The sequence below is a fragment of the Vulcanococcus limneticus LL genome (genome assembly GCF_002252705.1).
Lineage (GTDB): Bacteria > Cyanobacteriota > Cyanobacteriia > PCC-6307 > Cyanobiaceae > Vulcanococcus > Vulcanococcus limneticus.
Genome location: NZ_NQLA01000008.1, coordinates 1 through 57671, shown reverse-complemented (window position 1 = coordinate 57671; position 57671 = coordinate 1). Strand labels below are relative to the sequence as shown.

Annotated in this window: 42 protein-coding genes, 2 tRNA genes and 1 riboswitch (1 of these 45 running past the window's edge); of the genes, 19 read left to right on the top strand and 25 right to left on the bottom strand. The window is 66.8% G+C overall.

Going from position 1 to position 57671, the window contains the following annotated elements:
- On the top strand, positions 1-1721 hold the 3' portion of the coding sequence (gene nrdJ / locus CJZ98_RS05895; protein WP_232756255.1) for a ribonucleoside-triphosphate reductase, adenosylcobalamin-dependent. 571 nt of this gene lie to the left of the window's left edge; 1721 of the gene's 2292 nt are visible here — the last part of the coding sequence; its start codon lies beyond the left edge, outside the window; its stop codon occupies positions 1719-1721.
- 19 nt (positions 1722-1740) lie between these two features.
- On the opposite strand, the gene siaD is transcribed toward nrdJ, so the two are convergent.
- Genes siaD through CJZ98_RS05875 form a run of 4 tightly spaced genes read right to left on the bottom strand, consistent with a single transcriptional unit; the run spans position 1741 to position 4657 of the window.
- Entirely contained in the window at positions 1741-2550 is an 810-nt protein-coding gene (gene siaD, locus CJZ98_RS05890) for a biofilm regulation diguanylate cyclase SiaD (RefSeq protein WP_198537529.1), read from the bottom strand.
- Positions 2550-2951 (bottom strand): biofilm regulation phosphoprotein SiaC, encoded by a 402-nt coding sequence (gene siaC, locus CJZ98_RS05885; RefSeq protein WP_094589358.1) that lies wholly within the window; start codon positions 2949-2951, stop codon positions 2550-2552. Before siaC ends, siaD begins: the two co-directional genes overlap by 1 nt.
- A 3-nt stretch (positions 2952-2954) precedes the next feature.
- A complete protein-coding gene (siaB, locus tag CJZ98_RS05880) occupies positions 2955-3503 on the bottom strand; it encodes a biofilm regulation protein kinase SiaB (RefSeq protein WP_094589356.1) in 549 nt (182 codons plus the stop codon).
- Positions 3500-4657, bottom strand: coding sequence for a SpoIIE family protein phosphatase (locus CJZ98_RS05875; RefSeq protein ID WP_232756251.1), 1158 nt, complete (start codon positions 4655-4657; stop codon positions 3500-3502). Before CJZ98_RS05875 ends, siaB begins: the two co-directional genes overlap by 4 nt.
- A 241-nt stretch (positions 4658-4898) precedes the next feature.
- Between CJZ98_RS05875 and CJZ98_RS05870 the strand changes: the two genes are divergently transcribed.
- Positions 4899-4983, top strand: a tRNA-Ser gene (locus tag CJZ98_RS05870).
- 152 nt (positions 4984-5135) lie between these two features.
- A complete protein-coding gene (locus CJZ98_RS05865; protein ID WP_094589352.1) occupies positions 5136-6281 on the top strand; it encodes a site-specific integrase in 1146 nt (381 codons plus the stop codon).
- Positions 6282-6897: 616 nt separating this feature from the next.
- Here the strand turns inward: CJZ98_RS05865 and CJZ98_RS05860 are convergent.
- From CJZ98_RS05860 to CJZ98_RS18190, 12 genes are all read right to left on the bottom strand, one after another.
- Positions 6898-9798: a bifunctional DNA primase/polymerase gene (locus CJZ98_RS05860; protein ID WP_094589350.1), complete on the bottom strand. Its 2901-nt coding sequence runs from the start codon at positions 9796-9798 to the stop codon at positions 6898-6900.
- 254 nt (positions 9799-10052) lie between these two features.
- Positions 10053-13268, bottom strand: coding sequence for a helicase-related protein (locus tag CJZ98_RS05855; protein ID WP_094589348.1), 3216 nt, complete (start codon positions 13266-13268; stop codon positions 10053-10055).
- Positions 13265-13648, bottom strand: coding sequence for a HEPN domain-containing protein (locus CJZ98_RS05850; RefSeq protein ID WP_094589346.1), 384 nt, complete (start codon positions 13646-13648; stop codon positions 13265-13267). The genes CJZ98_RS05855 and CJZ98_RS05850 overlap by 4 nt, the downstream gene beginning before the upstream one ends.
- The gene (locus tag CJZ98_RS05845; protein WP_108723286.1) at positions 13635-13985 is read right to left on the bottom strand and encodes a nucleotidyltransferase domain-containing protein; all 351 of its coding nucleotides are present in this window, start codon (positions 13983-13985) and stop codon (positions 13635-13637) included. The genes CJZ98_RS05850 and CJZ98_RS05845 overlap by 14 nt, the downstream gene beginning before the upstream one ends.
- A 17-nt stretch (positions 13986-14002) precedes the next feature.
- Positions 14003-17035 carry a DUF1156 domain-containing protein gene (locus tag CJZ98_RS05840; protein ID WP_232756250.1) on the bottom strand — a complete coding sequence of 1011 codons (3033 nt, stop codon included), beginning with the start codon at positions 17033-17035 and terminating at the stop codon, positions 14003-14005.
- A gap of 2 nt (positions 17036-17037) precedes the next feature.
- Entirely contained in the window at positions 17038-17643 is a 606-nt protein-coding gene (locus CJZ98_RS18200; RefSeq protein WP_198537527.1) for a hypothetical protein, read from the bottom strand.
- 118 nt (positions 17644-17761) lie between these two features.
- The gene (locus CJZ98_RS18195; protein WP_157910889.1) at positions 17762-18931 is read right to left on the bottom strand and encodes a hypothetical protein; all 1170 of its coding nucleotides are present in this window, start codon (positions 18929-18931) and stop codon (positions 17762-17764) included.
- Positions 18928-19275: a helix-turn-helix domain-containing protein gene (locus CJZ98_RS05820; RefSeq protein ID WP_094589338.1), complete on the bottom strand. Its 348-nt coding sequence runs from the start codon at positions 19273-19275 to the stop codon at positions 18928-18930. Before CJZ98_RS05820 ends, CJZ98_RS18195 begins: the two co-directional genes overlap by 4 nt.
- A gap of 54 nt (positions 19276-19329) precedes the next feature.
- Positions 19330-19629: a type II toxin-antitoxin system RelE/ParE family toxin gene (locus CJZ98_RS05815; RefSeq protein ID WP_157910888.1), complete on the bottom strand. Its 300-nt coding sequence runs from the start codon at positions 19627-19629 to the stop codon at positions 19330-19332.
- A gap of 22 nt (positions 19630-19651) precedes the next feature.
- Positions 19652-20104: a DUF7680 family protein gene (locus CJZ98_RS05810; RefSeq protein WP_094589333.1), complete on the bottom strand. Its 453-nt coding sequence runs from the start codon at positions 20102-20104 to the stop codon at positions 19652-19654.
- On the bottom strand, positions 20101-23199 hold the full coding sequence (locus CJZ98_RS05805; RefSeq protein WP_094589332.1) for an ATP-binding protein: 3099 nt from the start codon (positions 23197-23199) through the stop codon (positions 20101-20103). The genes CJZ98_RS05810 and CJZ98_RS05805 overlap by 4 nt, the downstream gene beginning before the upstream one ends.
- A 495-nt stretch (positions 23200-23694) precedes the next feature.
- Positions 23695-24039 carry a hypothetical protein gene (locus CJZ98_RS18190; protein ID WP_157910887.1) on the bottom strand — a complete coding sequence of 115 codons (345 nt, stop codon included), beginning with the start codon at positions 24037-24039 and terminating at the stop codon, positions 23695-23697.
- Positions 24040-24532: 493 nt separating this feature from the next.
- On the opposite strand from CJZ98_RS18190, the gene CJZ98_RS05800 reads away from it, so the two are divergent.
- The 3 genes from CJZ98_RS05800 (at position 24533) to CJZ98_RS05790 (ending at position 31707) form a co-directional block, all read left to right on the top strand.
- The gene (locus CJZ98_RS05800) at positions 24533-25651 is read left to right on the top strand and encodes an anti-CBASS protein Acb1 family protein (RefSeq protein WP_094589331.1); all 1119 of its coding nucleotides are present in this window, start codon (positions 24533-24535) and stop codon (positions 25649-25651) included.
- A gap of 587 nt (positions 25652-26238) precedes the next feature.
- On the top strand, positions 26239-26991 hold the full coding sequence (locus tag CJZ98_RS05795) for a type 1 glutamine amidotransferase (protein ID WP_094589330.1): 753 nt from the start codon (positions 26239-26241) through the stop codon (positions 26989-26991).
- 375 nt (positions 26992-27366) lie between these two features.
- Positions 27367-31707: a diguanylate cyclase domain-containing protein gene (locus CJZ98_RS05790; protein ID WP_094589329.1), complete on the top strand. Its 4341-nt coding sequence runs from the start codon at positions 27367-27369 to the stop codon at positions 31705-31707.
- Between the two features lie 6 nt (positions 31708-31713).
- Here CJZ98_RS05790 and CJZ98_RS05785 read toward each other — a convergent pair whose 3' ends face one another.
- Positions 31714-35238, bottom strand: coding sequence for a diguanylate cyclase domain-containing protein (locus tag CJZ98_RS05785; RefSeq protein WP_094589327.1), 3525 nt, complete (start codon positions 35236-35238; stop codon positions 31714-31716).
- A 485-nt stretch (positions 35239-35723) separates the two neighbouring features.
- A riboswitch (cobalamin riboswitch) is annotated at positions 35724-35890 on the top strand.
- 23 nt (positions 35891-35913) lie between these two features.
- Here CJZ98_RS05785 and CJZ98_RS05780 point away from each other — a divergent pair.
- The gene (locus CJZ98_RS05780; RefSeq protein WP_094589326.1) at positions 35914-36522 is read left to right on the top strand and encodes a HupE/UreJ family protein; all 609 of its coding nucleotides are present in this window, start codon (positions 35914-35916) and stop codon (positions 36520-36522) included.
- A gap of 454 nt (positions 36523-36976) precedes the next feature.
- Here the strand turns inward: CJZ98_RS05780 and CJZ98_RS05770 are convergent, their stop codons facing one another.
- From CJZ98_RS05770 to CJZ98_RS05755, 4 genes are all read right to left on the bottom strand, one after another.
- Positions 36977-37201: an indolepyruvate ferredoxin oxidoreductase subunit alpha gene (locus tag CJZ98_RS05770; protein ID WP_094589324.1), complete on the bottom strand. Its 225-nt coding sequence runs from the start codon at positions 37199-37201 to the stop codon at positions 36977-36979.
- Between the two features lie 31 nt (positions 37202-37232).
- Complete coding sequence (locus CJZ98_RS05765; RefSeq protein WP_094589323.1) at positions 37233-38468, bottom strand: ATP phosphoribosyltransferase regulatory subunit; 1236 nt, start codon at positions 38466-38468, stop codon at positions 37233-37235.
- Positions 38469-38536: 68 nt separating this feature from the next.
- Positions 38537-39451: an inositol monophosphatase family protein gene (locus tag CJZ98_RS05760; protein ID WP_094589322.1), complete on the bottom strand. Its 915-nt coding sequence runs from the start codon at positions 39449-39451 to the stop codon at positions 38537-38539.
- Positions 39448-39843: a 2Fe-2S iron-sulfur cluster-binding protein gene (locus CJZ98_RS05755; RefSeq protein ID WP_094589321.1), complete on the bottom strand. Its 396-nt coding sequence runs from the start codon at positions 39841-39843 to the stop codon at positions 39448-39450. The genes CJZ98_RS05760 and CJZ98_RS05755 overlap by 4 nt, the downstream gene beginning before the upstream one ends.
- A 100-nt stretch (positions 39844-39943) precedes the next feature.
- On the opposite strand from CJZ98_RS05755, the gene CJZ98_RS05750 reads away from it, so the two are divergent.
- The 5 genes from CJZ98_RS05750 to murQ all read left to right on the top strand — a co-directional run bounded on the left by CJZ98_RS05750 (position 39944) and on the right by murQ (position 45156).
- A tRNA-Ser gene (locus CJZ98_RS05750) sits at positions 39944-40030 on the top strand.
- Positions 40031-40247: 217 nt separating this feature from the next.
- The gene (gene dnaK / locus CJZ98_RS05745) at positions 40248-42680 is read left to right on the top strand and encodes a molecular chaperone DnaK (RefSeq protein ID WP_232756247.1); all 2433 of its coding nucleotides are present in this window, start codon (positions 40248-40250) and stop codon (positions 42678-42680) included.
- A 5-nt stretch (positions 42681-42685) separates the two neighbouring features.
- Positions 42686-43693: a DnaJ domain-containing protein gene (locus CJZ98_RS05740; protein WP_094589413.1), complete on the top strand. Its 1008-nt coding sequence runs from the start codon at positions 42686-42688 to the stop codon at positions 43691-43693.
- Between the two features lie 90 nt (positions 43694-43783).
- On the top strand, positions 43784-44233 hold the full coding sequence (locus CJZ98_RS05735) for a DUF3110 domain-containing protein (RefSeq protein WP_094589320.1): 450 nt from the start codon (positions 43784-43786) through the stop codon (positions 44231-44233).
- Positions 44230-45156 carry an N-acetylmuramic acid 6-phosphate etherase gene (gene murQ / locus CJZ98_RS05730; protein ID WP_198537515.1) on the top strand — a complete coding sequence of 309 codons (927 nt, stop codon included), beginning with the start codon at positions 44230-44232 and terminating at the stop codon, positions 45154-45156. The genes CJZ98_RS05735 and murQ overlap by 4 nt, the downstream gene beginning before the upstream one ends.
- 45 nt (positions 45157-45201) lie before the next feature.
- Here murQ and CJZ98_RS05725 read toward each other — a convergent pair whose 3' ends face one another.
- Positions 45202-46110 carry an S-methyl-5'-thioadenosine phosphorylase gene (locus CJZ98_RS05725; protein WP_094589319.1) on the bottom strand — a complete coding sequence of 303 codons (909 nt, stop codon included), beginning with the start codon at positions 46108-46110 and terminating at the stop codon, positions 45202-45204.
- Positions 46111-46263: 153 nt separating this feature from the next.
- On the opposite strand from CJZ98_RS05725, the gene CJZ98_RS05720 reads away from it, so the two are divergent.
- A complete protein-coding gene (locus CJZ98_RS05720) occupies positions 46264-46704 on the top strand; it encodes a peptidylprolyl isomerase (RefSeq protein WP_094589318.1) in 441 nt (146 codons plus the stop codon).
- 98 nt (positions 46705-46802) lie between these two features.
- Here CJZ98_RS05720 and ribBA read toward each other — a convergent pair whose 3' ends face one another.
- Positions 46803-48413, bottom strand: a complete 1611-nt coding sequence (gene ribBA, locus CJZ98_RS05715; protein ID WP_232756253.1) for a bifunctional 3,4-dihydroxy-2-butanone-4-phosphate synthase/GTP cyclohydrolase II — start codon at positions 48411-48413, stop codon at positions 46803-46805.
- 220 nt (positions 48414-48633) lie between these two features.
- On the opposite strand from ribBA, the gene argC reads away from it, so the two are divergent.
- On the top strand, positions 48634-49698 hold the full coding sequence (gene argC / locus CJZ98_RS05710) for an N-acetyl-gamma-glutamyl-phosphate reductase (RefSeq protein ID WP_094589310.1): 1065 nt from the start codon (positions 48634-48636) through the stop codon (positions 49696-49698).
- A gap of 6 nt (positions 49699-49704) precedes the next feature.
- Here argC and purN read toward each other — a convergent pair whose 3' ends face one another.
- On the bottom strand, positions 49705-50349 hold the full coding sequence (purN, locus tag CJZ98_RS05705) for a phosphoribosylglycinamide formyltransferase (RefSeq protein WP_390625481.1): 645 nt from the start codon (positions 50347-50349) through the stop codon (positions 49705-49707).
- A 56-nt stretch (positions 50350-50405) separates the two neighbouring features.
- On the opposite strand from purN, the gene CJZ98_RS05700 reads away from it, so the two are divergent.
- From CJZ98_RS05700 to CJZ98_RS05690, 3 genes are read left to right on the top strand one after another with little or no spacing between them, the layout of a single operon-like run.
- Positions 50406-50750 (top strand): DUF1257 domain-containing protein, encoded by a 345-nt coding sequence (locus CJZ98_RS05700; RefSeq protein ID WP_094589308.1) that lies wholly within the window; start codon positions 50406-50408, stop codon positions 50748-50750.
- Positions 50751-50761: 11 nt separating this feature from the next.
- Positions 50762-52483 carry a M61 family metallopeptidase gene (locus CJZ98_RS05695; RefSeq protein ID WP_094589307.1) on the top strand — a complete coding sequence of 574 codons (1722 nt, stop codon included), beginning with the start codon at positions 50762-50764 and terminating at the stop codon, positions 52481-52483.
- Positions 52477-53436 (top strand): N-acetylmuramoyl-L-alanine amidase, encoded by a 960-nt coding sequence (locus CJZ98_RS05690; RefSeq protein ID WP_094589305.1) that lies wholly within the window; start codon positions 52477-52479, stop codon positions 53434-53436. Before CJZ98_RS05695 ends, CJZ98_RS05690 begins: the two co-directional genes overlap by 7 nt.
- Before the next feature lie 38 nt (positions 53437-53474).
- Here the strand turns inward: CJZ98_RS05690 and CJZ98_RS05685 are convergent, their stop codons facing one another.
- Entirely contained in the window at positions 53475-54296 is an 822-nt protein-coding gene (locus CJZ98_RS05685; protein ID WP_232756245.1) for a helicase DnaB, read from the bottom strand.
- A gap of 240 nt (positions 54297-54536) precedes the next feature.
- Here CJZ98_RS05685 and CJZ98_RS05680 point away from each other — a divergent pair, with 240 nt between their 5' ends.
- Both CJZ98_RS05680 and CJZ98_RS05675 read left to right on the top strand, forming a co-directional pair.
- Complete coding sequence (locus tag CJZ98_RS05680; protein WP_094589303.1) at positions 54537-56138, top strand: glucose-6-phosphate isomerase; 1602 nt, start codon at positions 54537-54539, stop codon at positions 56136-56138.
- 107 nt (positions 56139-56245) lie between these two features.
- Positions 56246-57577 (top strand): DUF2252 domain-containing protein, encoded by a 1332-nt coding sequence (locus CJZ98_RS05675; protein ID WP_094589297.1) that lies wholly within the window; start codon positions 56246-56248, stop codon positions 57575-57577.
- The last annotated feature ends 94 nt before the right edge of the window (positions 57578-57671 follow it).

Below are 57671 nucleotides of genomic sequence, written 5' to 3'. Positions count from 1 at the left end.
GCCGCTTCGATCCCAGCGCCCCCATCGAGGTGTCGGTGGATCTCTCCGACGTGCGGCCGGTGGGCGAAACTCTCAAGGGCTTTGGCGGCATGGCCAACCCTGTCAAGCTCAAGGATCTCTACGGCCGGGTGGCCCAGATCCTGGGCCGGGCCCGGGGCCGCCAGCTCACCTCGGTGGAGTGCTGTCTGCTGATCGATGAGGCTGCCGTCACGATTGTGGCGGGCAACATCCGCCGCAGCGCCGGCATGCGCCAGTTCGCCGCCGAGGATCTGGCCGCCGCCGGTGCCAAGGAGAACCTCTGGCAGCAGGACAGCGATGGCAACTGGCGCATCGACCCCGAGCGCGATGCCCTGCGCATGGCCAACCACACCCGCGTCTTCCACACCCGCCCCGACCGGGCCACGGTGCTGGAGGCCGTCACCCAGCAGTTCCAGAGCGGTGAGGGCGCCATCCAGTTCGCCCCCGAGGCCATCGCCCGCTCCAACGCAGACCTGTTGCCCACCCCGGAGCTGCGCTCCGAGTTCATCGGCATCTATGTGGACCAGGGCAAGGCGGAGGCGAGTCGCTGGCTACAGCTGCATCACCCCGGCATCGAGCCGGCGGAGCTGGAGCACCGCCTCGGCCGCTACGGCCTCAACCCCTGCGGCGAGATTCTCGGCGCCGACTTCCACTGCAACCTGGCGGAGATCCACCTCAACCGCATCGACCCCGACGACCACGTGGCCCAGGAGGAGGCCTTCACCGCCGGTGGCCTGGCGGTTGCCTGCCTGCTCAACCATCGCTTTGAGGTGGAGCGCTATCGCCAGAGCCGCGCCTGGGATCCGATCGTGGGCGTGAGCTTCACCGGCCTGTTCGACTTCTTCGTGCATGCCTTCGGCACCCCCTGGCTCAAGTGGTGGGAGGCCGGTCGCCCCGACAGCGAGGAGGGCCGTGCCTTCAAGGCGAAGGAGGCTGAGTACCTGAGCCGTTGGAAGCAGTTCGTCAACCAGGCGGTGTGGGAATACTGCGACCGCCACGGCCTGCGACGCCCCAACCGCTGCACCACCGTGCAGCCCGCCGGCACCAAGAGCCTGCTCACCGGTGCCTCGCCCGGCTGGCACCCCCCCAAGGCCCAGCGTTTCATCCGCCGCATCACCTTCCGCAAGAACGATCCGGTGGCCCTGGCCTGCATGGACTACGGCTACACCATCGTGCCCAGCCAGTCCGACAAGGACGAGCAGGGACGCCTGCTGGATGATCCGTTCGATCCCCGCTGCACCGAGTGGCTGGTGGAGATCCCGACCGAAGTGAGCTGGGCCAACCTCCCCGGCGCCGATGCCGTGGAGATCAACAACTTCTCGGCCCTGGCCCAGTTCGACTTCTACATGCAGGTGCAGCAGCACTACACCGCCCACAACACCTCGGCAACCGTGGAGTTCCGCGAGCATGAGATCGAGCCCCTGGCCGAGGCCATCCACCGCGCCATCGATGAGGGTCAGGGCTACATCTCGGCGGCGCTGCTGGCCCGCTTTGATGCCAACGCCACCTTCCCGCGTCTGCCCTTCGAGCCCATCGATGCCGCCACCTACGCGCGGCTCCAGGCCGAGGTTGCGACCCGCCGCCGCACCGCCGACTTCTTCGAGGCCCTGCAGCGCTACGACGGTGGCGAACTGCAGGAGGCCGGCCCCGCCGGTTGCGACTCCGACAAGTGCCTGCTGCCCCTGGCCAAGCCGGAGAGTTAACCCGCCTCAGGCGGCCTGCTCAGGTCGCTTGATGCAGTCTGTAGCGGTCGCGGCCCTGCTTTTTGGCCTCCAGCAGGGCCTGATCGGCCCGGCGAAAGGTCTCCTCGTAGGTCTCGCCGGGCAGATGTTCGGCTACGCCGACACTTGCGGTGACCGACAGTTCCTTGTTGCCGTGTTCAATTCTCTGCCGGCGGACCTTGCCAAGCAGACGGTTCACCACGTGCTCTGCCTCGCTGAGGGAGGTGTCGGGGAGAAGGGCCAGAAACTCTTCACCACCCCAGCGGGCACAGAGATCTCCCTGGCGCAGGCTGGCCTTGAGCGTTCCGCCGAGCCGCTTTAGCACGAGATCGCCCACATCATGGCCGTAGCAGTCGTTGAACATCTTGAAGTGGTCCACATCCAGAACCGCCAGGGAATAGGTTGATCCGCTACGCTCGGCACGAGCATCTTCCTGACGGCAGCGCTCCTCTACCAGCAAGCGATTGGCGATGCCCGTGAGGGAATCGTGGGTCGAGGCCTGTCGCAGTGTCGCGTTGAGGTCCTTGAGGGTGGACTGGTAGCGATCGGAGATGCGGATCACACGCTCTAGCTGGCGAACCTGACGCTCAAATTGCTGGGTGAGCCTCTTGATCCGCTTCGCGAGGTCGGACTGATCCTGGGATGCTGCGGGAAGCTGGGCGATCGCCTCGAGATCGGCAATGTGGGTGTGCAAACTCAGCCAGAGTTCCTCCAGTGCATCCCGTAGCGGATGGCCCCGATGGCTCTCATCGGCCAACAGGAGCTGGATGCGCTGTTCCAGCTCGCTGGTGATTACTGGCCGAGACACCATCAGCTTGGGTTCACAGCAAGGATGGCGAAGGGGAAGGAATAATCTTCCTTGAATTCCTCTCCCAGCTCAGCAGCTCTGGGATTGCGCGGGTCATAGAACCAGTGAACCAGCACCTCTTTGCCATCGCTGTTGGCTGATTCCAGCAGTTCGAAAACGTCGATGATCGCGCGAATGCTGCTGGTGTTGAGATAATTCAGTTGAAGGTCAAGTTGCAGACGCCGCCCGGCATCAGCCAGGAACGTCTCGACCCAGGAGATCAGGGGATCAAAGATCTCGAATGTGTTCTCCGGATAGGACTCGCCAGCAATCACCACCAGGCCGCTCTCCCAGCTGGCCGTGATCGCCGGGGTGGCGCCGCCGCCGGGGCGCGAGAAGTTCCGAGTGTCTTCAAGGGCAGCCATGGCTCAGATAATCGCACGAAGGATCAGAAAGCCACGTCCATCGTGCTGCTCTTCCAGGCTCACCTCCAGCGGCTGGCTGGCGCGGCGGGCGATCTCGATCAGGCCCAGGCCGGCGCCACTGCTGCGCTGGGCCTCGCGGGGCTGGCGCAGCTGCTGTTTGTAGAGGACCTTCAGGGCCGCCTTGTCGAGGCCAGCGAGGGCCTTGACGCGATCGAGCAGGACACGGCCGTCGGCGAGTTCCACGAGGTTACCGGAGGACACGGCGTAGCGGTTCTCGGGGGTTGTGGCGATCACCACCGTGGCGGAGGAATCTGCGTCACCGTAGCCGCGGTCGCTGGCGTAATGCCGGATGTTCTGACTCATCTCGATGTAGACACTGAACACATCCATGGCGGTGCCACCATCGGTCCGGCTTGCCTCGATGTGGCTGCGCAAGGCCTGGCCGATCTCGCCGATCAGGGTGCGGGAAATCGGACCGTTGAAGCAGATCAGGATCCGCTCGGCATTGAAGAACTGGCGCAGGGTGGACAGGCTGTGGATGGTGGCGGTCATGGCACCTCCACGGTCTCGAATTGGCGCATGGTCGTCACGATCTGGGGGCAATAGCGGAAGGAGAGAATGGTGATGTCGTCGCGCTGGGGATGCCCACCCCGGAAGCGCTCGAGCGAGTTGGCGAAGGCCCGGGACTGCTCCTGCAGGGGCTTGCCGGCGTGTTCGCGCACCCAGGACACGAAGCGATCACTGCCGACGCTGAAGCCATGGCTGCCACCTGACTGGTCCAGGAATCCATCGGTGCTGAGGTAGTAGGTGAATCCTGGCTGAAGCGGCACAGCGTGGTCGTGATAGGTGCCGGGACGGTGATCACAGAGGGAGCGGTTGTCGCCCTTGATCCGCTGCACCTGCTGGCCATCGCTCCAATAGAGCGAGATCTTGGCGCCAGCGAACAGCAGGGTGTCGGCGGTGCTGTCGAGAACCACGAGGCCCATGTCCATGCTGGTGGCCATGGCGCGGGACTGCTGGGCATCACCTAGCATGGACCGCATCGTTGTATCGACGCGGGTCAACATCGCGGCGGGCGAGCTGAGGCCCACCTGCTCGATGGCTCGATCGATGCCAGATCGGGCCAGCATGGTCATCATGGCGCCTGGCACCCCATGGCCCGCGCAGTCGGCCACGCCTGCCAGGCATCGGGATCCCTCACATTGGAAGACGTAGTAGTCGCCTCCCACAGTGTCGCGAGGTTGCCAGAGGATGAAGTGCTGATCCCCGAAGGCCTCCTGCAGCTGGCGCCGCGGCAGGATCGCCCGCTGCAGTAGAGCCGCGTAGCTGATCGAGTCGTGGATCTGGCGCTGGGCACTGCGCAGCTGCTGGTTCGTCGCCTCCAGCTCCAACATTGTCTTGCGCATGGTGCTGAGCACCTGGTTGAAGGCGGTGGCCATCCGGCCCACCTCGTCATCGCTGAACACGCTCAACATCAGCTCGGGATCCCCCGCCTCGATCCGCCGGGACTCCCTGGCGAGCCGGGCCAGGGGCTGCACCACCCTCATGCTGATGATCCTGGCGGAGATGGTGGCCAGGATCAACAGCACCAGGCTGAATAGCAGTGTGACGTAGTGGTTCTCGCTCCCTGCGTTGCGATCGAACAGGAGCTTGAATGAACTGACGATCAGATAGAGCAGCGCGATGCCATTGGTGATGGCGATCACCAGGAAAGTGCGCTGGATGGAGATGGTCGAACGCCGAGTTGCGCGGTGAGTTGAGCGCGGGGAAGAGCTGGTGGAGGGTGGTCTGCCCATCACTGCTCCAATCCTGCGTCTGGCGGCTGGAGACTAGGCCGGATCGGGCACCCTTGCCGCACCTGCCGGCCCTATCAACCAGCCTTGGCGCCATCTGGAGTGCAAGGGGTCCGAGCTGTCCATGGGATGATGGGCTCTGGCCCATGGGCCTGGAGGGGTGGTCGAGTGGTTGATGGCTCCGGTCTTGAAAACCGGCGTGCCGAAAGGCACCGTGGGTTCGAATCCCACCCCCTCCGTTCTCTAAAACCCTGTAACCGCAGGCCCTGACTACAACTGCAGGCCCAGGCCCCCTCCCCCCGAGGGCGGTCAAGCCTTGCCCCTTCGCACCATTTCGCGCCGTTGCGCGTGACAAAGTGGTCAAGGTTCGGTCAAGGCCCTGGCCCACCCCATGCTCGACCTGGCCCCCCTCAACGCCACCCTGCGGGGCCTGGGCCTCCGCCTCAGTGTGGAGCAGCTGAACCAGGCCCTCTACGCCCGGGGCACCTTCCCCCAACCGGACGGCTCCCGCCGGCGCAGCCGGGTCGCCCTGGGCCTCCGCGCCACCCCCTCCGTCCTCGCCGAAGCCCAGCTCCGCTGCCTGCAGCTGAACGCCGCCATCGCGGCCGGCACCTACCCCCCGGCCCTGCCCTGGGCGCCTGCGGCGCCACCGTCCTCGGGGCGAGGGTCCGCCGAAGGCGCCCCCCTCTCCTGTGGGGCCGCCATCCGCCGCTTCGAGGTGTCCTACTGGGAGGCCCGGCCCCGCACCTCCGCGGCGGAGCGCACCTGGGACCGCATCGCCCTGGAGCTCCGCCGCCTCCCCGAGGGCGCCCCCTGCACGCTGCGCCAGCTGGTGGCCACCATCACGGCTGCAACGCAGCCCGGCACCCGCACCAGGCTCGAGAGCTGCAAGGTCTACAAGCGCCTGGCGAAGTTGCTGGCGCTGCCAGGCAACCTGGACGACATCTCGCGCCTGCAGGGTCACTACGAGCCGGCCCGCCGGGCCTTGCCCACCGACCCCGAGATCGAGGCCCTGCTGGATGCCCTGCGCCCAACCCCCTGGGGCTGGTGCTACGCCGCCCTGGCCACCTTCGGCTGCCGCCCCGCGGAGGTCCCCTCCCTGCAGCTGCATGCCGATGGAACCGCCCAGTGCCTCACGGTGAAGCGCCGCAACCGGGCGCCAGCGGTGCGGACCTGTTTCGCCCTGCCCCGGGCCTGGGTCGATCGCTACGCCCTCGGGGGGAAACCGGCCCTGCCCGGCGGCGCCCGCTGGCTCTCCCCCGAGGACTACGACTCCGCCCAGGCCAAGCGCTTCGTGGATGCCTGGCGCCACAGCCGCCGCACCAAAGCCCAGCGGGCCGTCTTCGCCGCCCTGGCCCCCGAGTTCGACCTCTACGACCTGCGGCACCGGTGGGCCGTGCGCAGCATCGAGGCCGGCCTGCCCTTGACGCTGTGTGCCCGGGCCCTGGGCCACAGCGCCGCGGTCCACGAGCAGACCTACCACTCCCACATCCAGGCCTCCGATCTGCGGGCCGCCATGGCGGTAGCGAGCGCCTGAGCAGGGAGCCAGTCGGAGTTGATTCTCCGTTTTTCGCAATAGCGCTACGTTGGTTCATGGAAGCAACCAACTCCCTGGATCCCATGCGTCTCCAGATGGAGATTCTCTTGGAGATCCGTCATCTCCGTAGCCGACTAGATCAGGTCGACAAGGATCGTTCTGCCTCGAGCCGAATCTGGCTCACCCCAGCTGACATGGGCAAGCTTGTTGGTGTGACTCCACGGACGCTGCAGAACTACGTCAATGCAGATCGCCTGTCCAGGGCATCCTACAAAAAGATTCCACGCGGCACAGGCTTTGTCTATCGTTATCACCGAGAAATAGTGCTCCGTGACCTCGGTATAGTCTGACTTCGGCGATTTAAGGGTGATACGGAGCTGGTCATCCTGAGCGCAGTCAGAATGACTCGGGTCTCTATTGTAAGCCCACTTGCTTCTGTCTTTGTAGTCGCTTAGCGGGTGCAGGCTGTATGTATGTGGCGTTTCCCTCTTGGGGTTTGCTGGCTAATATCTGAGTCTGGGATTCTTCTTGTCATCTTGCAGAGGAGGAAGGGGCTGGCTGGCTTCCGCTAGCCCCTGGCTTCAACTGCTATGGCGCAGTTGTGTGATGACTGTGCTTACCCAAAGGCGGTCTCATAGCTGTCCCACCAGGACTGATGGGACAGAAGTGACTTGAAATCGAGTGCTGTCGCCGCCTCGCCTCTGAGGGCCTCTCCTGCTCCGTCTGCTCGATCTCCTGGAGCATCCTCATCACGCTCTCGGGGGAGAGGCCGGGCCTCACCTCCGCCAACGCCTTGTAGGCCTTCCACAGCGCCGCCTGCCGGTGCGCCAGCCGATTTCCCTTTCTCGCCATGGGTCTCAGTGGTGTCTGTGTGCGATGAGCCAATCGGTGCATCTGAAAAGGTGCCGCTTGTCGCGCGTTGGGTCAGATCGCTTTCTACGACTGGGTTTGTACGAGCGACACCGTCCTCGGGGACGAGCGACATGTCGCTCGTTGGCTCCTCCGTTTTACGTGCGACATGTCGCTCGTTGGCGTCCTCCGTGTCGCTCGTTAAATCCCCACCACCACTGGGGTTTGAGGTAACGAGCGACAAGCGACACTCCAACGACCGCCCCACACGAGGGGGGGTGGGTGTCGTATAGGTCTTGGTCCGAGACTTGCCCGTCGTGACGATCCCCCCGAGGACGAGAACCCCGTCTTCGACCCAGCGGCGCAGCCAGCGCTCCACCGTCCGCCGCGAGGGAGCGTCACTCACCCCGAGGCCGTGCAGCTCCTCCACCAGCTGCTCCCAGACCTCCGGCGCAGCGATCCGGCGCTCCTCCGGGGGCCCTTCCCCCCGAGCACGGTCCCTGACGATCCGCAGCGCCATCGTCGACGGCTCAGGGTCCCCCTGCCCCTCATCGGTGCGCCTCTCGGTCGGCGTGTGGTCCCAGACGCTGTAGGTGCCCTGGATGTCCCGCTCCACCATCAGCAGGTCGCCCTCCCGGCCCATCCGGCTCTTCTTGACCTGGATGAAGCGGCAGTTGCTGGCCACCTTCCCCTTGGCCCGGACCTGCTCCTTTTCCTGGTCCGTCAGGTCCCGGAGGTGCCACTGCTCGTCCACCGCCGCAGTCAGGTAGCGGGTGCCCCGCACCTCCCCCTGCGCGTTGTCGTGGTGGATCCACATGATGGTGCAGGGATTGAACCCCCCGAGGTCGAGACTCTCACCATTCATCCGGCTGTAGTAGTACAGCGGCGACGCGAACGCCTTGTCCTTCTCCTGCTCCTGCATGTCTGTAGAGCAGGAGCCGATCGAGTCGATCACCACCAGGGCCGGCTTGACCTCATTGATCCACTCCGTCAGGTCCGCGACGTAGTTCATCTGGAAGCTGCGCCTCACGATGAACCAATCCGAGTCCTTCTCAGGATCGATCCCGTTGTCCTCGCAGTCCCTGACCAGCTTCGCGGGGTTCTGATCGTTCTGGATCCACAAGACCTTCCCGGCCTGGATCGGCACCTGAATGCCCCGGATCGTCATGGGCTCCCCGCGCCCCACCATCCGTGCAAACCCCATGGCAGCAGAGGTCTTCCCCTTCCCCGGGGCCGCATGCAGGATGATCTGCGTCGGCCGCATCATCAGGCCCGGGATCGTGAAGGTCATCTTCTCGATCTGCCACCAGGGCTTGTCATTGGTCTTCTGGGCCAGCACATAGGCGCTGTACTCCTGCTCCGCCCTGATGCAGTCAATCGCCGACATCCGCCGCCCAGTCCTCATGGCGAGATCCGCCATCAAGTCTTTGGCGTGAGCCGGGTTGGGGTGCTCCTTGATGATCTTGCTTAGTGTCTTGAGGAAGCCCTCCGAAGTCATCAGCAGCTGGGGCCGGGCCGTAACCTCAGTCCGCACCACCGCCTGGGCGTCATCGGGATACCGATACCCCAGCTCCTTGGCGATCTCCGCGACGTAGTTCTCCAGAGCCGGCCCCTTGGGCTTCCCTGCGAACTTGTCCCCGGTCTTGATCTTGTGGACGAAGTCCAAGACATCGCCACCGACCCCGCAGGCCTTGCAGTCCCAGCACCCCGAGAGCTCCGAATACTGGAAGCTGGTGCCCGACTTGCCCCCGTGCCAGGGGCAGCCACTCATCATCTGCGGGTTCTTCCCGGGCCTGATGTCCCACCCGTACTGGTCGAAGGTGGGGTGCTTGAAGATCAGCTCATCGAGCCGCGGCAGCAGCTTGCTCTGCACCTCCTCGGAGAAGAACCAGCCGCGGATCTGCCGGCTCGGCAGCAGGGTCTTGCCCGCCTCCGCCTCCAGCTGCCCCATCTCCTCCTCGGACAGCCAGGCCTTCGCCTTCAGGTGGGGCCTGATCACCTCGAGCACCCACTCCGGCGCCTCCGCCGGCTGGCCGCCGTTGTAGTTGAGGAACCGATACCGCTGCCCAGTGTCCGGGTGGATGCTCTGCGGCAGCACCGACTGGCAGCGGTTGAACCGCAGCACCAGCTCCTCGTACTCCTCGCCGGCCTGCTCCTTCTTGGTCCGGTTGGTGTCCCCCTGGCCCAGGGCCCACTCCCCGTCCTCCCGCAGGATCACGGTGTTGATGTCGGCCATCAGGGGCACCATGTGCTCCGGCACCCGGTACAGCAGCTGCCGGCGCCCGGGTTTCCCGGACGTCCAGCTCATGGTCTGCTCCTCGCCGTAGGCCTCATAGCCCCCGCCGGCCTCCGTCCGATACCGGGCATCCGCCTGGTTGCCGTCCACGTCCAGGGCGATCAGTCCCCCCGAGAGCTCCCCGGTCACGACCCCAAAGCCGTTGTACCGGCTGTCCTCGAAGAACAGGCCCTCCGAGTCGATCCGCCGCCGCTTGTGGTCACCCCATTCCTTGATGTAGGTGGCCTTGCCCGCCACCGGAATCAGGGTCCAGTCCTCGGGAAAAACCCCGGCCCGGAGCCACTCCAGGGGTGAACCAGGAGGCGGCAGCTGCTTGCCCCCCGAGGGCGGAGTGGTGCTTTCTTCTGGTTGGTTCTTCTCACGATCGGCCATCTTTATACATTCTCCGCGAGATTGCGCGGAGTCCTGAGAGGGGTGGGACAATCACAACGTATGCGTCTCTTCGCGAAGAGAAAGTGCTTGCTAGTCAGATGCTCTTCCTCGGGTTAGAGATAGCGAAAGTCTCTGTGTCTATAGGGTTGCTGCTGTGTTTGATGCAGTCCGCTTCTCTGCCCTTCGCAAGCCAAGGTGACCTGATCTCTTAGGTGCCTTTCGGGCTCCCTCTGCATGAGGGGTCAGGGCCTTCGTCAGTACATCCCGGTAAGTGCTTTCTTGAAATCAGATGTGGCTTCAGTGCCGCTAAGAGCTTGCAGGCTTGGCACTAGATCAAGGGGGAATAGCGGACTTCCCGGCACCCAAAGCTCACAGCTGTCGCTATTATCTTCGTAGTACTGCGGGTCACAGGTGATGCGCAGCTCCTGTTCGAGGCCGGGCTGGGTCCACTTGAAGTCGCACTTTCCGATCCGGGTGGCGCTGCAGCCGGGTGGGAGGAGTTCGGGGCGATCGAGGATCGCCTCCAGGTCGGCCAAGGTGAGCGGTGGCGGCTGTGCCACCACATCGCGGATGGCCTCCAGGTCCTGCAGGCCATCGTCGAGATCGAGACCCTTGATCTCGGGCTCACTCATGACGGCATCCACCGCCTGGAAGCGTGCCTTCTCGCGCTGCTCGCGGCTGACGAGGGTGGCCTGGGAGATCGAGCTGGAGGCCTTGGCCAGGATCGGCTGCAGCTTGCCCACCACCTGCTCGAACATGGCGATGCGGCCTTTGAGAGCCTTGTAGACGTCCGCCTCCACCGTGCCGTCGAGGTGGAGGTTGATGATCTGCATCTGGTCATGGGTCTGGCCGATGCGGTCGATACGGCCGATGCGCTGCTCCACCCTCATCGGGTTCCAGGGCATGTCGTAGTTGATCAGGGCACCGCAGAACTGGAAGTTCAGGCCCTCGGCCGCCGCATCGGTGCAGAGCAGGATCTCGGCCTTGCCCGCCTTGAAGTCGCGCTTCACGTCCTCGCGGCTGAGGTTTGTCCAAGTGCCGCCGCGCTGCAACAGCTCTCCGCCCCGCCCCGTGAAGCACATCAGGCTGGTGCGGCCCGCCTCGATCAACAGCTGCTTGAGGGCATCAACTGTGTCGGTGTACTGGGAGAAGACGATCACCTGTCGGTAGCCCTGGTTTTGGAGCTGCTCGATGGCGGCCAGGAACTCCGTGCCCTTGCTGTCGTGTCCGACCAGCGGCCGGGCCTGCTCCAGCAGGGCGGCGATGGCATCCAGCTCGTCCTGCACGGACACCTCCTCGAAGGCGCTTTCCAGCCCCTCCAGGTCGAAGGTCTGCTCCCCGCTGATGTCGTCGTCTTCCGCTGCTGCGGCGTCTTCCTCCAGCTGCTGGAGCTGGCCGGCCATCCGCTTCTCCAGCGTGGCCACCAGGGCCGCCACGCTGCTGGCCAGGCGGCGGCGGTAGATGGTCATCACGAAGCCCACAGCCGACTTCTTCTGACCGGAGGCCCGGGCGTACTGGGTGGAGATGAAGTCCTCCACAGCGTCGTAGAGGGCCCGCTCGTCGGTGCTGATCGGCAGGAAGCGATCGTCGACATGGCGGGTGCCGATTGCCAGATCCATCGCCCCCTGCTGCTTGTAGGCCCGCAGCAGCGTGCGGCTGTGGCGAGAGATGAGGCCCTGCACCGGGGTCCAGCGCTTGGCCAGGGCAAGGGCGGCCTGGCGCTCGGGAATGCCGAGGTTGCGGCGGGAGAGGGGATCGGTGTCTTTGAGGGCCTTGAGCACCTTCTTCTTCTTCATCGGTGAGCGCCGCAGCTGCTCAGGCCAGGCCGTGGCCGGGGGCTCGTCGAACGCCGCCACGCTGCTGCGCCAGAGGCCCGCCAGATAGGAGAGGGTGGCTTCATCCGGGTTCTCCTTCTCCACCCACTCGAAGAACCGCTCGAAGGCCTCCTCGGTCCATTCGCTGGGCATGCCGAGCAGGCACAGCAGATCCCACACCTCCAGCTCGCTCACCTGCATCGGCGTGGCAGTCAGCAGCAGCAGGCCCTGGGTGCGGGAGCGCAGCTGCTGCATCAGCTGCATCAGGGTGTTGGGGCGCAGTCGATCACCACCGCTGGCACTGGTTTCGCGGCGGGTGCGGGCGTGGTGGGCCTCGTCGAGCACCACCAGGTCGTAGGGCTCGGCCTCCAGCAGCTCGCGCTGGCGATCGCGGCGGCGCATCAAGTGGCTGGAGACCAGCACGAACGGTTCAGCAGTCCAGGCGTCGCGGCCCACGGGCCGGGATTCACCCTTGGGCCGCAGGCAGGTGGACTGCCACTCCAGCGCCTTGCCGGTGTAGACGGGCCAGTCGAGGGCGAACTTCTCGCGCAGTTCCCGCTGCCACTGCTTGAGCACCGAGGCCGGTGCCATCACCAGGATTCGGCTGGCTCTGCCACTCAGCCAGGACTGCCGCAGCAACAGGCCGGCCTGCACCGTTTTGCCCAGACCCACCTCATCGGCGATCAGCAGGCGGGGCGGCCAGTGCTGCCAGAGCCGCTGGAAGGCACGTTGCTGGTGGGGCCACGGGCTCACCGCACTGGTGGCCTCACCCACCCTCTCACTACCGGGGAGACCACTGGCGGCGGCATGGAGGACGTAGCTCCAGATGATGCGGCGCCGTTCGTCGAGATCAGGGATCACCTCACCTGGGGGCTCAGGCTGTGGCTCAGGGGATGGCAGATCCTTCAGGTAGGGCTTGAGCCGGCGGGGCACGCCTTCCACCGGCTGGAAGATCGCCAGTTGCTGGCGCACCGCCTCCGGCAGGGTGAAGGTGCGGGCGCCTTCGTCGTGGTTCTGCCAGAGGCGCAGGAAACCGGCCTCCAGATCGTCGATGGTCTCGGCGCCGCCCGGCTTCCAGGAGCAGAAGGTCTGGATGGTCTCGAAGTTGCTGGTCCAGCCGTTGGGCGTTTCGTTGACGCTGCCGCTGAAGCCCAGGCGATCGCCGTGGCGATCTTCCACCACGCCTTCCTTGGCGTGAAAGATCGAGCCGTCGTTGGCCAACTGGCCCTGATGGAGGGGCAGCGCCACCCGGATCTCCAGGTGCCCGTGCTGCACCAGCCAGGCCAGCAGCTCAGCGCCCTTGGCAGCGTCGCTGTTGTCGCCGGGCTGGACCTGCCGGAAGGGGAAGTTGGCCGTGAGGCTCTGGCTGAGCACCTGCTCGGGGCTGCTGCCGGTAGCCAGGGCGCGGATGTCGGCCTCGTTGAGGAACACACCGGTGATCAGCCGCATCTGGCCATGGCCACGCCCGTCGGGTGAGGAGGCCACCAGCTGCTCGACGCCGTCCAGCACCTGGAGCAGGGAGCGGCTGGTGAAGTAGCCCGTGATGCGCCAGTAGCGCACCGCATCCATCAGGGCTGGCCTGTAGAAGCCCTCCAGCAGGCTCTCCAGGGAGCTGCTGAAGCGACGACGCCATTGGTGATCAGCAAGCCCGCTCATGGCAGCGCTGCACAGATCGAAGCGACGTGCTCCACCAGGGCCTCGGCCTGCTGCTGCCAGAACTGGCGGTCGAGGTTCATCGGTTCGGGCTCCGCGTCGTAGCGGAACTGCACAGCAAAGGCAGTGAACGCTTCCAGCTGCAGGAAGGGGTCAACAGTGCCGCCCCGATCGGTGATCCGCTGAAACAGCGCGGTGAGGTTGTGGATGAAGGGCGGATCGTCGCCCAGGCTGAACAGCCACGCCTTGAGGGCCTTCTCCACCACCTGCTGGATCTGGAAACCCCAGTTGGCTTCATCCGCGGCAGGATCCTCCAGCAGAGCTGCAGCCCTGAGGTCGCGGCGAGCGATCCGCAGCAGAGCCAGGGATTCAGGGTTGGCCATGCAGCACCCGCCCTTCGCGATAGGCCCGGGCGATCACGTGGCTGAGCCAGTGGCGCCGCTCCTCCACCTGGCTCTGGGAGTAGAGCAGCAGATCGACAGGGATGCGGTGATGGGCGAGCTTGCGCCAGAGCCGGCCCAGGGTTTCGAAGCGGTTGTGCTGCGCCAGCCAGCCGTCGTTTGCCGTGATCAGCAGGTCGATGTCGGACTCGGGGCGAGCCTCGCCTCGGGCATGGGAACCAAAGAGGCGCACCTCAGCCCCTGGAATCTCCTGGTGGATCTCGGCAGCCATCTGCTGCAGCTGGGCTTCGCTGATGGCAGAGCTGGGCGTGGTGGTCATGGCTGCACCTCCTGGGCTCAGGATGCCTCGGCCAACTCAGCGAGCACCAGCTCCAGCTGCTTGGGCGCTGGCACCTGCTCAGCCAGGGCGAGGCGACGCAGATTCTCCAGTGCCTCGAAGTCCGACGCGGCAGGCGCGGCGGCCTTCACCGGATCGAAGCCGGTGTAGCGAGCGGAGAGGGGCAGCACTTCCAGCACGGCCTCCAGGGCTGTGAGGAAATCGGCACTGTTGGCCAGGCCGTTGTCATCGAGTAGCTGCTTGGCGGCGTTGAGGTCGATGCTGCGGGCGCGGTGGGCGCAGTGGTGGATGGCATCGATCCAGGAGCGGGTGCCATCGGGGGCGCCAAGCTTGCCCTTGGTGGCGCGGGTGGAACTGTCCCAGAGGATCAGATCGCTGGCCTTCTTCTCGGCCAGCACGCCCACCACGTCCTTGTCGAGATCGAGGCCGACGACACGGGCCAAGCGCAGGGCTTCATCGAAGGGGAACTGCGGTGCCTCGAAGGCATCCCAGGCCAGCACGAACCATTCGGTGAGGGGATCGAGCTGGGCACGACGGGATCCAGAGGTGAGCTTCTCCATGCGCCAGGCCTTTACCTCGCGGCGGGCGGCATCGAGAGCGTCTTCCGGGCTCACGGAATAGGGATCGTCCTGCTCCAGCAGCTCCTCCAAGGTGAGCTGGGCACGTCCGCGCTTTCTTGTTTTCTCCTCGATGGGCTTGGGCTGACCGCGTTTGATGGGCCAGTGCAGGGAGAACTCCTCCAGGGCTGGACCGAAACACGAGAGGTAGAGATCCACACCCCTGATTCCACCGGCCTGGAATTGCTCGATGCGCCGACGCACAGCAGCCTTCACGCGGGGTTCGAGGTCTTCCCAGTACTGCACGCCGTCTTCTGGCTTCTGTTCAGGACGCGGCCTGCAGACCAGAAAGATCGTGCTGTTGGCGGCGGACTTGTCTTTGATATGTAGCGAGCCCTCCGCCTCGGTGTTGATCGGCCAGGACGCCGTGATGGCGAAGCCGGCATCAATCAGCCCCTTGGTGAGCGCATCCCAGGCCCCGGTGGCCTTGTGGGTGAACATCAGCGTCATCACCCCGTCGTCCTTCAGGACACGTCGACACTCCGCAAAGATCTCGGCCATCTTCTGCTGGTAGTCGAGACCAGCCAGAGCCTTCGCCGCCTTCTTTCCTTTGTGTAGCGCAGGATTGGCAACGGCCTCGTTCTCCTTGTCGGTGAGAGGAGCCATGAACAGCTCGGGGTAGAGCAGACCAGCAGTTCGTTTGAGCCACACGTAGAAGAAGTCGCTCAGCTCCGCATACATCACGTTGTCATAGTAAGGAGGGTCCATTACCACCGCATCCACTGTGCCTGCGTCGAGATGATCCAGAGAATCACCGGAGCTGCAGGAGATCACTGCTGGAGCTATAGGGCTGGGGTGAGCTGAAGCTGCACTAGCTGAAAACAAGGGACCGGCTTCAGCAATCAACCCATTTGGCGGAGCGATGAGGTCGATGAGCTCACCGATGCACTTGGCGACCTGCCCGAAGGCCCAGTCATAGCCAAGCCCGACGATGAGCGGAGCCATCTCGGCATAGGACCACTTGAAGGCAAAGTCATGGCGGTCAAAGGTGTTGACAATGACTTCGCGGTTGCTGTGCCAACGCGTCATGCGCGAGTTATAGTCGCGCAGCTTGTCGAGCGCGAGGGCGATGTAGGCGAGAACTGAGCGGGCGGCATCTGTGAGCCCACCAGGCTTGGCCGACTCTTCGCTCACAAGCTCGCGGAAGATCTCCACACTGATGCCATGGCAAAGCAACTGGCGGGGCGAGAACATCTTCACCCAGTGGGTGTCGCCTCTCTTAAGAGGCAAGTCAGTGCCCGAGGCGTCGTTGTGGTCGCCTGTCTTGTGTCCAGGAGGAATTTCTTCAGAAGGTATAGAGTCAAGAGCTTCCCATTCCGGCAGCTTTTCGGCTAAGGCAACTTCGATTGCGGCGCTGTTGTCGTCTTGCGGTTGTGGCACCCGGTAACACCGCTCCCACTTGATCTTCGGGCTGGCGGGTTTCTTCTTCGTTGCTTTGGTATAACCCGTGATCACCTGCTTCTTGAAGACCACCGCAAACAACTGCTCACCCATGCCCCCGGCCTGGGCCTGGGCCTTCACCTGATCGCCGTCGATCACCCGGCCACAGTCGGGATAGGGGCAGGTTGCATCGCCGCCCTTCACCGTGCCGTCGCTCTGTTCGCGTGCGCTGCCCACGATCTCGAAACGGCAGTGACGATTGGTATCGCCTGGTCCATCACCAAGTTGCGGCAACACCCTCACGCCGGTGCCGTCAGGCGCCAGTTTCCAGTTGGGAGACAACGGCACCTTGCCAGCGCAGTAGGGGCATTGGATCGTGCGAGCCCAGAGGTAGCCGAGCACCTGAGTGCCTGCAGGCTCGGAAGGGTAGATGGTCTGAAACCGCGGCTCTGCCAGTTCAAGAAAACGGCTCGTCAGCCGGTTGAACTCATCGAGCAACGCCCGTCCGTGCTCAGCCGGCCACTCATAGGTGGCTTTCTGCACCAACACCGCGACAGGATTGATGTCGTTAGCCAGGGTCTTACAACCCAGCCTGAGGCTCTCAAAAGGAATGGATCCACCACCGGCAGTGGGGTCCAGCACTGTGGGGTGTTCGATACCGAGTTTCTGGGCCTCCTCCAGCAACCAGATCTCCTCCTCGTCACTGGGGCTGTACTGGAACGCCCGGGGATAGCCATACACATTCAGCCCGAGATCCTCTCCGGTCTTCTTGGCCTTGGTGATCCGCTTCTTCGCCGCGACCGGATCCCCATGAATCCCGAGCATGTGCATAAACGTGCTTCGATCGGCATCGGCAGGCAGCAACGACGCCAGCACCGCCGCCCGCGAGGCCACCAGCGGCCGCCGCGCCCACCACACATGCAGGTAATAGATCGGTGGGAGGGCCGTCATCGAGCGCCGCTCGCGCATGCTCTCCTCACCCAGCTCGGCGATCGGCAGCCACTCTTCGATCAGGCGTTTGGCGATATCTATCATGATTAACGCGGCGCGGATTGACTTTGCAGCCTCGCCCTATCGTCTGCGATCAGTTCTCTTGCTGCCATGAGAGCTTCGGTGCGGGCATCCTCCAAGAGCTCCAGCAAATCTTCAAGTCGTTCTATTTCGATACTGCTGGCATCGGAATCCGGATCTTCCAGGCTCATGATCCTGTCCACAAGCTCTTCGTCCTGACTTGGGTTGGCTATACACGAGTACAGATGAATGAGAGTGTCCACGGACTCCTCCAGTCTCTTGTCAGCCATTCTGTTATCGTCGAGAAATAGCTTAATGGAATTCGCAGATCGCAAAGCAAGCTGGTTTGCTTCACCGTCTTTCTTGCTGCATGGGTCGAGCCTAATTAGCCCTAAAATTCCCTCCGAGACAATCTCTTCCCTTCGGGCTGCGAGCCTGGACCTGTCCGAGCGATCTGCGTTGAACCTTGCGATCTGAACCTGAGCGAAGGCTGCGACAATACTTCCACATAGAGCTCCAACAAACGAGAATAAGGGGATATAAACTCTTAGATCAAGCTGTCCGGTGGTTGACTTTGTCGACCCCGTGGCGGCCACAACGGCATCAAGAGCCAAATGAGCAGTGTTATCCATTGCTAGTTGTACCCCCTGGGGACCTCGCCGCGACGATAAGAATCAACATGTATCAGTCCGAGCGTCTCAAGCTGATCATGTCTGTACTTGAAAGATGACAAGTGTGTCATGAAGAAATTCATCTGGACCAAGCCTCCTGGGCAATCCAACGAGCATCAAGAACAACGGCAGACGCCGGGCCCTCCGGTAGCAAGAGCTGCTGCTTCAGATCCATGGGCTTCAGCCCTAATCGCTCCATCTCTTCGAGTTGAAGTACCTGGGCTATCAGCCTGTCGTGTGCTTCCACCAACGCAACGATCTTGTTGAGGCCTTCGGCGAGCTCCTCTTTCACCTGCCTGAATCGAGCAGCCTTGTCTGTGCCCTGGTTCAGAGGACCAATCCACCAATCAGGGACATCACTGGTGTCGACGATCACCTGGGGGATCTCACCGTGCCAATCCTCGTGGCTCTTGAAGACCTTGGTGATGTGGGGCCGCATGATCTCAAACAGCTCAGAAGCGCTGAGCTGCTCGACAGATTCACCTGGCTTGCACTTCATTCGTCGGAACCCGTTGTGAAGCCAGAGAATCAGATCCAGGTCAACCTGACCGGCGAACTCAGGCTTGAGGTAATGGCACGTGCAATCCAGTACGGCATTCATCAGCTGGGTGAGCCCTGGCCGCAGCTCCTCCAGGCCCTGCGTCAGGATTCGGGCGGCTTTGGCGCCTTCATCCAGCTGCAGGTAGGTCTGCACTTCGGCAGCAAGGGCCACAAACGCCAAGCCCACGTATTCAGCGCTGGTGGCTTCCGCCTTTCCCGCACTGCGTATTACCTGCTGATTGAAGTACTGACGGGCGGCATGGAGGGTGGTGAGCGCCTGGCCTGCCATCTGGATCCGCAGGTTCGGATCCTGAAGTTCCACCGCGTTCTGGCAGGCATTGATACCAGCCTTCAGCTGAGCCAGAGCCTGATCGTCGAGCTTGTGGCTGATCCGATCCACCTTGGCCTCCACGGCCCGGATCTGATCACTGATGCGGTTCAGCTGCTGGAGCACCATCGCGAATCCAGCCACAGATACACCGATATCGACTGCTGCTAGATAAGGGTTAGCAGCTGCTAGGGCATTCGCCCCCCCTGCCAAGGGTGGATTGGTCAGGGCCTTCGAGACCCCTGACCCACCCTCCTGCAGCCACATCACTACCTGCTTGCTGGAGGCGTCGCGCACCACACCCCCCACCCGCTCCAGTGAGCCATTCATCAGCCCCTGGGCGACCAGGGCCGGGACATCAAAGACGACGTTGAGGTTCATGGCAGGGCGGGCTCTCCTTGCACAGCGGTTTGATCAGCGGGCTCGAAGCTCACGCGAACCCTGCACCCCATGGCGGTTGCGAGTCGTTGCAGCGTGTCGAGCTTGGGTTCCACCTGCCCGGTTTCCAGGCGGGCCAGCTGGGGCTGCTTCATACCGGCGCGATCGGCCAGTTCGCGCTGGCTCAAGCCCCGCTGCTCTCGCAGGGCGATGAGCTGCCGCACCACCGCAAAACGGGGTGCCAGTTCCTGATACGACACCTGCACCGCTGGGTCAGCCAGGAAGCCATCGCGCACTTCGCGCCAGCTGGGGTGGTGCCTCGTGTTGGTGGTTGCCGCAGTGGTCATGTCAGGGAGTGGGGTCGGTGGCGAGAAAATCGGCCATGCGCCTGAGGGCTTTGTCTAGCTCGGCCTTGGGTGTTTTCTGGTTTTTTTCTGGAAGCCGTGCACCATCACGAACCGGCGTCCCGTCGCGGCGAAGTACAGCGTGCGATAGGTGCCATCGCGTCCGTTCACTCGCAGCTCGTAGAGCTTTTTGCCAAGGGGCTTCACATGGGGCTCTCCCATGGCTGTGCCGTTCCTTTCGAGCAGCTCGAACAGGTGAGCGAAGGATGCGCGCACCTCCGGCGACTGCTCGGCAAGCCAGGCGAGGACTGGCTGCTTGCCGCTTGGCAACGAGTAGAAGACGACCTCCCAGTTCAAGCTGATAACTCCAATGTTATCGCTAGGTTGCCGAGAGCAGCAATCGCAGCGCCGCCAGCACCCGTCTGGGGTTCTTGCGGTGCATGGCCATCCCCAGCCAGTAGGCGGCCTCTTCGCGGGCCATGGCATCGATGCCGCGGGCGCAGTTCTCGATCGCGGCCACGTTGCGCATCGGGGCCAGCAGCTTGAACAGCAGGCCCATCGCCAGGGCCAGATCCTCAGACAGGGGATCGCGGCGGGCCTCGCCCTTCTTGAGCTTGGCCAGGCTCACCTTCTCCGCCTTGAGACGCCGCAGCACCGCCCCCTCCACCAGCAGCAGCTTGTGGCCGCCCAGGCCGGCAACGCGCCTGGGCTCCTTCAGTTCGGGGGTGGCGGTGCTGAGCACCTGCCACACCTCCAGCTCCAGATCGCTGGGGCCGCGCTGCCTGCTGCGCAGTTCGTAGGCCGGACGGCCTGAGGCGATGGCCTGGGTCATGCGTTGGTGAGCTCCAGGCGGATCGTGGCGGACTGGGTGGCCAGGCCGGCCCGGGTCAGGCGACCGATCCAGCCCTCGCCGCCGTCATCCCAGCTCAAGGCAGGCTCGTACTGGAGCTGGTAGGTGATGTCGAGCGCCTTCTCTCCCCCCCGGCGCCACTGGCCCTCGATGAAGCTGCGCAGGTAGGTGGCCTCCTCCGGCGTGCCGTTGAACTCGAAGGTCCATTCGGCATTGCCGTCGCCGCTGCTCCAGCCGCCTTCCATCATCTCGACCCGCACGGTGGCCCCAGGTTCCGCTTTGAGCAGGGCCATTGGCAGGAAGCCGTCGCCACTGTTCATCCGCCAGGTGATGGCCTTGATCGCCTTGCCCGAGCTGCTCACCTGCTCCGCGAGCTGGGTGAGGGCGGTCTTGATGTTGTCCGTCCGCTCGATCACGCCGGGCGTGACCGGCTGAGGGATGCCACTTCCGCCGACTGGTCCGCTCCCGCTACCACCTCCGAAGGGCTGCGTGATGGAGCCTCCGGAGCCGACCACGCCTGTTTGCCCTGTCGAGGCACCGCCGCCTTGGTTTGGCGGCAGGCCAATGACAGTCGTCGGCTCGCTCTCCTTGGTCTTGGGCGGCCAGATGCCCATCTCCAGGGCCTTCTCCATCATGAAGATCTGGGCGTCTTCACTAATTGAGAGGATGCCGGGAGGGAGTCCTTGCCCCTCAAGCCGCTCGCCCTCCTTGTAAACGAACAGACCTTCGTCGAGTCCTTTGCGCAGGCAGGCCTTGAGCACCTGATCGCCCAGCAGAATCGGCAGCGCTGGATCGCGGTAGTACTCGTTGCGCAGCTGCTGGGTGCTCATCACCCCCTGGCGCTTTAGCGGCGTCTTGTCGGCCATGTAGTTCGGGGCCGGCGGCTGGTCTTCAGCCAGCACCAGCTCGCGGGCTTCCCGCAGCACCCGTTCCACCTGCCTCTGGCCCACCCCCGGTTCACTGCTCGCGCTGGTGACGGTGATCGCCGCATGGGTGAGCGGCGTGTCAGGCCAGGGGCCGCGCTCAGGGAAGAAGACATGCCGGTAGGCCTGCTGCACCGCCAGCGCGAAGGCCTGCTGGGCCTGCCCGTAGCGCTCCTTTACCTGGTCCTGCTGGTGCGACTGCAGGCTGGCGAACAGGTCGCCCTGCTGCATCTGCTGCAGCGCCAGATAGGTGCGGGTCTTGCGCAGCATGTCGTCGACCTGGAGCCGATCGGCGCAGACGAACACCACGTTGTTGCGGTTCAGCCTGAGGTTGGCGTTGTCGCCCTTCTCCTTGAACAGCCGCACCACCAGCTCCGGCAGCTGCACGTTGGACTGCTCCACCGTGTGCCCCTCCCAGTGGATCACTGCCAGGTAGGGGCCGTCGGTGTCATCGGGAATGTCGGCTGGACTGGCCGGGAATCGCACCGGCTCAAACCGCTGCTTGGCGAAGATCGTACCGATGCGGGCATTCAGCTCCTGCCGCACCGTCTCCAGATCGAACTGCCCCTCCCGCTTCCTCACCATCTGGTTGAGGTTGGCGTCGGTGAGGAAGCGCAGCTTGCTGGTGCCGCTGTCGTCCAGGTATTCCGACTCCTCCTGCAGGTGGCGGACGGCCTTGTCGACAAAGGCCGGATCGACGCCGGGGGCGTAGAGGCTGTAGTTCAGCTCCAGCCGGCTCAGACCCTTGAGCGGCTCGTTGAAGGCCAGCGAGTGGAACAGCACCGTGCGGGCCACCATCGAGCCGTAGGGCTCCAGGCCGCTGAACTCACTTGCATCGAGGCGCTGGGCCAGGGCCTTGCCGCCCTCGGCCGCGGTGCTGGAGACATCCGCCCGCACCGCGGGAATGAATGCCTGCTGGGCCAGCTTGGTGCTGATCTCCAGCCGGATCCGCTCGTTGCCCGGATCGATGTGATGCAGGTGGATCGCTGAGGCGCGGGGCTGCTCCCGCCAGAGCTGGCCCACTGTCTGCGCCAGCAGGCGAAGCATGCCCCGCACCCGCTGGAAGTTCTCCAGGGTGGCGGTTTTCTGCATCAGGGTCTGGATCAGCTCCGGGTGGAGCGGATAGCCGCGTCGGAGCTCCTCGGCACGATCGTCGTTCTGACCCGCCGGCGGGAGGGCATCCCCGTGGCGCTGCCAGATCTCCTGGTAGGCGCGCACCACCTCCTCGGCCCGGCTGCGGTCGATCCACTCGAACAGGCGCCGGCACAGCACCTGGACGGTTTCGTCTTCGCTGGTGGGGGTGAGGGCGGTGATCTGCCGGCCCGTCACCGACTGCAGCTCGGCGAAGATCCGATCGATCCGCTGGTTCTCCTCGGCGTAGGCATCGACCGCCTGGCCGCCCTTGCCCAGGGCCAGGGTGAACACCAGCACCGCCTGGGGGGAGGAGTTGACCGCCTTGATCAGGTCGGTGAGGAAGGGGGTGAGCTGCTCGGCGGCCTGGCCGGCAGCTGGGCCCTTGATCTTGCGCAGGTAGATCGAGAGCTCATCGATCAGGATCAGCACCGGCCGCTCGCCGATCAGCTCCCGCAGGGTTTCAGCACCAGGAGGCGCAGCGCCGAGGCGATCGCTGTTGCGGATGCGCTCGTATCCCGGTGCGCCAGCCAGCTGCACCGCCAGCTCACCCCAGGGCGTGTAGGCCAAGATGTCGCCCCCCTCCCCCGTGGTGGCCATCCGCCGGCCGTTCATCGGGTCGGCGTTCTCCCCGTCGAAGGCCGCAACCGTGACCGGCTCACGGGGAAGGCGAGCCGGGTCGATGAACTCCGCCAGGTTGGGGATCTGATCGGCGGCCGTGAGGATGTGGCGCAGGCCGATCAGGCCATGGGTCTTGCCGCCGCCGTAACTGGTGTCAAGCCGCAGGATGCTGCCCAGCTGGCTGCCGGAACCGGTGAGCCGGTCCACCACCGCCAGAAACAGGTCGCGTAGGCCCCGGGTTGGGTGGGTGTTGGCGAAGAAAACAGCCGGGTTCTTGTAGAGCTCCGGCGCCGTTCCCTTGAGCACCTGGCTGAGGTCAGCCGCGAAGTCCTCATCCCGGATCCGCCCCTCCAGCACGTCGGCCCGCGGCCGGCAGAGCTCGTAGATGGTCGGAGGGCTCATGGAGTGGGCTGGACGACCCTGGCGAACCAGAGTGCAGGAGAGTGTCGAGCCCCATCCTGACCCTTGAATGCGAACTGGTCATCCCCTGGTACCCGATGCCGATGAGACCCATAACAAGATGCCTGGAAGCTATGCGGATATCGCATAGAAGCTGGGCTGCAGCAGGCTTGCGGGAGCAGGTTTGCTGCGCGGGGGGGCCAGGATTCGGCTATTCCCGGGAGTCAAGGCCCGGGGCTTTTGGCGCCCGGCCTGGTCTCTGGCATTCGTGGAGCAGAAGTGGGGTATGCGTTTAAGGTCCCGTTTGTTCTGTTTCTTGGCCGTGGTGGGCTCGTAAACCGAGAGGCTGAGCTGTTGACCACCCATCACCTCAGTCCCGGCCTCCGATCACGCTGCCATTTTCACGCGGAAGTACGGGTTTTTTCAGAGCTTCCCAAGCCGCAGGAATATATCCAAGAAAGATTACAGCAGATGGCCGCTAACACTGCTGACCTCAGTTCACCAATTCTCGAGCAGGCTCTTGCACAGGTCAAAGTTTTCTTTTGCTTTATCCCTAATTTCCTGAACTCGGCCAATGCCGATAGAGTCAATTGAATCGCCAAGCGAGTATGCGCTATCGGCAAGTCGTTCCGACTCGACATAAAGATGCCTTATCCTGTCCCTGTTAGCGATGCAGTCGGCCCGCTGCGCCGAAATTCCGCGATAATAACTAATGCGTTCTAAAGACAAATAGCCTGCAGCAATTGTCAAGAGCAAGATAACGCCGGAAAGCTGTGGTCTTCTTGATGCAAACGAAGCAGCCGTCTTAAATCGCGGGGCTAGCCAGCCAATGCCAAAATACATACTCACAACGATCCAGTACTAGTAGCTCAGGCTTGGTCATTATCATTTTTAGCGCCACCCCTCACAGGTATGCAGCCAAACCCGATAAAAGCGATTCCTAAGCCTAATGTCTGGTAGCCTCTGCTCCGGATGTTCTCAGCGATAAGACTGCTCGAACCGTCCACTTCAGAAGCGGCTTGGATATTAATGCTCTTTATGCCAGATACAATAAGAACAATTCCGGCCGTCCAAAAGACAAACGCTGACAAAACGCTGTTCATAAGAAAAAGCTTTCGAGCAGTCTAAAGATAAGCCTGGCGAGTTGCAAGCTCGTGAAACAACTCTTGATAGAGATGGGGGCAGTGTGATGCAGCTTTTGCATACAGCAAGTGAGCGACTCCTGGACCAAGCGGATAAGTGGGTTTTCCGGTCAGAACGGACAGGTTGTTTCACGGTTAATATCTAAGGAAGGTCTGGACAACCTCCTGCTGAGAAATCGCCATTAAGACGGGGCATGAGTCTCAGTCCCTGCCTTGGGCAATTTCCTGGGTTATCCAGACTCTCCCTAAGCAACATCCTGGATCTGAACCTTGAGCTGCCCTGGAACCTCCGCGTCAACAACACCGGATGGGGCCAGTCCGTCATTGAAGTCATCTGGGACGCCTGGCAGGACTACGTCAGCTCCCTCCACGGCCTCAACGCCCTGATCTCGGAAGGCGACCTCCTGGTCCACAACATGCCGGGCCTCATGCAGCGCATCGCCGCCGGCGGGGAGGACGCCATCCGCAAGCGCCTGGAGCTCAACCGCCTCTCCCGCTCCGTGTACGGCACCTACGTCCTGGACAAGGAGGAGACCCTCTCCAACCTCTCCCGGAACCTGACGAACATCGCCAGCGCCACCGAACCCTTTGTCCAGTACCTGCAGGCTGTCACCGGCTGGCCCGCCTCCATCCTCATGGGCACAAGCCCCGGTGGCCTCGGCAAAGAAGGCCGCTTCGAGGAGCGCGTCTGGGCCAGCCTCGTTGAGGAGTGGCAGAGCGGCTATTGCCAGGACCCTGTCACCCAGATCTTCACCTACATCCTCGCCGCCCGTGAGGGCCCTGCCAAAGGCCGTCCCCCCGAGGACTGGGAAGTCCACTTCCCCTCGGTCTTCACCCAGACGGACGAAGAGAAGGCCACCCTGCGCAAGCTCGCTGCAGACAGCGACACGATCTACGCGCAGCTGGGTGTCCTCCAGCCCATCGAGATCCGCCAGGCCCGCTTCGGCTCGGCCGAGTTCTCCCTCGAGACCCCCCTCAACGACGCCGTCACCGAGCAGCTGGCCGAGACCACCGCAGCCCAGTTCGAAACCCAGATGCTCTCCATGGCCGCCCAGCGGGAGATGGCCCTGGCTCCCCCCGAGGACGCTGGTGCCCAGGATGGTGCGAAGCCCACTCCCGCCCCCGATGCCGGAGGCCGCGTAGCGGCAGACGCCCTCGACACCTACGAGGCCCGGGGACTCCGCATCCAGGTGACCCACACCGCGGGCGACATCAACGCCGGCCCCTTTGAAGGAGCAATAAACCTCCTGGAGCGCGACAAAGCCTCCTCCGTTCCATCGACGACGACGCCATCACCCGCATCAAAGGCGTGATGGACGCCAGCTTGAACCGCCTGGTGCGCCGGGCCCGGATCCACATCCGCGCTGCCTACGGCGACCCCGCGGTGCGTGAAGTGGCCCTGCTGCAGGAGTCCAAGAAGCTTCTCCCCGCCTTACTTACGCCCCGACTAGGCACTCCACGCCATGATTTCAAAACCATCCGTGTCCCTGCCGTCCGTTGCTGGCGATCTCTCGGCTGGTATCTGGCGGAAGTTTGCGAGGCCGCCCAGGCATCCAACACCACAGCGGTCAAGAAGTGGTCAAGCAGATTCGCCCTCTCTCCAAAAGACAAGTCCTATCATGCATTCTTGTGGCAACTACTCCGGTCTTGAAAACCGGCGTGCCGAAAGGCACCGTGGGTTCGAATCCCACCCCCTCCGTTTCCCAAAAACCACGGGCACGCCCGCTGGGGTTCCCCGATCCACGGGAATTCGCACTCGCTCCACGTAGCGACGCCCGTCGAACACCCGCCGCAGGTGGTGGCTGGCCTACCGCCACCGGCCAGGCTGAGGATCTCCAGGTCACCTTGATCATCAGCGTCTGGGAAGCCGACCTGGGGTTCAGATCCAACAGTGGGCGCCATGCCTGAAGTGATCGTGCTGCAGCACCAGGCGCTGGTTGGGCCCGGCACCTTGCCCGAACTGGTGGCAGAACGGCAATGGACCTGGAGGCTCTGTCGGCTGGATTGTGGCGATCCCCTGCCCCAGGACCAGCAGCCCGGCCAGATCCTGGTGGTGCTTGGCGGCACCATGGGTGTGGGCGATCGCGACGACCCAGCTTTTGGCTGGATGCCGGCTGAACTGGCACTGATCAGGGCTCGCCTGGAGGCCCAGGCACCGGTGCTTGGCCTGTGCCTGGGTGCCCAGATGCTGGCCCATGTGGCCGGCGGAGCGGTGGAGCCCCTCACCCAGGGGGATCCTCGTCAGGCACGGCCGGAAGTGGGGTGCGGGGCTGTGCAGTGGCTGCCGGCCGCTGCCGAGGAGCCGGCCCTGGCTGGGTTCCATGCCTGTGAACCGGCGTTCTTCTGGCACGGCGATCGCTGCCGCTTGCCTGCCCATGCGGTGTTGCTGGCCTCCTCGTTGGCCTGCCGCGAACAGGCCTTCCGCATGGGCCCATGCGCCTGGGGGCTGCAGTTCCACGCCGAGATCACCCCTGCCCTGGCGCGGTCGTGGGTGGAAGCAGCCCCAGACTTCGTGATGCGGGCCCATGGTGCCGGTGGCGTGGATCGGGTGCTGGCTGATCTGGAGGCCTGGGGTGAGCGGATTCAGGCACGCAACCGGCTTCTGCTGGGCAGGCTGCTGGATGCCTTGGCCGCCACAGCGCCTCAGGCCTGAATGCCGATCGAGGCATCAACCACCATTCCATCCAGAGCGGTCTTGGGGCGTTTTGCTCCGACCTGGTCTGAGAGGTCCTCCTGGGATTCTCCCGGAGTCAGAGGACGGTTCAATTTGTCACGCTCGGTACAGACAAACCGGCCCTAGTGCCCTCTTCTAGGCCCCGAAGGTCCCAGCTCAGACGGCTGAGGTCGGAATCCAGATGAGGTTGAAGAGCTGGAATCCCTGTCCGGTCCTCCTGTGGAGATTCATGGCGCTCCAACGGACCTGGGCCCGCTCCAGAGGAGCCTCCGCCCTCAGCTCCTCTCCCACTGCTGGCGGTCTCCATGGCCTCAGCGTCTTGCAAAGCCTCCATTCGCGGTAAGTTCCCCGCGTATGCTCAAATCGGCAAAATTTATTGATTTGGGCAGGGTTGGGGAAGATAGCAGGCGATGCGCCCACTCCCGCTCCGGTGGCCCCAGCACGGGGGCCAGCGCTTTGTCGCTGACGTCGGCGGGACGGGAGGCGCTGTTTGAGCAGGTGATGCGCCATGCCGCAGTCGGCATGGCACTGGTCACCCCGGAGGGCCGCTTCCTGGAGGTGAATCCCGCCCTCTGCCGCCTGCTGGGCCGCGACGAGCAGGCCCTGGGCCAGATGCTGCTGCGGGATGTCACCCATCCCGACGATCTCGACGAGAGCCTGGATCTGGTGAGGGAGATCGTGGCGGGCCGGCTCGACAGCTTCCAGCTGGAGAAGCGCTACATCCACGCCGACGGACACGTGATCTGGGGCCAGGTCTCGGTCTCCTGCCTGGGTCAGCAGGAACAGCCGGAGGTGCTGTTCATCGTTCAGATCCTGGATCTCTCCAGCACCAAGCAGGCGCTGCAGGCCCTGCAGACCGACCCGCTCACGGGGCTGGCCAACCGTGGCGTGATGGTGGCGCAGCTGGAGGCGGTCCTGGTCGAGCGCAGTGGAGCATCGGAGCTGCTGGCGATCCTGAGCATTGGCATCGATCGACTCACCCAGATCAACGACGCACTGACCCATAGGGCCGGTGACCTGCTGATCGCCACCCTGGCCGCGCGGCTGGCAGAGGCCGTGCCCCCGGCGGCGCTGCTGGCGCGCGGCACTGCCGACACCTTTGTGCTGTTGATGCCGGGGCTTGGCTCAGTGGCCGAAGCCGCCTCGCTCGCCGAGCGGTTGCGTCTGGCCTGCAAGGGCGTCCTGTCCTACGGCGATCACCAGATCGATCCTTCAGTGAGCATCGGCATCGCCATTGCCGAAGCCGCTCAGGACGCCGACGAGCTGTTGCGCGATGCCAGCCTGGCCATGCGCCAGGCCGCCGCCGAGGGCCGGGACCGGGTGGCCTTTGGTGAACAGGCCTTTGCCGATGGGGCGCGGGGCGAGCTGGTGCTGCAGGCCCGAATCCGAGCGGCCCTGGAGAGCGACGCCTTCCAGGCCTGGTTCATGCCGCAGGTGGACCTCGACACCGGCGAGCTGCGGGGCTACGAGGCGCTGGTGCACTGGCTGCAGCCGGACGGCAGCGTGGCGATGCCCGACACCTTCCTGCCCGCCGCCAGCCGCGCCAGCCTCGCGGCCCAGATTGATCTGGCCGTTCTGCGCCAAAGCCTCACTGCCCTGGCGAGCCTGCCGCCCCACCTGTTCGTGGCGGCCAATGTGACCCCCTCCACCCTCAGCCATCCGGGTCTCGCCGACACGGTGCGGCAGTGGCTGGAGCAGGACGGCCTGCCCGCCGCGCGGCTGCACCTGGAGATCACCGAGTCCGACCTGCTGACGCTGACGCCTGCGGTGAGGACCACGTTCGAGGAGCTGGCAGCCCTGGGGGTGCGTTGGCTAATCGACGATTTCGGCACGGGTTTCTCCTCGATCAGCCACCTGCGCGACCTGCCCATCCACGCCATCAAGCTGGATCGCTCCTTCACCGCCGCAATCGCCAAGGGCGATCAGAAGAGCGTGAGGCTGGCCCAGGCCTTGGCGGGTCTGGCCGAAGGACTGGGCCTGGACACGGTGGCGGAGGGGGTGGAGTCGGCGGCGGAGGCGGCCTTCCTGCTCGACCTGGGCTGGAACAGGGGCCAGGGCTGGCTCTATGGCAAGGCGGCTCCCCTTGACCCCGATCCAAGAATCGCCTGCTCCCTCCCTCCAGGCCCCAGCTCCATCCCGGCGCTGCCCCCGGTGCCGCCCATCGCCCCGGCCGAGTTGAAGCTGGTGCGCAGCCGCAGCAGCTGGGCCCTGGCCGTCACGGAGAGCGTGCCGGTGGGCCTCTATGCGCTGCGGATCTCAGCGGCGGGTGATAAGGAGTTCCTGTTCGTCAGTCGCCGCTGGCTGGAGATGCTGCGGTTGACCCGGGAGGAGGTGCTCGCGCAGGAATCCCTCGCTTTCAATCGCGTCCATCCGGAGGATCGCGACAGCTTTGGCCAGCACTGGCAGGCGAGCATCGACGCCGGCGAGACGCTGTACTGGGAGGGGCGGCTGCTGATCGAGGGATCCGTGTCCTGGGTGCGGATCGAGGGCATTCCCCAGCCCCAGTCCGACGGCAGCTGCGTGTGGCAGGGGGTGATGAGTGACATCACGGCCCTGAAAAACAAGGAGCTCGATCTGCAGCGCCTGCTCGACAACGCGCCGATTGCGATTGCACTCAACTCCCTGACGGATGCGGACCCGGCGATCACCTATGTGAATCGCCAGTTTGAACGCACCCTGGGTTACGACCGGGACACGATCCCCAGGCTGTCGGACTGGTCCCGGCTGGCCTATCCCGACCCCGCCTACCGAGCCCAGATCATGGAACGCTGGGCGGAGGCCCTGGAGGTGGCGCGCCATCAGGAGGGAACGGTCGGGACGCTCGAAGCCGAGGTGATGACGGCCGACGGTCGCCGCCTCGCGGTGGTGTTCAGCGCCGTGGTGCTCGAGGAGATGCTGGTGGTGTCGATGCTCGACATCACGCAGCGGCGCCAGGCCGAAAAACAGCTGCAGCAGGCCCGCTTGCAGCTGGCCGAAACCGCCCTGGCGGTCACCGAGGCGATCCCCGTGGGTACCTACACCATGCTGCAGCCTCCCGACGGCGGCATGGCCTCGTTCGCGTTCATGAGCGAGCGCTTCCTGGCGATCTGTGGCCTGGAGCGCGAGGCCGCCGCGGCCGATCCCTTCAAGGCCTTCGCCTGCGTCCACCCGGACGACTACGACGCCTGGCTCGCCCGCAATGCCGAGGCGTTCGCCACCAGATTGCCCTTCTACGGCGAAACCCGCATCGTGGTGGATGGCGAGGTGCGCTGGATCAGCGCCGAGTCGATTCCACGTCAGCTCTCCGATGGCAGCGTCGTGTGGGAGGGGGTGCTGATCGACATCACCGAGCGGATCTGCACCCAGCGGCGGCTGCAGGACAACGAGTCGAGGTTGCGCCGCATCCTCGACTCCCTGCTCGATCCCCACATCACCCTGGAGCCGCTGCGCGACGCGGCCGGTCGGCCTGTCGAGTTCGTCTGTCGCGACGCCAACCAGGCCGCTGGCGCCGACCTGCAGCTGCCCCGGGAGCAGCTGCTCGGCAGGTCCCTGGCGGCGCTGCTGCCCGCCGAGCCGGCGACCGATCTGCCCCGCCAGTGCGCCGTGGTGCTGGAGAGTGGAGCACCGCTGGCGCTGAACGAGGTGCCTTTCCGCCGCGAGGAGCTGGGCCGGCAGGGCTGGCTGGATCTGCGGGTGGTGCGGGTGGGCGAGGCCCTCAGCTGCACCTGGCGCGATGTGAGCGATCGGGTGGAGGCGGCTCGGCACCTGGCGGCCTCGGAGCTGCAATACCGCCTCCTGGCGGAGAACTCCTCCGATGTGGTGATGCAGCTGACCGGTGACGGCACGATTGTCTGGGTGTCTCCGTCCCTGACGGCGACGCTGGGCTGGATGCCGGAGGAGTGGGTCGGCCGCCTTGGCACCGAGTTCCTTGAGCACGAGGGCAATGCCAGCCACTACCGCGACAACCTGGAGGCCCTGCGCGCCGGCCGCACGGTCGTGGCCCGCGACCGGGTGCGTGCCAGGGACGGCCGCTGGCACTGGGCCGAAACCCACGCCTGCCCCTTCCGCAATTCCAGCGGCGAGATCGACGGCATCGTCTCCTCCTTCCGCACCATCGATGCGGAGGTGAAGGCGGAGCAGGAGCTGGCCCGCCTGGCCCGCACCGATGAGCTCACCGGCCTGCTCAGTCGTCGCGAGGTGCTTGCCCGAATCGACTCCTTCAGGAGCCACACCCCGCGCAACGGCCAGCGCACGGCTGCCCTGTTCTGTGACCTGGACGCGTTCAAGCCGGTCAACGACCGCTATGGCCATGCCATCGGTGATGAGCTGCTGCGCGTCCTGGCCAAGCGGATCCGGGACTGTCTACGCAGCCATGATCTGGCGGCTCGGCTGGGGGGCGATGAGCTGCTGGTGCTGTTGCAGGGGGTGCAGGATCTGGACAACGCCGTGGCCATCGCCGAGAAGATCCGCGTGGCCGCCCAGGCTCCGGTGGCCACGGTCGCGGGAGAGCTGCAGATCAGCCTCAGCATCGGCGTCACCCTGGCCCAGCCGGGCGAGAGCAGCGATGCCCTGATCGCCAGGGCCGACGCGGGGATGTACGAGGCCAAGCGCGTGGGGCGCAACTGCGTCATCCCGATTCCCGCCGATGGCCCTACGGCTGGCACCGCTCACGCTCCCAACCCAGTGGCGGATCCGGCCAATCCCACGCGGCCCTGAACGTCGTCAGAGCCCGATCACACTGTTGCGGCCCTGGTCCTTGGCGGCATACATGGCGCGGTCCGCGCGCCTGAGCAGCAGGTCTGAATCTTCCCCCTTGGCGTGCAGGGCCACCCCGATGGAGAGAGTCGGGGTGATGCGCAACTCTCCGATGTCGATCGGCTCGGCGGCCAGCAGCCTCAGCTTGTTCGCCACATGCAGGCTGTCGGCGGCACTGCGAACGCCATCGAGCACCACCAGGAATTCATCCCCGCCGATGCGGCCAGCCAGATCCTGATCGCGGATCCCAGAGGCCAGTCGCTTGGCCACACCCTGGAGCACCGCATCGCCGACGGCGTGGCCATAGTTGTCGTTGATGGTCTTGAAGTTGTCGAAATCGCAGAAGAGCAGGGCGATCGGCTGGAGCTGCTGGGGATCGCGATCAATACGTTGCTTAAGCCAGCCAAAGATGTTGCTGCGGTTGCGCAGGCCCGTGAGCTCATCGGTGTTGGCCTGCCGGTGCAGACGCCGCTCATTCATTACCTGCTCATCGGCGGTCTGCAGGGTGAGCACATAGCCCTGCTCAAGCGCATCGGCCGACAGTCCGACCCCATGGGCCTGGTCGCTGGCCCGCAGGCTGTTGCCCTGCAGGCGCCGCAGGTTGAGGTCCACCCAGCACCAGCCGCCGCGGGGATCGACCATGCGCAGGCGCCCCTGTCGCACATGGCCGTGGCCGGCCAGCCACTGCTCCAGCCGCACAGGATCAGGGGTGCCGCTGGCCGAAGCGAACAGGTCGGAAAACGATTGGCCCAGCCACTGCTCGGGTTTCCAGTTCGTCATCCCCTGCAGCGACGGTGATACCCAGCGCACCCGCTGATCGGTGCCCAGCAGCACGATCACCTCCACCAGATTCTCGGCCAGCAGTTGATAGAGGGCCGCCGCATCGGCCAGGCTGCGGACCGAACGGCTGCGGCTGGTCACGTCGCGCCAGGTGAGTGTGAGCAGATTGCCGCTGGCATAGCCGCGGAGGTCATAGACGCGCAGATCCTCAGAGTTCTCATGCTGCCCATAGGCAAAGTCGTTGAGTTCCAGCGCGGCTCCACTGCGCATGCACTCAAGACACTGATCCAGCAGGCCACTGCCCTGCAGATTCGGCAACAGCGTGGAGATCCGCTGGCCGATCACCGTTTCTCGCTCCTGCTGCAGTTGGTGGCAGGCGGCCTGATTGGCCTCCAGCACCACGAAATCGAGGATGGCGCCCATGGCGCCGTAACTGGCCTGCAGCAGGAAGTAGGCGTCGAGCGACACATCGAGCGAATGGCGCAACACCTCCAGCTGTTCAAAGCTGGAGGCGCCGGATCGCAGCGGCATGGCGACAGGCTCCAGCTGGCGCTCCAGGGCCAGGGCGGTGCCAGCCCCCAGCACGGGTGGGCCCGAGCCAGTGGAAGGAGCCGGGGCCTGCAGGAGCTCGCTGAAGGTCTCCATGGCCATGGGTTTCCCGCAGAGGTAGCCCTGATACAGCTCGCAGCCGAAGCCCTCCAGCGTGGCCCGTTGCTCCTCGGTTTCCACCCCTTCGGCGATGCACTGCATCCCCAGTCCCAGCGCCAGGGTGATGGTGGCCTGCACGATGGCCTGATCTTCGGGGGCTGCCGTGATCATCTGGGTGAAGGCCCGATCGATCTTCAGCTTGTGCACGGGCAGGGTGCGCAGCAGATCGAGCGACGAATAGCCTGTGCCGAAGTCGTCGATGGCAATGCGGAATCCCTGATCCGCGAGCGCGCGCAGTTGTTCCCGGGTCTGCAGGGGATTGGCGATCAGGGCCGTCTCCGTGATCTCAAGCTCCAGGTGTTGCGGTGAGAGCGCGTGCTCCTCCAGGGCATCGAGCAGCTGGTGCACCAGGTGCCGATCGCCGCCATCAAACAGGCGGGTCGAGATGTTGATCGCCAGGGTCGGTACCGTGAGCCCGAGCCGATGCCAACAGGCGATCTGGCCCAGGGTCTGATCCAGCACCCAGCAACTGATCGGAAAGATCATGCCGCTCTGTTCAGCCACGGGGATGAACTGCGAGGGTGGAACCTGAATGCCCCGCTGGTTCGTCCAGCGCAGCAGCACCTCCCCACCGACAATCTGTCCGCTCTTGTGGGCCTGGGGCTGCACCAGCAGGCGCAGCTGATCGCTCTCCAGGGCGCGGTTCAGCTCGGTATCAAGCTGCATGCGGTCGCGAATCTGGTGGCTGAGGGCCGTGGAGTAGGCCCGCAGCTGGCCGTGGCCCTGGTGCTTGGCCTCCATCAGGGCGGTGTTGGCCGACTGGATCAGTTGCTGCGCCGTATCGCCATGCTCGGGAAACGTGCTGATCCCCACGCACACGCTGGGATTGATCGGCAGTTCAGGGATCAGGGCGGGGCCGGCCTGCAACTGGCTCTGGAGGAGGCGCCCTGCCTTGATCGCCTCCCCGAGCGAAATAACCCCGCGGTTGCGCAGCACAAGGAACTCATCGCTGCTCAGGCGGGCCAGCCAGTCGTCCGGTTCCACGATCTGTCGCAAGCGCTCGGCCAGGGCCACCAGCAACTGATCGCCCACCTCGGGACCAAAGTTGTCGTTGAGCTCCTGGAAGCGATCGATGTCGATACTGAAGATGGCCAGGGTTGAGTTGTAGGCCCGCCCCCGTAGAATCTGCTGCAGATGTTGTAATGAGGCCAGCTTATTTGGCAGGATTGTGAGCGGATCAATGCAGCGGATCTGTTCGATTGAGCGCTGCAGCTCCACCTGGTGGGTGATGTCTTCCAGGGTTCCAATCACCACGGTGGGATTGCCCCGGCTGTCGTAGCTGGTCATGCCCCGGGCGCGCACCATCTTCTGCTGGCCCTGGGCCAGATGCAGGCGATGGCAGTTCTCAAACAACGTGCCACGATCCACCGCCATGAAGAAGTCGCGCCGCCATTGGGTCCGGTCATCCGGGTGCACCAGGCTGGCGTAGGCGTCCATGCTTGGTGGCGTTCTGGCGGCATCCAGTTGGCAGATGCGATAGGTCTGGGCTGACCAGCGCATCTGCTCATTGCCGAACTGGTAACACCAGGACCCGATGCCGCTGAGCCGTTCGCTGTCATCGAACAGCCGGGTGGTTGCCTTCAGTTCGCGGGTGATCTGTTCGGTCTCGGTGCGATCCGTCACCACCGAAACCAGAACCTTACCGCGGTTGAGTTCACAGACGCTGTGGCGTACCGTCACGTCCAGCACCGTGCCATCTTTGCAGCGGTGACGGGTCGTGAGGGTCCCCCCGCCATCCCGCAGGATCGCGGCCATGTGCTCGGCCACCCAGTCGCGGTCGTGGTCGGGATCGGCCTGCAGCTGTTCGGGCCGCAGGGCCAGGAATTCGTCTCGGCTGTAGCCGAGTCGCCCATGGGCGCTGGGGCTGCAGTCGATAAAGCGCCCGCTTGGCAGTTCGGCGATCACCAGGTCGGCGTTGCTCAGCTCGGCCAGGATGTGGAAGCCCTCCAGCAGCCGGTCCACGCCGCCACCGACGTTGATCGCTTGGGCGGCATTGCCTGGCATGTGGAACACCGTCTCGGATCAAGACTAGGCATTGGAGCCCGGGTGTGGCTTGTCAATCTGAGCAACCGTAAGAAACCTCTAATGGCTCATAAAGCGGTGTTCGCCATGGTGCTGATCCTTCACTTGGCACTTGAAGCTGCGCTCGGTTGGCCCTGCAATGGCTGGGATTCTTCAATGCCAGCGGTCGCACTGGATGCTGGCCGCGTCCGTTCGTCTTGCATCGCCTTGGTGGCCATCCCTGCTTGAGGTGGAGGGGCCATTGGAAACGATCGATCTTGAAGCATCTCGGCTACTTCTGCTGAGGGTCAAGGCATCCGGGAGGCGTCTGTTGATCCGTCTTCTTCTATGCCTTCTGGGGTAGGCGTGCGTCCTGGGCGGGCCTGGCCGACGGCGAGCCTTCACGGTCTCCAAGGCCAACCGGTGCGCTCCCAGGTACCGCCTGGCTGTGCTTGGGCCATCGCCAGCGGCGGCCCCACGGCAGTCAGGGCAGAATGGCCCCAGCGGTTCCGGTGGGTTACTCCCTGGAGGCAACGAGGAAAGTCCGGTGGGGCGCAGGCCTGTCCTGCATCGAGTCCGGCGCTGTCCCGCAGCTGTGATGGGAGCTACCTGCAGCTTCCTCAGTCAGAACGCTCACCGCCTGATGCCTTCCCTCTCCGGCGCGGACCGGCTCCCTCGATGACTCAAACCCTTTCCCCCAGGTCACTCGCCCTGCTGGCCGGTGCTGCGGCCCTGGCGCTGCTGGCGTTGGATCAACCGGCCCAGGCCCACCAGATCGCCACTGGTGGTCTTGCGGCTGGCTTCCTCCATCCGATCTCCGGCGCCGACCATCTCCTCCTACTGATCGCGGTGGGGGCGGCGGCTGCGCAGCTGTCCAGCCAGCTGCTGCTCTGGGCCCTGGCGGGTGCGGTGGCGGGCGGCGTGGCTGGGGCCATGGGCGCCGCCGTCCCCGGACTGGAGCTGCTGGCGGCCCTGGCGATCTCGGCCGTGGCCCTGCTGGTGCTGCGCAGCGTCCGCTCCCATCAGACATCCCCGCAGGTCCTTGCCGCCGGCCTGGTGGCCTCCGCGGTGGCCACCCACGCCATGCTCCACGGCCTGGAGGCCCCGGCCGAGGGGGCTGCCCTGGGGTGGTGGTTCGGTGCCTTTGCCGCCTCCGTGGTTGTGAGTGGTGGCAGCTTCCTGGTGTTGCGCCGGATGCCCCAGGCCTGGACCCGCGCCCTGGCCCTGCTGCTGGTCCTCTGCGGCGGTGTGGCTTCCCTTGGGGTGCTCGGCCTGCTGGTTCGCTGAATCCAGCGCCGCCTGGCTTCACGGTCTGAAGCGATCAACTGGAGCGCGGCGACCGCTTGGGGTTACTCCCCCAACAGGTCGCCACCCAGGGCTTGGGAGGCCATCGAGCCCAGGGGCGGCAGCAGCTCATCCTCCCCATCGGCTCCGGCACGGTCAAACAGCTGCAACTCGGGCATTGCCTCGTCGTCCAGCTGCTGTATTGGGGTGCCGCGGGGCCCAGTGAAACTGCCTGGCCCATCGAGATCGTTCGTGGCTGCAGTTGCTGGTCCGCAGATCAGCAGCAGCAAGCTCCAGTAGAAGACCAGGACCAGCAGAACCAGGCCACGGCCGTGCCGTTCAGCGTTGCGCCATGTCCACGGTGCCGTCTCTCCTGCCAAGGGGTGAGGAATTGGGCTTGGCAGTGGGTCGCGCATCGGCCGTCTCCACGACTGGGGTTCGGCGGCAGTTCCGGCGATCAGAAGGCCCGCTGCAGCTCGGGTTTCTCCTCCGGCACGATCGCTCCAGCCACCGGGCACACCTGCAGGCAGATGCCGCAGTCGATGCAGGTGTCGAAGTCGATCCAGTAGAAGCCGGTACCCTTCACATTGGCACCCTTGCCGGGGTTGATGCAGGCCACCGGGCAGGCATCCACGCAATCCGCCACGCCCTCGCAGACGTCGGTGAGGATCGTGTGGGCCATGGGGTTCTGCGGCGAAGGGCTGGGGTGGATCCTAGGCAGCGCCAGGCTCCACCCAGATGCTGGCGGCGCAGCCCCGCTCGGCGGCGATGGCCTCGGCGTCGGCTCGCGTGGGGCAGGGTTCCCCCAGCAGCTCGGCTCGCTGGCCCGCCCCATGCAGCTGCTCAAGCCGATCCAGGGCCGCCGGCAATGCCAGGGCATTGGCGTAGGCCACCAGCACCGGCGGCTGCGGCTCCGACTCGCCGACCTCCGCATCAAGCAGCTCCCGCAGCGCCTCGACAGCGAAGCCGAAGCCCATGCCGGAGGCGCTGGAACGCTCCTGTTCGCTGCTGAAGCGCCCCACCAGGGCGTCGTAGCGGCCGCCGCTGGCCAGCTCCACTGGCGCATCGGCGCCCTGGCAGACGAGTTTGAGCACCAGCCCGTCATAGAGGTCGAAGTGGGGCTGGAAGCTCGGATCGAGCTGCAGGGTCACCCCCTGGGCCGCTGCCACCGGGGCGATGGCCTTGAGCGTGGCGTCCAGGTCGTCGAGCAGGGCGCAGGGGCCCAGCTGCTGCTCCAGCTGATAGAGCACGGCGGCCGGTTTACCCCGCAGCCGCATCAGGGCCTGCAGTCCCTGGCGCTGGCGCTCCGGCAGCTCCAGGGCCGCCAGCTCCAGGGGGTCAAAGCCGGTGAGGGCCTGCCGCGCGGCGGTGCGCTGCTCGCCTGGCACCTGATCGAGCAGGGCCGTGAGCACGCCGTGGTGGCCGAGCAGCAGGCGCGGCTGGTGGGCGGCCGTGATCCCAACCCGTCGCAGGCAGGCAAGCAGCAGTCGCAGCAGTTCGGCATCGGCCACACCGGCCGGTGAGGCGCTGCCGTCGCCAGGGCCCGGGCCAGAGGCGCCGCCGCTGCCCAGCAGCTCCACGCCGCTCTGGAGCTGCTCCTCGATCCGTTGCCCGCCGGCATCGCCCACGCCACTGCGGAACACCACACCGCTGCTCCAAAGCCGCAGCGGCCGGGGCCGGGCCGCCAGCCGCGTGCAGGCGGCCCGGGCGATCGAGGCGGTCATCTCCGGCCTCAGCCCCAGGGGCTCATCGGCGGCCAGGCGCACCAGCTCCCGGCTGGCAATGCCTCCGCCCGCCGCCAGGGTCTCCAGCCGCTCGATCGTCGGGGGTGCCACCTCTTGGTAGCCCCACAGGCGGTAGACCTCCGCCAGCTGGTCACAGAGGCGGCGGTTGCCCTCCACCTGGCGCGGATTGAGGTCCCTGGCGCCGGCGGCGGGTTGCAGGGCCATGGGGACGGGGGGGGGACGGAGATCGGGCTCGATCCTATGGATCGGCCCCATGGGCACGGCTCGCAGGCTCAGCCCCGCTCTGGCTGTGCGCCATCCAGCTCCGGAGCCCCGAAGCTGGCGCCACTCAGGGGATGGCAGGCCGCCAGGCCCTCGATCAGGGCCTGGCGCAGGTCGGGGGTGCAGGCGATCAGGCGGCCGGCACCCAGCTCGGCCGGGCCGCCGTCGTAGGCGCACACCACCCCGCCTGCCTGCTCCACCAGGGCCACGCCGGCGGCCAGATCCCAGGGGGAGAGCCCCCGCTCCCAGTAGCCATCGAGCCGGCCCGCCGCCACGAAGGCCAGGTCCACCGCCGCCGCACCGCCGCGGCGCACCCCGCGGGTGCGGTGGGTGAAGTAGGCGAACTCGGCGTAGTTGTTGTCGAGGCGGGTGTGGCGGTCGTAGGCAAAGCCCGTCACCAGCAGCGATTCCGCCAGCGACCCACAGCCGCTTACCTGGATCAGGGCCTCGTTGCACCAGGCCCCCAGGCCCGGCGCTGCCCAGTAGAGCTGCTCCAGGGCCGGCACCGCCAGGGCCCCCAGCAGTGGCTGCCCGCGCCAGGTGAGCCCGATCGAGGTGCCGAAGAAGGGATAGCGGTGGGCGTAATTGGTGGTGCCATCGAGCGGATCGACGCACCACTCCAGCTCCGAGCGTCCGGTCCGGCGGCCGCTTTCTTCGGCCAGCACGCCCAGGTCCGGTGTCTCGGCCGCCAGCACCGCCAGCACGGCCCGCTCAGCGGCCACGTCGGCTTCGGTCACCAGATCGCCGGCGCGGCCCTTCTCCCGGATCTGCTCCAGCTGGCCGAAATGCCGCCGCAGTTCAGATGCGCCCGCCTCGGCCGCGCGGCGAGCGACCCCGGCCAGCCGTTCCAGCTCGCCATCCGGCAGGCCCGATCCCGCGCGGGCCGCGTCGCTGAGGCGCGGGGGAAAGCTGGCGCTCAGGCTCATTCTTCGTCGAGGGGCAGGCCGGGACGCACCTTGCCACGGCCGAAGTGACGCCCGAACTGCAGCTCGTAGACCTCGTCCTCATCCTGGGTCTCCACCTCCAGGGGGCCGAGGGCCCGGGCCACGCACAGCAAGCCATAGCCCTTGCGACGCACCTCCCGCGACAGGCCCAGGGATTCCCGCTGGTCGATTTCGCCGGCGATCACCCGCACGGCACAGGCTGTGCAGCAGCCGTTGCGGCAGCTGAAGGGGAGCGGTTCCCCCTGCTGCTCGAAGCTGCGCAGGATGTACTCGCCCTCGGGCACGTCCAGGCGGATCGTGCGCGCCTCCTGGCGCCAGTGCACCGTGATCGGATGGCTGCGGCGTGCGCTCGAAGGGGGGCTGCTGAACGGCATGGCCGGCGGGCGGTGCGGGAGGGGGCGACTGCTACATTCTCACCGTTGCCCCACCGCAGACATCAACGGAGTTTCCGTTGGTCTGTGCATTGCCCCTCGCGGAGAGGTGGCCGAGTGGTCGAAGGCGCAGCACTGGAAATGCTGTATAGGGGCAACTCTATCGAGGGTTCGAATCCCTCCCTCTCCGTTTCAAAGAGCCGCCTCCGGGCGGCTTTTTTGTTGGCTGGTTGTGTTGGCCGGTCTGCCCTGCTGGGGGCAGGCAGCGGATAACGGCGCCGGGGCTCTTTAGGGGCCCTGGATGGAGCCGCGCAGCTGCTGATTTCCGCCGCCGTGGCCGCGCTTGGGACCCCAGGCCTGGAGTTCGGCGGCGGGACCGTTAGTTTGGGTCTTCCATTCAGGGATCCATGGGGCGGATCGTCGGCATCGACCTGGGCACCACCAACTCGGTGGTGGCGGTGCTGGAGGGCGGCCGGCCCCAGGTGATCGCCAATACCGAGGGCGGGCGCACCACCCCCTCGGTGGTGGGTTTCAGCAAGGAGCAGGAGCTGCTGGTGGGCCAGCTGGCCCGGCGCCAGCTGGTGCTCAACCCACGCAACACCTTCGCCAACCTCAAGCGCTTCCTGGGGCGCCAGTGGGAGGAGCTCGACGACGGCAGCCTGGCGGTGCCCTACACGGTGCGGGCCAACGACGCCGGCAACGTGCGCGCGGTCTGTCCCGCCACCGAGCGCGAATACGCGCCTGAGGAGCTGGTGGCCAGCATCCTGCGCAAGCTGGTGGACGACGCGGCCACCTACCTGGGCGAGCCGGTGGAGGCGGCGGTGATCACCGTGCCCGCCTACTTCAACGATGCCCAACGCCAGGCCACCCGCGACGCCGGCCGCCTGGCGGGGATTGCCGTGGAGAGGATCCTCAACGAACCCACGGCGGCGGCCCTGGCCTACGGCTTCGATCGCAGCACCGTGAAGCGGGTGCTGGTGTTCGACCTGGGGGGCGGCACCTTTGATGTGTCGGTGCTGCGCATCGCCCAGGGCGTCTTCGACGTCAAGGCCACCAGCGGCGACACCCAGCTGGGCGGCAACGACTGGGACCGCCGCATCGTCGACTGGCTTGCCGATGGTTTCCAGGCCGAGCACGGCCTCGATCTGCGCCGCGACCGCCAGGCCCTGCAGCGGCTCACCGAGGCGGCCGAGAAGGCCAAGATCGAGCTCTCGGGCGTCAGCAGCACGCCGATCTCCCTGCCCTTCATCGCCACCGGCGATGCCGGCCCCCTCCACATCGAGACCACCCTGGAGCGCTCCCGCTTCGAGAGCCTCTGCCCCGACCTGCTCGATCGGCTGCTGCGCCCCGTGCAGCGGGCCCTGCGTGATTCGGGCCTGGCCGCTGAAGACATCGACGACATGGTGCTGGTGGGCGGCTCCACCCGCATGCCGATGGTGCAGCAGATGGTGCGCACCCTGATCCCGCTCGAGCCCTGCCAGTCGGTGAACCCCGATGAGGTGGTCGCGATCGGCGCGGCGGTGCAGGCCGGCATCCTCACCGGCGAGCTGCGGGATCTAATGCTCAACGACGTCACACCCCTGTCGCTCGGGCTGGAGACGATCGGCGGGGTGATGAAGGTGCTGATCCCCCGCAACACGCCGATCCCGGTGCGCAAGAGCGATGTGTTCAGCACCTCCGAGGCCAATCAGAGCTCGGTGGAGATCCACGTGCTGCAGGGTGAACGCCAGATGGCCGAGGGCAACAAGAGCCTGGGCCGTTTCCGCCTCTCAGGCATTCCGCCGGCTCCGCGCGGTGTGCCCCAGGTGCAGGTGTCGTTCGACATCGATGCCAACGGGCTGCTGCAGGTGTCGGCCACCGACCGCACCACCGGACGCCAGCAGAGCGTGAGCATCCAGGGCGGCTCCAACCTCAGCGAGGACGAGATCAAGGCGCTGATCGAGGAGGCGGAGCGCAAGGCCACGGAGGATCGGCGCAAACGGGCCGAGATCGACCGCCGTAACCGCGCCCAGACCCTGGTGGCCCAGGCCGAACGCCGCCTGCGCGATGCCGCCCTGGAGTTGGGGCCCTATGGGGCCGAGCGCCAGCAGCGGGCGGTGGAGATCGCCGTGCGCGACGTGCAGGACCTGCTCGCCGCCGCCAGCCGCGACGGCGGCGACCTGGGTGAACTGGACCTGGCGGTGAGCCAGCTGCAGGAGTCGCTCTACGGACTGAATCGCCGCCTGGCGAGCGAGCGCAAGGTGGAGAGCAACCCGCTCCAGGGCCTCAAGAACACCCTGGGCTCCCTCAAGGATGAGCTGTTCGCCGATGACGACTGGGACGACTGGGATCGGGGCGGCACCGGCGGTCGTTACCGCGACCCCTGGGCCGAGCCCTCCTGGTCGGCGGCCCGCAATGAGCGCGAGCGCTCTGGCTCCAGCTGGGACCGCCAGGCCTGGGATCGGCCGGAGTGGTCGGATCAGGACCGGCAGCGCCCGGACCGGGCGCGCCCCGAGCTGGAACCCTCGGGTTGGGGCCGCCCGGATCGTTCCTCCCCCGATCGCGCCTATGCGGCCCGCTCTGCTGCGGATCGGCCCGCCGCTGAGCCGGCTCGCGGCAACGGCAGCTGGGGGCGCGAACGCCCGGACCCTGAGCCCGATCGCTGGGCCGACCAAGATCGCTGGGAGCGCGAGCCGGATCCCCGCCAGGTGAGCGCCTCCCGTCGGACGGCCCCTGGGTCCAACGATCGCGAACCGTTCGCCGGCGAGGGCCACGAGAGTCGCTCCTACGAGGAGCGCCGCTATGTGCCAGAGCCGGCGCGGCAGGGCGGCCAGCACGACGATCCCTGGGCTGAGGTCTGATGCCCATGCGGGCAGGAACATCGTCGATCGAGGCCCCTGACCTCTGGGCCGTGCTCGGCCTGGAGCCCGGCGCCGATGCCGGCAGCCTGAAGCGGGCCTTCCGCCAGCAGGCGCGCCGCTGGCACCCCGACCTCAACGGCAACGACCCGGTGGCCGAGGAGCGGTTCAAGGCCGTGAACGCGGCCTATGCGGTGCTCAGCGATCCAGCGCGCCGGGCCGCCTGGGAGCAGGGGTTGGCGGGTCCGGAGGGCGCCGCCGCTGGCCTCGATCCCTTTGCCACGGGCTTTCCCGCCTTCGAGGATTACCTCGATGAACTGTTCGGTCGCCGCCGCCGGTCCCAGCGGCCCACCGACGGTGGTTGGGCCGGCTCGGACGGGCCCGACGCGGAGGAGCCCGACGTGGCGGCGCAGGGCTATGGGGAGTCGGCAGCCGCCCAGACCCGGACCAGCCCAGCAGCCGAGGCGTCCTCCGGTGGCCCCGTCACCGCGTCGGCTCCCGCGCCGCCGCCGGTGGTGGCCGCCACGGATCAGGAGACCCTGGTGGAGCTCAGTCCCGAGCAGGCCCTGGCCGGCGAACGGGTTGAACTGGAGCTGGCGGACGGCACCGCGATCGAGGTCTGGACCCCGCCCCTCGCCGGTGACGGCTGGAGGCTGCGGCTGGCCGGCGTGGCCCCCGGCGGCGGCGACCACTTCCTGCAGTTGCGGGTGCGCACGCCGGACGGGCTGCGCATCGATGGTCTGCGGGTGCTCTATCAGCTGGAGCTGGCACCGGCCGATGGCGCCCTGGGCTGCCTGGCGGTGGTCCCCACCCTGCAGGGGCCCGTGCAGCTGCGGGTGCCTCCGGGGTCCTCCAGCGGCCGCCTGCTGCGGCTGCGGGGCCGGGGTCTGGAGCGCGGCAGCGAGCGGGGCGACCAGCTGGTGGAGATCCGGCTGGTGGTGCCTGCCGAGCTCAGCGAGGTGGAGGAGGCCCTCTACGGCCGGCTGCAGCAGCTGGCGGCTGAGCAGCAGGCCTGATCCCCGCCACGCAGCCGTTCTCCCCTCGATCGCCGCCACACAGATCGGCGATCGGTGAGACACTGGCTGGGCCCTCCATCGCCCTCCGCCATGCCGGTGCATGTCCTGCTCTTCGATGCCGGGAGCGACAACGAGGGAATCCACTCGCTCGAACTGAACGGCACCACGGTGGTGCTTCTGTTTGAAGACCGCGACGACGCCGAGCGCTACGCCGGTCTTCTGGAGGCCCAGGACTTCCCGCTACCCACGGTGGAGGCCCTCGACCGGGCGGAGATGGAGCAGTTCTGCGTCCAGGCGGGTTACGAGGCACGCTTCGTGCCGGTCGGCTTCCTGCCCCAGTCGCCGGAGGAGCGGCTGCTGATCGCGCCGCCCGAGAAGAACATGGACGTCACCGGCTGGGAGGAACGGGAGGACGGCGAGGCCCAGGCCGGCGGCGCCACCCTGGTGAGCGGCGCCGCCGCGGCGCCCCAGGACGGCCCGATCAGCAGCGGCGATACCGAGCTGGAGGACTTCCGCCGCCGCCTTGAGGGCCTGCTGTGAGCCTGTCCGCGTTCTCCTCCGGCGGCGGCTCCAGCCGCGGCCACCTGCTGACCGAGCAGCCCAACCCCCGCAGCAGCGAACTCGACCGGCTCGACACCAGCCAGCTGGTGCATCTGTTCATCGAGGAGGACCGCCGACCCCAGGAGGCCCTGGCCGGTGCCGCCGCCGGCCTGACCGCCGCCATCGATGCCATCGCCGAGCGGCTGCGCCAGGGGGGGCGTCTCTTCTACCTGGGGGCCGGCACCTCCGGGCGCCTGGGGGTGCTCGATGCGGCCGAGTGTCCGCCCACCTTCTGCACCCCGCCGGAGCTGGTGCAGGGGGTGCTGGCCGGGGGTGCCCCCGCCCTGCTGCGCAGCTCCGAGGGCCTGGAGGATCTGGCCGATGGAGGCCGCGCCGACCTGGAGGCCCGCGGCTTCTCTGGCGACGATGCACTGGTGGGGATCGCCGCCGGTGGCACCACCCCTTACGTCCACGGCGGCCTGGCCTACGCCCGCTCCCTCGGGGCGCTCACGGTGGCGATGGCCTGCGTCAGCGCCGAGCAGGTGCCCATGCCCAGTGACATCGAGATCCGGCTGCTCACCGGCCCCGAGCTGCTGGCGGGCTCGACGCGTCTCAAGGCCGGCACCGCCACCAAGATGGCTCTCAACATCCTTTCCACCGGCGTGATGGTGCGCCTTGGCAAGGTCTACGCCAACCGCATGGTCGACGTGGCGGTGACCAACAGCAAGCTCGAAGACCGGGCCCTGCGCATCCTCGCCGACCTGGCGGGGATGGAGCGGGAGCAGGGGGCAGAACTGCTGGAGCGCAGCGGTGGCTCGGTGAAGCTGGCGCTGCTGCTGGCCCTCACCGGCCTGGAGCCCGAACAGGGCCGGCGGCGCCTGGAGGCGTCCGGCGGTCTGCTGCGGCGGGCTCTGGAGCTCTGAGGCGCACGAACGCGCGAACCGGCTGGTTCGCCCCAGCTGTTGCCCTCAGCCCAGTTCGCCCCAGTAGGGGGCCGTGAACAGGTCCAGCTTGCGGCGGGTTTCCACCGGCACCTGATCCTTGGGGGTCATCAGGGCATCGCGCAGGGCCGAGTGGGCGCTGCTGGCCGGCCTCTGGGCGGCGATCCGCTCGGCGGTGGTGCGCACGATCTGCTGGGCCAGCTCGGCGTTGCTGCGCAGATTGCCGATCACCATCTCCACGCTGACGCTGTCGTGGTCGGTGTGCCAGCAGTCGTAGTCAGTGGCCATGGCGAGGGTGGCGTAGGCGATCTCCGCCTCCCGCGCCAGTCGCGCCTCGGTGTGGTTGGTCATGCCGATCACCGCACAGCCCCAGCTGCGGTAGATGGTCGACTCGGCCCGGGTCGAGAAGGCCGGCCCCTCCATGCACAGGTAGGTGCCACCGCGGTGCAGGCTGCGGCCTTCGGGCATCAGGCTGTCGGCCACATCCGCCAGCAGACGGCTGAGGGTGGGACAGAAGGGATCGGCGAGGGCCACGTGGGCCACCGCGCCCTCGCCGAAGAAGGTGAGCGGACGCTGGTGGGTGCGATCGATGAACTGATCGGGCACCACCATGTCGAGCGGCCGCACCTCCGGCTGCAGCGAGCCCACCGCCGAGGGGGAGAGGATCCAGCGCACGCCGAGGGAGCGCAGGGCCCAGATGTTGGCCCGATAGGGCACCTCGGAAGGGGTGAAGCTGTGGTGGCGGCCATGGCGCGCCAGGAACACCACCTCCATGCCGCCGAGCCGTCCGAGCCGCAGGCTGTCGGAGGGCGGGCCGAAGGGGGTGTCGAGGCTGATCTCCTGGATGTCCTCCAGCCCCTCCATGGCGTACAGCCCGCTGCCGCCGAGCACCCCGAGGCGGGCCTGGGTGAGGTCGAGACCGGGGCTGAAGCTCATCGGCGTGGGGGCGCGGCGACCGCGCGAATGCTGGGTTCCGTTCTACCGGACAGGGACCACCGCTGAACGCCCCTGAGCCGGCGAGGGGCCGGCGGGCGCTGCCCTCCAGCGCGGGGCGACGCGCATACTTGGGGTCGTTTGAAGGACGCAGCTGTGACCAAGGCCGTGATGGACACCGATGCCGGCCGCATCGAACTGGAGCTGTTTGACGCCGACGCCCCCAACACCGTGGCCAACTTCGTGAAGCTGGCCAAGGACGGCTTCTACGACGGTCTGGCCTTCCACCGCGTGATCCCGGGCTTCATGGCCCAGGGCGGCTGTCCCAACAGCCGCGAAGGCGCCCGCGGCGTGGCCGGCACCGGCGGCCCCGGCTACCAGATCGACTGCGAGATCAACGCTCAGAAGCACCAGGCCGGCACCCTGGCCATGGCCCACGCCGGCCGCAATACCGGCGGCTCGCAGTTCTACATCTGCCACGAGGCCCAGCCCCACCTCGATGGCGTGCACACCGTGTTCGGCCACACGGGCAACCTGGATGTGGTGCTGGCCCTGAAGACCGGCACCCGCATCAAGACGGTCACCATCGAAGGCTGAACCCTTCAAAGCCAGGCCCGGGTCGATCCGCTTGGATGGCCTGGGCCCAGGGCAGTGCCGCTCAAGGCCGGCCTGCCCCGCTCAGCACCAGCCCCCGGTCAGCACCAGCGGATCAAGGTGCCCGGTGCCATGCGCAGGGTTGGCTGCTCGGCGGCGAGTTCCACCAGGGGTCGACGCTGGGCCTCCAGCGTGTTGCTGGGATGGGTGGTGCGCTGGCTGTCGGGGGCAAGGAGCAGGCTCACGCTGGCGGTGCCGGGCCAGGTGGCCATGCGGTGCAGGGCCTCCGCCAGCCCGGGTTCGGAACTTCCCACCAACAGCACCGCCAGGCTGGGCTGATCGAGCAGCGCCAGCACCCGCGGGTGCTCCTCCAGCTCCAGTTCCATGCCCTGCTCCGCCGCCCAGGAACGCAGCTCCTGCCAGTGGCCGGTCAGCTGGCTGGGTTCCAGCTCACCCGTGCCGCCCCATCGCCAGGCGAGCACCGCCGCCGGACCCAACCGGCAGCTCAGGGCGGCCTGGCCCGGTGCCGCGTCGCCGCAGGAGCTGTCGCTGCTGGGGCCATCCATCAGGTGGCCGAGCTTGGCCTGCTTGGTCTGCAGGTAGGCGGCGTTGTGCAGGCCGGGATCCATCACCAACGGCACCCGGTCCTCCACCTGCAGGCCGTAGCCGCCCAGACCGGCGATCTTGCGCGGGTTGTTGGTGATCAGCCGAAGCCGCTGCACGCCCAGGTCGCTGAGGATCTGGGCCCCCACGCCATAGCTGCGCAGATCGGCGGGGAAGCCGAGCCGTTCGTTGGCCTCCACCGTGTCGAGGCCGCCGTCCTGGAGCGAGTAGGCCCGCAGCTTGTTGATCAGGCCGATGCCGCGCCCCTCCTGGCGCAGGTACACCACCACCCCCTCGCCGGCGGCCTCGACCATACGCAGCGCGGCCTCCAGCTGGGGCCGGCAGTCGCAGCGCAGCGAACCGAAGGCGTCGCCGGTGAGGCACTCGCTGTGCACCCGCACCAGCACCGGACCCGTGGCGGCTTCGGGATGGCCCTTGACGATGGCGACATGCTCGCTGCCGTCGAGCTCGTTGCGGTAGCCGATGGCCCGGAACTGCCCGAAGGTGCTGGGCATGGCGGCCTCGGCCTGGCGCCGCACGAAGCGCTCGGTGTCGAGCCGGTAGCGGATCAGATCGGCGATGTTGATCAGCCGCAGGCCGTGGCGGCGGGCGTAGGCCACCAGCTGGGGCAGCCGCGCCATCGAGCCGTCCACGTTCTGGATCTCGCAGATCACCCCGGCCGGATACAGCCCCGCCAGGCGCGAGAGATCCACGGCCGCCTCGGTGTGGCCGGCGCGCTTGAGCACCCCGCCGGGCCGGGCCCGCAGCGGAAAGATGTGGCCGGGGCGGCGCAGGTCCGCCGGCTGGGTGGCCGGATGGATCGCCACCTGGATCGTGCGGGCCCGATCCTCGGCGGAGATGCCGGTGGAGACACCGTTCTCCGGCCCCGCATCGACGCTGACGGTGAAGGCGGTCTGGTTCTCATCGGTGTTGCGGGCCACCATCAGCGGCAGCTCCAGGGCATCGAGCCGCTCCCCCTCCATCGCCAGGCAGATCAGGCCCCGGGCCTCGGTGGCCATGAAGTTGATCTGCTCGGGCGTGGCGAACTGGGCGGCGCAGATCAGGTCGCCCTCGTTCTCGCGGTTCTCGTCGTCCACGACGACCACCATCTCGCCGTTGCGGATCGCGGCCAGTCCATCGGCGATCGAGTCGAAGGCGATCGCCCGGCCGCCGTTGGCGGCCGGCGCGCTGTCCGTGGCGCTAGGGGTGCTGGAGGGGCTGGCGCTCAAGGGCGGGCTCGGCAGGTGGGCGGACCACGACCACCCGGAGTCGGATGGCGCTGCCACTTTTATAAAGCCCGGTACAGTCGGCCGTTCCCGAGCCTTCGGCATGGCCAGCCAGCGCGTCGCCGTGATCGGAGCCACCGGCTACGGCGGCCTCCAGACCCTGCGCCTGCTGCAGGGCCACCCCAGCCTCAGCGTGACCTATCTGGGCGGGGAGCGCAGCAGCGGCAAGCGCTGGAGTGAGCTCACCCCCTTCCTGCCCCTGCCGGGCGATCCGGTGGTGCAGAGCCCGGAGGTCGACGCCATCGCCGAGGCCGCCGACCTGGCGGTGCTGAGCCTGCCCAACGGCCTGGCCTCCACCCTGGTGCCCGGCCTCCTGGAACGCGGCGTCAAGGTGGTGGATCTCTCGGCCGACTACCGCTACAGCTCCCTGGGCCAGTGGCAGGAGGTGTATGCCTCCGAGGCCCGCCACTTCCCCCGCAGCGACGCGGACCTCTGCGCCGAAGCCGTCTATGGCCTGGTGGAGTGGGAGGAGGAGCGGATCCGCACGGCCCGGCTGGTGGCGGCCCCCGGCTGCTTCCCCACCGCCAGCCTGCTGGCCCTCACCCCCTTTCTCAACCAGGGGCTGATAGAGACCGGTGGCATCGTGATCGATGCCAAGAGCGGCACCAGCGGCGGCGGCCGTGCCCCCAAGGAACACCTGCTGCTGGCCGAGGCCTCCGAGGGGGTGGCGCCCTATGGCGTGGTGGGCCATCGCCACACCAGTGAGATCGAGCAGCTCTGTGGCCGTGCTGCTGGCCAGGCGGTGCAGCTGCAGTTCACGCCGCACCTGATCCCGATGGTGCGGGGCCTGCTGGCCACGGTCTACGGCCGCCTCAAGGATCCAGGCCTCAGCGCCGACGATTGCACCACCCTGCTGGAGGCGGCCTACCGCAAGGCCCCCTGCGTGCAGGTGCTGCCGGTGGGCACCTACCCCTCCACGAAGTGGGTGCGCCAGACCAACCGGGCCCTGCTCTCGGTGCAGGTGGATCCGCGCACGGGCCAGTTGATCGTGATGAGTGCGATCGACAACATGATCAAGGGCCAGGCCGGCCAGGGGGTGCAGTGTCTGAATCTGCTGGCGGGCCTGCCGGCCGAGACGGGCCTGCCGCTGCTGCCCTTCTACCCCTGAGCGGGGCTAGGTCAGGCCCAGCCGTTCGCTCGCCAGCTGCACCGCCAGGGGCAGGATGCGGTGCTCCTGCACCTGGATACGCCGGGCCAGGGCGGCATGGTCATCGCCGGACTCCACCGGCACGGCGGCTTGCACCAGGATCGGCCCCCCATCCACCTCCAGCCGCACCAGGTGGGCCGTGCATCCACTGAGGGTGACCCCCGCCGCCAGGGCCTGGCCCACGGCATCCACGCCACGGAAGCTGGGCAGCAGCGAGGGGTGGATGTTGACCAGCCGATCGGGGAAGGCATCGATCAGGCGCTGGGTGACGATGCGCATCCAGCCCGCCATGACCACCAGATCGGCACCGACTGCCTGGAAGCAGGCGGCCAGGCCGTCGTCGAGGGCCTCGCGGCTGGCGGCCTGGCGGTGGTCGAGCAGCTGAACGGGAACGCCGAGCCGCTCGGCCCGCGCCACCGCACCGCAACCTGGGTTGTTGACGGCGAGAAGCACCACCTGGGCCGCCAGCTCGCCGCGGCGGCAGGCCCCCACCAGGGCTTCGAAGTTGCTGCCGTTGCCCGAGGCCATCACCCCCAGCCGCAGGATCCGGCCGGCATCGGCCCCGGCCGGGGCCAGTCCATCCCCCGGTTGGATCGGCCGCTGTGGTGACAACGGCCACTGGACGGCAAGGCCCGGATCGCTAGGGTCTACCAAAGGGCATCGCCTCCATGTCCCATCTCTCCATCCTGCCCACCGTCCTCCGCGACGCCGACCTGCTGGCGGAGGCCCTGCAGGATCTGGGACTCGATCCCCAGCGGGGCGGCAGCCTGCGCGGCTTCGCCGACGAGCGGGTGACGGTGAGTCTGTGGGTGCGCCTTGGCGAGGGTGAGCGGCTTGGCTGGCGGCCCCAGGGCGATGGCAGCCTGGCCTTGGTGGGCGATCTGCAGCGCCTGGGGCGCTCCCGCCCCCTGCAGCAGCTGATCGGCCGCATCACCCGCGCCTACGCCACCCGGCTGGCCCTGCGCGAGGCCGCCCGGGAGTTTCCCCAGGCCCAGGTCGAGCTGGTGGCCTGAGCGCGCTGCCCGTGGTCGACCTGCTTCTGAACCTTCAGGCCCCCCACCGGCACCTGGTGGAGGTCACCCTGCGCCTGGTGCCCCGCACGCCGGTGTTGCGGCTGCGGCTGCCCGCCTGGACCCCCGGCTCCTACCTGATCCGCGACTACGTGCGCCAGCTGGAGGGCCTGGAGGCCCACCAGGGCCAGCGGCGCCTGGCCCTGCGCCGGCTGGAACCCTCCTGCTGGGAGCTGGTCTGTGATCCCACAGCCGGCGCCCTGCAGGTCCGCTACCGGGTGATGGCCAGTGAGCTCACGGTGCGCACCTGCCACCTGGACAGCGAGCACGGCTTTCTGGCCCTGGCGGCCGTGGTGCTGGAGCTGGAGGGGGAGCGCTGGTCGCCGCATCGGCTGCGGCTGCAGCTGCCCGAGGGTTGGCGGCCCTTCCTGACCCTGCCCCAGCAGGCCGATGGCAGCTGGCTGGCGCCCGATTTCGATGCCCTGGTGGACAGCCCCCTGGAGGTGGGTCCCCACCGGGAGCACCGCTTCGAGGTGCGGGGAGTGCCGCACCGCTGGGTCACCTGGGGTGGTACACCCGAGCAGGGCGACTGGCTGCTGCAGCGCTTCCCCACCCTGCTGGACGACGTGGCGGCCGTGGCGGAGAGCTGCTGCCGCCTGATGGGATCCGGCCCGCCGCCCTGCCGGGACTACCTGGTGGTGCTGCATCTCATCGACGACGGCTACGGCGGCTTGGAGCACGACCACGGCACGGTCCTGGTCTACGGGCGACGGGCGCTGGAGACGCCGGACGGTCTGCGCAAGCTGCTGCAGCTGTTCGGCCACGAATACCTGCATCAGTGGAATGTGCGGCGGCTGCGGCCCGCCGAGCTCACGCCGATCGACTACCAGCGGCCGCCGATCGTGCCAACGCTCTGGTTCGCCGAGGGGATCACCAGCTACCTCGATCAGTTCCTGCCCCTGCTGGCGGGACGCTCCACCCCCGCGGAACTCCTCGGGGACCAGGGCGAGGACCTCAGCCGCTACCGACTCACCCCGGGCCGCAGCGTCCAGAGCCTGCGGGAGAGCAGCCAGGAGGCCTGGGTGAAGCTCTACCGCGCCGATGCCTACGCGGCCGACAGCCAGATCAGCTACTACCTCAAGGGTGCCGTGCTGGCCCTGGTGCTCGACCTCCACCTGCGCCGCCACGGCTCCTGCCTGGTTGCGGTGCTGCGGAACCTGTGGCAGGGGTTGGGCCAGTGGGGCCGGGGCTACCGCGAGACGGATCTTCTGGCGGCCTTCGCCGCCGCCGCACCCGACCTGGCCGCGCTGCTGCCCGCCTGGCTGGATGGCCTGGAGGATCCCAACCTGGATGGCTATCTGGCCGATGCGGGCCTGCAGCTCAGTGCCGTGGCGGCGCCGCACCCCTGGATCGGTCTGGTGGCCCGCAGCGAGGCAGGCCAGCTCATGGCCAGCCGGGTGTATCGCGATGGCCCCGCTGAGGCGGCCGGCGTGATGGTGGGTGACGAGCTGCTGGCCTTGGAGGGTCGGCGCCTGCGGGAGCCTGAGCAGCTGGGCAGCTGGCTGGCCGCTGGCCAGGAGCAGGAGCTGCTGATCTGCCGCCGCGGCCAGCTGCGGTTCCTGCAGGTCCAGGCCCAGCCGCCCCGCACCGAGCGCTGGAAGCTGGAGGAGCAGCCCCAGGCCACGCCCGAAGCCCGCGAGCGACGCCAGCGCTGGCTGGGGCTGTTGCCATGCTGAGCCGCGCTCCGTGGTTGCAGCGGTTGCGCTGGCAGCGGCTCCTCGGGGAGCTCGCAGCGCCGCGTCGCCGCCTGCGGCTCCTCTCTCGCCAACTTGAGCCCCATCGGCACTGGCTGCTGCCTCTGGCGGCAGGCCTGGCCTTGAGCGGCCTCGGCCTGGGCTGGATCGGGCGGGATCTGGGCGGCGGCGGCGAGATCGGCCAGCGCCCGTCGCTGCTGGAGCAGTTGCGCCAGATGGGCCGCCCTCCAGCCACGGCTCCCCTGGGCCGGGCTCCGGCCCCGCCGACCCAGGCCGCCTGGCGCAGTCCACTGCGGCGCCAGTGTCAGGGGGTGGACCGCGGCCTGCAGCAGCGGCTTCAGGCCCAGCTGGCCAGCCTGCCCAGCCGCCGTAACGCCGTTCGCATCGACCCCAGCAACTACGGCGAGCGCTTCCGCGAGGACGCCTTCGGCAATCCCCTCGATCCCACCCCCAGGCTGGTGGTGCTGCACGAGACTGTCTACGGCCTGGGCTCGGCGATCAACACCTTCCGCACCCCCCATGCCAACGACGACGACCAGGTGAGTTATCACATCCTGATCGGCGAGGATGGCCGCGTCGTGCAGGCCGTCGATCCCGGGCAGCGGGCCTTCGGTGCGGGCTATTCGGCATTCAACGGCGCCTGGGTGGTGAGCAATGCGGCCCTGGCGGGATCGGTCAACAACTTCGCCCTGCACGTGAGTCTGGAAACGCCGCTCGACGGCGAGCACGACGGTCCATCCCACAGCGGCTACAGCCAGGCCCAGTACGACGCCCTTGCCGTGGTGCTGGCGGACTGGATGGGGCGATTCCCCATCCCGGCCACGGCGGTCACCACCCACAGGCACGTGGATCTGGGGGGAGCCCGGGCCGATCCCCGCAGCTTCGATTGGCGGGCCCTTCAATCCCGCCTGGCGGCCCTCGGCAAGCTCTGCTGATCGCCCGGCCGACGCCGCGCGGTCAGACCCTGGCCAGGTCAGATCAAGGGGGAGAGCGGTTCGCGCTGCTGGCCGTAGATCACGCCGTGCAGTTCGGGGTCCTGCATGTAGCGCAGGATGCGGGTGGGGTAGTCGAGCTTGCCGTTGTGTAGGTAGGCCAGGGTGGCGACCGTCTTGGCGTGGCGTGGCAGGCGGCTCACGTCATGGGTGCGGATCGGGTTCTGGGGGAGTTCTCGCAGGATGCGCTGCAGCTTGCCGGCAAGCAGAGCCACGTTGCGTTCCGGGTCCAGAAGCTGGTCCCGGGCCGCCTGGATCTCCTCGGGGGTGGCGTCGGGACGCAGCAGGCCCTGCTTGACCATCTCGCTCAGGCCCAGCTGGGCCGGCCCGTGGGTGCTGAACAGGCCGGAATGGGCTGCGATCGGCAGGTCCTCGCCCGGCTTGGCGTGCTGCATTTCATCGAAGAGGATCGCCGCCAGCAGCATCGGGTTGATGCCCGTGCGACGGCCCTCCCGCAGCACGTAGGGCTGCAGGCCCTCCAGACGGCTGATCGTGTGGCTGCGCAGGGGGGTGAGCTGGTCCACGCCGCTGGTGAACAGCTGGGCCAGCCGCGGCTGGGGTCCGTGGACCCCGAACCGCCGCTGCAGCTCCTTCAGCTCGCCCGGGCTGAAGCTGGCCGGGTTGGGCCGCTGCCCTTCATTGACCAGGCCGCTGTTGGCGTCAGCGGCGGAACTGACGGCGAGGCTGGGGCCGCTGATCAGGGTTCCCGCACCGGTCTGGGGAGCCTGGGCAGAGCCCAGCAGGGCACTGGAGGACACCAGCAGTCCAATCCACAGGCGCCGCCGCAGGCTGGACAGGCTCATGGGGGCTTTCCAGCGCTGGGGCGCGGCGGGGCGGCGCGGCACGGAAAGCTTTCTCACGAAATGACGCAGCAATTCTACGGACTTCTTTCATCTTCACCAATCACACAGGACGGTTGTGTGGCGGTCCACACAGTCCCAGCCCAGACCCGGATTTTTGAACGGATTGCAACCTGCGGCGCTTTGCCATGGGACCGAACACGGATAGCGTCGCCCTGCCTCGACACGCCACCGCCCGGGCCCATGACCTTTCTCCCCGCCACCGCCGGCGCCGGCCCCGAGGCCCTCTGGCGGCGGTTCTGCGGCCTGCTGTGGCACGATCCGGCCCTGGGCTTCTGGCTTGATCTGAGCCGCATGGCCCTCGATCCGGAGCGCCTTGAGGCCCTGCGGCCCCGGTTCGCCGGCGCCTTCGAGGCCATGGCGGCCCTGGAGGCCGGCGCGATCGCCAACCCGGATGAGGGGCGCCAGGTGGGCCACTACTGGCTGCGCAGCCCCGAGCTGGCGCCGGATGCTGCCGCCGGTGACCACATCCGCGCTGAGGTGGACCGGATCGAGGCCTTCGGCCGCGATGTGCAGGCGGGGGTGATCGCCCCGGCCCCCGGCAAGCGCTTCACCGATGTGCTCTGGATCGGCATCGGGGGCTCGGGCCTGGGTCCGGTGCTCATGGTGCGGGCCCTGCAGGATCCGGGCTCCGGGCTGCCCTTCCACTTCTTTGACAACGTCGATCCCGACGGGATGCGCCGCACCCTGGCGGCCCTCGGCCAGCGGCTGCAGACCACCCTGGTGGTTGTGGTGAGCAAATCCGGCGGTACCCCCGAGCCCCACATCGGCATGCTCCAGGCCAAGCGGGCCCTGGAGGCCCATGGCGGCAGCTGGGCCCGCCAGGCCGTGGCCGTGACCATGCTCGGCAGCCGCCTGGACCAGGAGGCGGAGGCCGGCGGCTGGCTGGCCCGCTTTGACATGTTCGACTGGGTGGGTGGCCGCACCAGCGTCACCAGCGCCGTGGGCCTGTTGCCAGGTGTGCTGATCGGCGCCGACATCCGCGCTTTCCTGGCCGGTGCCGGCGCCATGGATGCCGCCACCCGCGTAGCCGAGCTGGAGGCCAATCCCGCTGCCCTGCTGGCGGCCGCCTGGTACGCCGCCGGCGAGGGCCAGGGCCGCCGCGACATGGTGGTTCTGCCCTACCGGGACCGGCTGGAAGTGTTCAGCCGCTACCTGCAGCAGCTGGTTATGGAGAGTCTGGGCAAGAAGCACGACCGCGACGGCCAGGTGGTGCACCAGGGTCTGGCGGTGTACGGCAACAAGGGCTCCACCGACCAGCACGCCTACGTGCAGCAGCTGCGCGATGGCGTGGACAACTTCTTCGTGACCTTCATCGAGGTGCTGGAAGACCCGGGTGACATCCCGCCGCTGGAGGGCGAGAACCCTGGCGATTTCCTCGATGGCTTCCTGCAGGGCACCCGCGCCGCCCTCACCGAGGAGGGCCGCCAGAACCTCACCATCACCCTGCAGCGCCTGGATGCCCACAGCCTGGGCGCCCTGATCGCCCTGTTCGAGCGGGCTGTGGGGATCTACGGCGAGCTGGTGAATGTGAACGCCTACCACCAGCCCGGCGTGGAGGCGGGCAAGAAGGCCGCTGCGGCCCTGCTGGAGCTGCAGGTGCGGCTGGAAGAGCGGCTGGCGGACGACAGGGAGCACACCCTGGCGGGCCTGCAGGCGGACCTGGAGCTGGAGAGCCCCGAGCCCCTCTACTGGATCCTGCGCCACCTCTGCGCCAACCGCCGCCACATCAGCGCCCGCGGTGACTGGGGCAACCCCGAGAGCCTGGTGTTCCTGCACCACTGAAGCGCTGGCGCTCGCTCGGCCGAGCTCCTCTGGGCACGGCTGCCCAGGCTTGCTAGAGCGCTGGGTGGGTGGCGCCGCTGGGTCCGCCACCGCAACGGGAATCAGCCATGGACACCACAGACGGCCGCCTGATCCGTGCCGATTCCCAGGCCCGCTTCCGCCCGCGGGCCGAGCGACTGGCCGCTGGCAAGGGCCTGCGCCAGACGGTGCCGCGCAAGGCCCATGCCACTTGGAGGCCGGCGCCGGACCGGCCGGATCCGATCGCCACCCTGGAGGAGTCCAGCGCCGGGCGTTTGCCTTCGTTGATTCCGATCCGCTATGGCCGGATGATGCGCAGCCCGTTCACTTTCCTGCGTGGATCGGCGGCCCTGATGGCCTCCGACCTGGCCACGACTGCAACCACGAATGTGCAGGTGCAGGCTTGCGGCGACTGCCATGTTCTCAACTTCGGCCTTTTCGCGACACCTGAACGCAATCTGGTCTTCGATCTCAACGACTTCGATGAAACCCACCCCGCACCCTTCGAGTGGGACCTGAAGCGATTGACTGCCAGCCTTGTGGTGGCGGCTCGCGACTCTCGAATGACTGATCAGGAGGCAGAGGCGGCCGTGCTGGCCTGCGTTCATTCCTATCGAACCAAGCTTCGCGAATACTCCCACCTCAGTCCTCTCGACGTGTGGTACGAGCGATTGGACGCACGTGATCTGATCGCCATGGCGCCGGATGAAAAGTCGAGGAAGTTTCGAGAAAAGCTTGCGCTCAAGGCCCGTAAGCGAGTGATCGACCACCTCTTCCCCAAGATCGTGAGTCAGGTTGGTGGCACCCACCGCTTTGTCGACATGCCCCCGGTGCTGTTTCATGTCGATGATCCTGATTTGGATCAACGCGTCAAGGCAGCCTTGGAAGACTACAGACAGTCGCTTTCGCATGAGCGACAGGTGCTGTTCGATCGCTACAGGCTCGAGGATGTTGCCATCAAGGTGGTCGGCATCGGCAGTGTGGCCACGCGTTGCTGGGTGGCGTTGTTTTTCTCCGAAGACAATCATCCGATGATCCTGCAGATCAAGGAGGCCCGGAGGTCCGTTCTTGAACCCTTCACCCAGCCAAGTGCGTACGACAACCAAGGGCAGAGGGTGGTGGTCGGTCAGCGGCTGATGCAGTCTTCAAGCGACATCATGCTCGGCTGGGTGCGCAGCATCAATGGCGTGGATCTGTTTATCCGCCAGCTGCGCGACATGAAGCTGTCGGTGCCGCTCGAGGGCCTCACGGCCATCCAGCTGGAGCGCTATGCCGACGTCTGCGCCTGGACCTTGGCCCGTGCCCATGCCAAATCGGGCGATGCGGCCATGATCAGTGGCTACTTGGGCAAGTCCGACAGGTTTGATCGGGCCCTTGCTGACTTCGCAGGGGGCTACGCGGATCAGACGGAGCGGGATTGACGTGGACCCCGGAAACCGGTCCAGGGTGAATGAGAGTCCTCATCCGGCCAGACTGGGCCGGGGACTCGACCATGAAACGCACCAGGCACACAGC

Bases quoted from the DNA above. Each gene is read 5' to 3' on its own strand.
- CJZ98_RS05755 (WP_094589321.1), bottom strand. From the start codon at position 39,843: ATGCCGTTCAGCAGCCCCCCTTCGAGCGCACGCCGCAGCCATCCGATC.
- CJZ98_RS05765 (WP_094589323.1), bottom strand. From the start codon at position 38,468: ATGGCCCTGCAACCCGCCGCCGGCGCCAGGGACCTCAATCCGCGCCAG.
- CJZ98_RS05790 (WP_094589329.1), top strand. From the start codon at position 27,367: ATGCTCAAATCGGCAAAATTTATTGATTTGGGCAGGGTTGGGGAAGAT.
- CJZ98_RS05675 (WP_094589297.1), top strand. From the start codon at position 56,246: ATGGACACCACAGACGGCCGCCTGATCCGTGCCGATTCCCAGGCCCGC.
- CJZ98_RS05690 (WP_094589305.1), top strand. From the start codon at position 52,477: ATGCTGAGCCGCGCTCCGTGGTTGCAGCGGTTGCGCTGGCAGCGGCTC.
- CJZ98_RS05700 (WP_094589308.1), top strand. From the start codon at position 50,406: ATGTCCCATCTCTCCATCCTGCCCACCGTCCTCCGCGACGCCGACCTG.
- ribBA (WP_232756253.1), bottom strand. From the start codon at position 48,413: ATGGTGGTCGTCGTGGACGACGAGAACCGCGAGAACGAGGGCGACCTG.
- CJZ98_RS05795 (WP_094589330.1), top strand. From the start codon at position 26,239: ATGCCTGAAGTGATCGTGCTGCAGCACCAGGCGCTGGTTGGGCCCGGC.
- argC (WP_094589310.1), top strand. From the start codon at position 48,634: ATGGCCAGCCAGCGCGTCGCCGTGATCGGAGCCACCGGCTACGGCGGC.
- CJZ98_RS05760 (WP_094589322.1), bottom strand. From the start codon at position 39,451: ATGAGCCTGAGCGCCAGCTTTCCCCCGCGCCTCAGCGACGCGGCCCGC.
- CJZ98_RS05820 (WP_094589338.1), bottom strand. From the start codon at position 19,275: ATGACCACTGCGGCAACCACCAACACGAGGCACCACCCCAGCTGGCGC.
- CJZ98_RS05740 (WP_094589413.1), top strand. From the start codon at position 42,686: ATGCGGGCAGGAACATCGTCGATCGAGGCCCCTGACCTCTGGGCCGTG.
- siaD (WP_198537529.1), bottom strand. From the start codon at position 2,550: ATGGTGTCTCGGCCAGTAATCACCAGCGAGCTGGAACAGCGCATCCAG.
- CJZ98_RS05800 (WP_094589331.1), top strand. From the start codon at position 24,533: ATGAGTCTCAGTCCCTGCCTTGGGCAATTTCCTGGGTTATCCAGACTC.
- CJZ98_RS05680 (WP_094589303.1), top strand. From the start codon at position 54,537: ATGACCTTTCTCCCCGCCACCGCCGGCGCCGGCCCCGAGGCCCTCTGG.
- CJZ98_RS18195 (WP_157910889.1), bottom strand. From the start codon at position 18,931: ATGAACCTCAACGTCGTCTTTGATGTCCCGGCCCTGGTCGCCCAGGGG.
- CJZ98_RS05780 (WP_094589326.1), top strand. From the start codon at position 35,914: ATGACTCAAACCCTTTCCCCCAGGTCACTCGCCCTGCTGGCCGGTGCT.
- siaC (WP_094589358.1), bottom strand. From the start codon at position 2,951: ATGGCTGCCCTTGAAGACACTCGGAACTTCTCGCGCCCCGGCGGCGGC.
- CJZ98_RS18190 (WP_157910887.1), bottom strand. From the start codon at position 24,039: ATGTATTTTGGCATTGGCTGGCTAGCCCCGCGATTTAAGACGGCTGCT.
- CJZ98_RS05805 (WP_094589332.1), bottom strand. From the start codon at position 23,199: ATGAGCCCTCCGACCATCTACGAGCTCTGCCGGCCGCGGGCCGACGTG.
- CJZ98_RS05860 (WP_094589350.1), bottom strand. From the start codon at position 9,798: ATGGCCGATCGTGAGAAGAACCAACCAGAAGAAAGCACCACTCCGCCC.
- CJZ98_RS05810 (WP_094589333.1), bottom strand. From the start codon at position 20,104: ATGACCCAGGCCATCGCCTCAGGCCGTCCGGCCTACGAACTGCGCAGC.
- dnaK (WP_232756247.1), top strand. From the start codon at position 40,248: ATGGGGCGGATCGTCGGCATCGACCTGGGCACCACCAACTCGGTGGTG.
- CJZ98_RS05735 (WP_094589320.1), top strand. From the start codon at position 43,784: ATGCCGGTGCATGTCCTGCTCTTCGATGCCGGGAGCGACAACGAGGGA.
- CJZ98_RS18200 (WP_198537527.1), bottom strand. From the start codon at position 17,643: ATGGATAACACTGCTCATTTGGCTCTTGATGCCGTTGTGGCCGCCACG.
- CJZ98_RS05865 (WP_094589352.1), top strand. From the start codon at position 5,136: ATGCTCGACCTGGCCCCCCTCAACGCCACCCTGCGGGGCCTGGGCCTC.
- CJZ98_RS05785 (WP_094589327.1), bottom strand. From the start codon at position 35,238: ATGCCAGGCAATGCCGCCCAAGCGATCAACGTCGGTGGCGGCGTGGAC.
- CJZ98_RS05840 (WP_232756250.1), bottom strand. From the start codon at position 17,035: ATGATAGATATCGCCAAACGCCTGATCGAAGAGTGGCTGCCGATCGCC.
- CJZ98_RS05855 (WP_094589348.1), bottom strand. From the start codon at position 13,268: ATGAGCGGGCTTGCTGATCACCAATGGCGTCGTCGCTTCAGCAGCTCC.
- CJZ98_RS05845 (WP_108723286.1), bottom strand. From the start codon at position 13,985: ATGACCACCACGCCCAGCTCTGCCATCAGCGAAGCCCAGCTGCAGCAG.
- CJZ98_RS05770 (WP_094589324.1), bottom strand. From the start codon at position 37,201: ATGGCCCACACGATCCTCACCGACGTCTGCGAGGGCGTGGCGGATTGC.
- CJZ98_RS05685 (WP_232756245.1), bottom strand. From the start codon at position 54,296: ATGAGCCTGTCCAGCCTGCGGCGGCGCCTGTGGATTGGACTGCTGGTG.
- CJZ98_RS05725 (WP_094589319.1), bottom strand. From the start codon at position 46,110: ATGAGCTTCAGCCCCGGTCTCGACCTCACCCAGGCCCGCCTCGGGGTG.
- siaB (WP_094589356.1), bottom strand. From the start codon at position 3,503: ATGACCGCCACCATCCACAGCCTGTCCACCCTGCGCCAGTTCTTCAAT.
- CJZ98_RS05850 (WP_094589346.1), bottom strand. From the start codon at position 13,648: ATGGCCAACCCTGAATCCCTGGCTCTGCTGCGGATCGCTCGCCGCGAC.